Origin of the sequence: Bacillus sp. 03113 (assembly GCF_006546985.1) — a bacterium.
In the GTDB taxonomy this organism is placed as follows: Bacteria; Bacillota; Bacilli; order Bacillales; family Cytobacillaceae; genus VATK01.
In genome coordinates this window covers 1-54,892 of the sequence record NZ_VATK01000025.1, presented here as the reverse complement: position 1 = coordinate 54,892, position 54,892 = coordinate 1, and the positions used below count along the sequence as shown (strand labels likewise).

Genomic DNA, 54,892 nt, shown 5'->3' with positions numbered 1-54,892 from the left:
CACTCACTTAAGCTTGAGAGCAATCAACCCTCCACAACAAACCAACTGTTACGATTTGTTATGGTTTTATACCAGCTTTTGATAGCTCCTATAGATTCAACATTTCAATATAATGATCTGTTCAGCAAGTAACATGGACTCCTATTTCATCTCGTAATTTTTTCTACTTCTATCACTTCCTCTAGTGATTTAGAATAGTCGTATTATTTACCATTCCATTTTTGCATATACAATATACAAGGATAGAAAAAAACCATCTATTTAATAATCGAACCATGAAGAGACCTATGATTCTTTGTACTATTTTATCAAAATTGCCTTATTTTGTCTTAACGATAGATTATATTTACATAAAAAGTTAAAAGTAATCCTCTTTATCATCAATATTTATTCTCTAAAATGAAAAAGAAAAGGATTTTTCACCTTTTCTTTGTTAGCATATTAATACTCGAATTCTCTTATTACTTGTCCTTTTTTAATGAATCAATAATCGAAAAAAGCTCGCCAAGATGTTTAATTTCATAGGTAGGAATAACTTCATTTCTTTCCTTATCATGACGATTAATCCAAACCGATTTTATTCCTACACGAGAAGCACCTAATATGTCCGTCATTAAATTATCTCCGACCATTAAGACTTCATCCTTATTTAGCTCCATTAGAGAAAGAGCATATTCAAAAATAGAAGGATCTGGCTTTCCTTTTCCAAATGCACCAGATATAACGATTTGATCAAAATAAGGTGCAATTTCAGGCGTGATTGTTAGTTTCGTATTTTGTAAATCTGGGGATCCATTTGTCATTAATAATAATTGATACTTTCCTTTTAATTGATCTAAGACTGTATAAGTTTCATCATATACAAATGGAAGATTGCGTCGATGCTTAGGGAAGGCTTCTCCTAAAAAAGCTCCATATTCAGGATCATCATGCCCTAGCGCTTTTAATCCTTTCGTCCAAGCTTCTTTTCGATAGCCGGGAACAATTTCTTTCATTTTTCTAAAGTTATCCTCATCATCTAAAAAATTTCCCCAAAGACCTTCAAATGGATTAATTCCGATCATTTGTGTAAATGAGTATGTTTCATAAGAAGAATATAGTTCTCTAGCTTCGTTGCGAACCGCCTCTTCCAGTTGGATTGGGTCAACTCCATATTTTTCTTGTGCCATTTTACATGTAGCAGAAAAAGCTTCTGATACACTCTTTTGATCCCAAAGCAGTGTGTCATCAAGATCAAAAAATATTGCCTTTATCATCGTAATCATTTCCTCATTTCTTTTCTTAAATTATGTTGTAAAGCATTCTCATTTAGATTACAAGGAAAAAAAAGAATAGTAAAGAACAAAAGCGGAAGCGCCTTGATCAGCCCTGAAGAAAAATGTTCTCATGACTCAAAAAGTGTTTTTTACTTTTAGAGGCATGAGAACATTTTTCTCAAGGGCTAGGCGCTAAAGCTGAACGTCGATACATAGTATTCAAAGTTTATAAACAACAAACTATTTAATAATTTCTTAAATAATGTTTAAAATCATACTCTCAATTTTCTATGCTAATGTAAATAATATAATAATAAATAGGTAAAAATAAGGATCAGTTTATCAGAAAACTAAGGATAATTATGTTAGAAAATCTTACATAATATAAGAATTTAACATAAAAAAGAAAAAAATCAAAATTATTCGATTTTCTATAAAAAATTCTCTTGTATAAGCCTTCTTTCCTTGTTATTATAATGAGCGTCTTAATAAATCATTATTTTTCAATCAATGGCCGAACAAATTGATAATATGATTACTATTTGGAAATATATTAGGAGGTTTTTAGAATGGACAAAAAATTCATAATATTCTTACTCGCCGTAATTCCTTTCTTACAATTGGCATTATTGCCATTTGTAAATCGTATAGAACCCCTTATTTTTGGATTGCCGCTGATCCATTTTTGGTTCTTCTTATCGGTTGTTATAACACCATTATGTACGTGGGGAATTTATGCTTTACAGAAGCCTGGAAGGAGCAAGGAATAATGCAAGGAAATTTAACAGCTTTATTAATCACAGCTTTTATCGTGATAACAGTCGTTATCATCGGATTTATTGCAGGTCGTGACAAGTCATCACGAAGCTCTGTAGAAGAATGGTCAGTCGGAGGAAGAAAGTTTGGCGGCTTACTTGTTTGGTTTCTTGTAGGTGCGGATCTTTTTACTGCCTACACATTTTTAGGTTTAACAAGTACGGCTTCTATTGCAGGAAGCTTGGCTTTCTTTGCGATACCATATAGTGTTCTTGCTTTCTTTATATCATATTTTTTCCTTCCAAAGCTTTGGAAAGTAGCTAATAGTCATAAGCTTACTACTCTAGCTGATTATGCAAGAGAACGATTTGACAGCAAATTATTATCAATTTTAGTCGCAATTGTCGGCGTATTAATGCTTATTCCATATATTTGTTTACAGCTTTCTGGGATCCAAGATACGCTGCAAGTTGCTGGGACGGGCTATATAAATGTAAAGGTTGTCGTTATTACCTCATTTATTCTTGTTGCCCTTTACACTTTCTTTAGTGGTATAAAAGGACCAACTTATACGGCTATTATTAAAGATATTCTTGTTTGGGTTATTATGCTTTATTTAGTGTTCTCATTGCCATTTATCCATTTTGGCGGTTGGAGTCCAATGATTGATACTTTAATTAAGGATTCACCACAATTATTAACAATCCCGACAACAGGACCAAAAGGAGTACCTTGGTTCATTACAGCTGCGCTTACTTCAGCTTTGGCATTGTTTATGTGGGCTCATGCTACAACTGGAGTTTTTACAGCAAAAAATCAAGACGCGCTTCGTAAAAATGCAATATTACTTCCATTATATAACATCATTTTGATTTTGGTCATTTTCCTTGGCTTCGTCGCTTTTCATGTTTTGCCGGAAGGAAGCAACCCACGTCTTGCATTGTTAAACCTTATTCAAATGTCATACGGTGGGGTTGGACAAGGGTTAGCCTATTCAACGATTGCTTTAGCATCTTTAATTCCATGTTCCATCATGGCAATCGGTGCATCCAATTTATTTGCTAATAACATTTACCGTGATTTCATTAATCCAACTGTTAGTCCTGCAAAATTAACATTAATCACTCGTTCAATGGTGTTCGTTGTAATCGGATTAGCTCTAATTTTTGGTATGCTTTTCCCTACAGCTTTAGTATCCTTACAGCTGTTAGGCGTTTCTGGTATGGTTCAAATATTCCCTGCCATCGTTATTAGCTTATTTTGGAGAAACCAAACAAGAGAAGCAACAATTGTAGGTTTATTAGTCGGATTAATAACAACCTTTACTGTTTATAATACTGGAACTGCTCATGGTATATATGAAGGCTTCTGGGGTCTTTTAGCAAACTTACTGACTGTTGTCATCCTAAATCCTTTATTTGTGAAAAAAGCGAAAAACAGAACAAACCCTGTTATTACCGATTTATTTGAGTCTAAAAACGAAACAGTTGAAATAAGAAAAGAAGCGTAACAAAAACATAAGAGTGAACCAAATGGCATAAATCTGCGATGATTTTTCCATTTGGTTCACCCTTTTTATTTAATGTTAGAGTAAGGCCGCTCAGCTATGGGATCTTTATTGACATGAGATTGTTTTAAAAAGGTATAAGTTATCAAACAAAATTCAGCCCTTCGTTATTGTAGGAAGAATGATGCTTACTTTTGTTCCTACGTCTTTTTTACTAGTGATAATGATATCTCCCTTGTGTTCTTTTACGATTTTGTAGCTAACTGTCATCCCCAACCCGAACCCCTTCTCTTTCGTTGTAAAAAAAGGCTCTCCGATAGTTTTCAGTCTGTTTTCGTCAATTCCACATCCATCATCCTCCACTTTTATTACTAACTGATTTTTAGTAGAGTTTGCTAATGTAAGATTAATGTGACCATTTATATCGATTGCTTCAATCGCATTTTTTATAACGTTTATTAAGACTTGTTTTAATTGAACAGAGGATCCCTTTACATAGGGATGATTAAGTTTATTTTCAATACTAATATTGATATTTTTAAGGGAAGCTTCTGAGGTTAATAGAGAATAGACTGAAAAGACAATAGAGGATATATTTTGTTCGTCAAAATCAACATCCTCAGGCTTAGATAACATTAATAACTCTGTTACAATGTCATTTATTCGATCAATTTCAGAAATCATGATCTTTCTATATAACTTTCTTGTTTCGTCCTGTTCCTCCATCAGCTGTAAAAAACCTTTTAATGAGGTTAATGGGTTACGGATTTCATGTGCAATTCCAGCAGCTAATTCTCCAACTACGGTTAATTTTTCATACTTTCTAAGCATGAATTCAGTCTTTTTTTGTTCTGTTATATCTCTTCCAATAACGATAAATGCTTTTCTACTGCCATCTGGATGAAATAATGGGACTTTTATGACATCAAAAGTTTTATTTGTACCATCACGTATTGGAATAACCTCATCTACTCTGCTAACGGTTCTTTGTTTCCACGTAAATTCATCAGATTCACTACAATAATTAAATGCATCGCGATAAAAATCAACTAACAACGCAAGATCTCTATCTGTCTTTCCTTGATAATCGATATTTTGCAATTCAAACAAATCACGACCAAAATCGTTAACCTGTATCCATTTCCCTTCTGCATCTTTAAATAAGACAAAATCAGGCATTGCATTTATAAGGGTAGTGAGCTTCTTTTTCTCTTCCTCTATCTTCTCAACTTCCTTATTTTTTCTCACGAGCAATAAGAACAGAATGAAGGTAACTAATACAAATATTACGCCTTTTAAGGTTTGCAAATTTGTCATTTGTTCAAATGTAAGCTTTTGAGACGAAAAATAAAAATCAGATAACAAAATCCAGCTCAATCCAAAAAATAAATATAAATATGGCATGATGGATTTTTTCCATATAAAATTCAACAAAATCACCTATGCTTTTTCATATAAGATGTTATATTTAACTTACAAAATTAAAAAATAAATAACAAGTAAAACTGTATCCATATAAAGTAACATTTTCCAAACTTAATAAGTAAAGCCCTCACAAATGAGGGCAACTATATATTAAAAGTATATGGTTTGAAGTTACTTACTATCGTTTTGTGAAATGATTATTCTCTAATTTGACCTTCCCCGAATATATAGTATTTACTAGATGTCAAAGCTTGGAGTCCCATTGGCCCCCTAGCATGTAGTTTTTGAGTACTAATGCCAATTTCTGCACCGTAGCCAAATTCAAACCCATCGGTAAATCTTGTTGAAGCATTATGGTAAACAGCTGCTGCATCAACCATCGTTAAGAACATTGATGCATGATCCATATTTTCACTCAAGATTGCTTCAGAATGCTTCGTTCCATACTGATTAATATGGTGAATGGCTTCTTCGACAGATTCAACTACCTTAACACTTATGGTAAGTCCAAGATATTCAGTATACCAATCTTCTTCTGTGGCAGCTTTTGCAAATGAGGATGATTGGCAAACAAGCTCATCTCCAAAGATTTCAACATCATTTAATTGAAGCGAATTTAAAAGTGCCTTTCCATTCTTCACAAACCAGTTTTTATGAATTAAAATCGTCTCAATGGCATTACATACAGATGGCCGTTGTGTTTTTGCATTAATAACAATTTTTTCTGCCATCCGGGCATTCGCTGTTTCATCAATAAATATATGACAATTTCCCGCTCCTGTTTCCAACACTGGGACTGTTGATTCTCGAACGACCGTATCGATTAAATTTTTCCCACCTCTTGGAATCAGTACATCTAAATACTCATTTAAATGAAATAGCTCTTTTGCTGTTTCTCTACTCGTATCTTCAATAAGTTGTACAGCATCAACTGGCAGTTCACTTTTTGCTAGTGCCTTTTGAATGGATTGAACAAGCGCTTGATTTGAATAGTTGGCAGACGAGCTTCCTCTTAAAATGACAGCATTGCCTGTCTTCAGTGATAAGCTTGCTGCGTCTACCGTCACATTCGGTCTTGCTTCGTAAATCATACCGATTACCCCTATAGGCACTCGCTTCTTAATTATTTTTAATCCATTTTCTTTTTCGATTGATTCAAGCGTTTCTCCAACTGGATCTTTTATCTCTATTAGTAAATGAATGGCAGAAGCAATATCTGATATTCTTCTTTCATTTAGCAAAATCCGATCTAAAATAGAATCTGAAAGTCCATTCTTTTTCCCATTTTCTAAATCTTTTTTATTCTCTGTAATAAGAAAATCTTGATCTAATATAAGCTGCTCTGCAATTAATTTTAATGCTTGATTTTTCTGTTCAGTTGTTTTACCGTTTAATGCAAAGGCTGCTGCTTTAGCTGCTTTACCTTTTTCCTTTACTTCGCTCATTTCTGTTCCCTCCATACTTGTGCTTTCACCCATTTATCACGATGAATAACTTCAACAAATGGCAAGTCCATTTCTTTCGTTAGGTCATTCGTTCTTTTGCCCATTAATTTTACTACTTCATCTGAAGAATAAAGGACCTCGCCTTTTCCAAGAAGACCTCTTGAGCCAAAAACTTCAACGACATCACCCTTCTCAAAGACACCAGCAATATCATAAATGCCAGCAGGTAAAAGGCTGCTTCCTTTTGTTAATAAAGCTATTTCCGCACCTTGATCTACAAATATTTTTCCTGATACAACAGAATGCAGGGATATCCATTGTCTACTGCTATTGATGGAAATTAGCTCATCCTTCCCAATATAGGTTCCATCTCCTTGACCTTCTAATATACGTATTAATTTTTCTCGACCCTTACCTTGTCCAATAAAAACTTTTACTCCAAGTGAGATGGCAGTTTTTGCTGCAACAAGCTTAGACTTCATCCCACCTGTCCCAACTTTTGAGCCTGCTCCTTCAGCACCCTTCATCATTTCTTCAGTTATTTCTGGAAGGAAGTCAAATTTTTTCGCATGCTCATTTTCCCGCGGGTTTGAATCATATAATCCATTGATATCCGTTAAAATGATAAGCTGATCAGCATGGACAAGTCCACTGACGAGTGCTGAAAGCATGTCATTATCTCCAAAGGTTAATTCTGCGACAGAAACAGGATCATTTTCATTAAATATTGGGATAATTCCTCTCTCCAGCAGCTCTGTTATTGTAGAATACGCATTACGGTATCGTTCCTTTTTAGAAAAATCATTTCTTGTTAATAATATTTGTGCCGGAGTGATCCCGAATTGAGCTAGCTGGGCCATATACGATTGTATAAGAAGACTTTGTCCTACAGCTGCAGCAGCTTGTTTTCCCTTTAAGGTCACTGGTCGAGTTGGATATCCTAAATGGGTAAATCCAGCTGCAACCGCTCCTGAAGAAACTAATAGAACTTCATGACCCGCTTCTTTTAACACAGCAATCGCTTGAATATGATCGTTAAATTTTTCTTGGTCAATTTCACCTTTTGTATTTGTTAAAGAACTGCTGCCAATTTTCACAACGATTCTTTTCTTTTCCATATGTCTTCCTCCAATTTTCAAAGATGCTCCATATGATCATTTAATTGATTTTTCAATACAAAAAGCCCTTCTTCTTCCTTATAAAAAGGACGAAAAAGGGCTTTTTTTCCGTGGTACCACCTTAATTGGATGCTTAAAAATACAAAGACATCCCACTTTGTTTGATAACGCTTAAGTCTAAGCGCCTATGGTTTAACATAGGACTCAAAAGGCAGGTTCCACGGCTTTCTCTGTGGCGAAGTCTTCCAGCATTAAACTCCGCTCTCTGTCACATAAAGACACGTGTACTAATCCTTCTTCAACGTTCAATGATTTTAATTTATTATGCCGAGGAAATGACAGAATGTCAATCCTTTTTCTTATGATAATGAAAAGAAAATAATTCTTTATTGATTCAAAAACATTTAGATTGTATAATTTAGAATATATTGTATTAAATTCAAATAGAAACCAATTAATATGAAGGAGGCAAAAAAATGATTTGGTTAATAGGTTCCATTATTGTTGTTTTATTTGTTTTATTTGCCATTGTGAATGAATCACTTAGGAAAAATGAGCAACCGCATAAATTCCCAAGTGATTATGAAAAAGATCCTGGTGCAGGTGGTTTTTAAGTTTCACTGCTCATTTTCTTATGAAAATTCATTTCAAAATTTATTACATTTAAACCGCTCATTTACCAAACCTTCATTTTTTCCACAAAGCAGACATTCAATAAAATTACTTCCCACTTAAACCGATGATCAAGCTATTAATGCTAAGGTGATGCGAATTTTTCACATTTTGCATCACCTTTAACTTTTTATTGTTTTGCACATAAAAAAATATTTTTTACTAACAGTTAATAATAGTTGCAGAGATTGAAAAGATGAAATAGGATATAGTTTATTGAAGTATCCTAGTACATACTAAATTGAAAAAACTCATGCTATTTTCTATCTATACGAATGGAATGAGCTAATCGGAGGTATTATTTTGCAAAAACTAGTATTTTTTGTAGGGGTAGCAGGAACAGGAAAGACAACAGTCGCAAAACAGATTGCCTTATCAAATCCGTGTACCTTTATTGATCGTGATACAGTTGGTGGTCGATTTGTGGAAAAAATTCTTGAAATGAATGGATTAGATAAAAATGACCGCGATTCTGACTTTTATAAAGAAAATCTTCGCGATCTTGAATATGACACAGCAAGAGATATATGTGTTGAGAATTTATCGGTCGGCCAGGATGTCTTTATGATTTCACCTTTTACCGCAGAATTAAAAAACAAGGAGTGGATTGTGAATTTGCTAGCGGAAAGTGGAAAATCTCTTCAAGAAGTTGATGTCAAGGTTGTAGTTGTAACTCTTAAAAATGCCGAATCACAAAAAAATCGGATTAAGGCTCGCGCAACGGTTCGTGATACTTGGAAGCTCGAAAATTGGGGCTCATATGAAACCCGCATTGATTTTATTCCTTCAATCAATTGGGATATACCGGAATCAAATATTTATATTTTTGACAATAGCGGGGATTTAACCGCTAAAAAAATAGAAAGCCTATCAGATTTTATCTACTAATAAGCAGAAACGTTTTGAAAGCCTGGAATATAATTTTCCAGGCTTTCCCTAGTCTTCATGTAATTCCTGTTTCACAATATACCAAGCAACTTTGTGTTTCATTCTTACAATCATTATGTTGGAATAGGAATTCTAATTTCAACAGAAGTACCTTTATTTAATTCACTTTGAATATTAACTTGTCCTTTATGGTGATCGATAATTCGCTTAATAACCATATACCCTAGACCAGTACCGTTATCCTTTGTTGTGTAAAAAGGATTTCCTAGCTTTACAATTTGATCTGATTCCATTCCACAGCCATCATCTTGTATTTCAATCACAGCCTCATGGTGCTCATTTTTTAAAGTACGAACAACTAATTGCCCACCAAATGGCATAGCTTCCATACTATTTTTTAATACATTCATAAACACTTGTTTTAATTGGTTTTCATCACATTTTATTATCAATTCTTCTTCTTCAAATACTTTTTCTACTAAAATGTTATTCATATTTGCATGCGCTTGAAACAACGATATTGTTTCGTCTAATATTTTTAATAAATTTTTATATTGGTAATTTAATACATGAGGTTTAGACAAAATTAAAAATTCGCTTACAATGAAATTAATTCGATCGAGCTCTGTTAAAAGTAATTTAAAGTGAGATTTATCACTAAAATCACTTTCCATGAATTGGATAAATCCACGAATAGTTGTAAGCGGGTTTCGAATTTCGTGGGCGACACTCGCTGCCATTTGTCCTACTGCTGTAAGCTTTTCTGAATTTAATAATAACTGTTCTGTACGTTTGCGCTCTGTGATATCACGAAATTGAGCAAAGGCTCCTTTAAAATTCTGTTCCTCATCAAAAATCGGCAGTGCATCAAATAGCATGATAAGGATTTCTCCATCCTTTCGATGGAAAGTTATTTCAATATCTGTACAAGGCTGCTTTTTTTGAAGAACATCCACTAATAAACTTCCATAATAATCTAATTCACTAATACTTTTCCCGATCATATGATCCTTTTTCATACCTGTTAATTGTTCAGCATAAGGATTAAAATCAATTAGCTTCCCATTCTGATCAACGATTAATATTCCGTTTCTAGTTGTATCTAAGATAATTTGATTTAATATATTTAATTGATGATTTTGTTTTAAGAGCTTTAGTTCTCTTTCAATGGAATGATTAACTGTGGATAGTAAAGAAAGTAATAGCGGACTTGCATGAGTTATGGAAGTCATTATGGATATCGTTCCAATAACTTTATCCTCATCATTGTCCATGATTGGAACACTATAGCATGCAGAAGCGTGTAAAAATTGATGATAATGTTGATCTCCGATTATTTCGATAGCTCGTTTATGGGTTACCGCCAAATTGATTGAATTAATTCCACTGTCTTCTTCTGTAAAACGAACACCTTCTTTTATCCCCATTTGATTAATCATATTCATAATACTTTCATCACCAAGCATTTTTATTAAATATCCCTCAGCATCGCATAAACTTGCAACGATAGGAATCCCTTTGACCGATAATAGAAATTCTTCTAAAAAGTATGTAACAACTTCCAGAATCTCAGCATGATGCAAACGCTTCTCTTGTAAATCCTTATCATTTAATAATTTTGTAAAAAAAGGTATATCACAAGGGTCCATCCCTCTTGTTCTACATTCTAATTTTAATGTTTCAAAACAAATTTCTTCTGCTTTCATTTATTTGATTCCCCTGCCAAGCCTTTTATTTAAACTATTTTCTATATTCTACTAAGTAGTATAAACAATAATATTCAAAATTGCACCAGTCATATATCCCTTCCCCAATACTTAAATGGTAAATATAGGAATACACATTTAAGTATAAACATTAAAACAATGTAAAGCTTTTGTTCAGTTATGGTAAAAATCAACTATTAACATAACATATTCACTATAATAAATCTTGAGCCGACTAAGTGAATCTTTCAGGATTCATTATCGGTAATATTGTAAGCAGGATCGAAAGGGGAATATGAAGAATGAAGAAAAGCTTTATGCTCAAATTATTTTCATCATTACTCGCTATTTTCTTACTTACAGCTTGTAACCAAAACACAGACGATCAAGAGGAAGACACAAACACAGAAGAGCAACAGGACGAATCAACGGAAGAAGAAGATGCTAACGAGTAAGCTCCCTCGTTTATAGAAAATTCTCTATTTATAACATGACAATAATAAGGATGACTGATGCAGCTAGGTACCACTAAAAATCAAATACTATCAAAGAAGTATCTTCATTCATTTAGCGATGAAAAAATTCCTATTATCATCAGTCATCCTCTTTTTAACACTTGAAGCATTTATTGACCTTGCAAAATGTAATTAATAAATTTTAGTATGAAAGTTATGAACCTATTTTTGACTTTTCATATGTTTCTGCAAATGTATCAACGTTCATAACTAATTTTCCTAATGTTTTCACAGCTAATTTCATAGATGTTTCGTCAATATCAAATTTTTCATTATGATGACCAGCGGCAAGAGTGGTACCGATAATACCATAAGTCGCAAATCCTCCTCTCTCTTTCACCCGCTCCATCATATAAGTAGCATCCTCTGACCCACCTGATTCACTTGAATAGAGATGTACTTTCTGTAGACCATCAACATCTTGTATCGTTTCATAAACAAATTGTACGAGCTCATCACTGCACTTGCTGGATTTTGCTTCTCCTACTACATCAATTTGAACGTCAATGTCATACATAGTAGCTGAAGCCTCGATTATTTTTCGTGCATTCATCAATATGTAGTCATTTATTTCAGAAGTATCTCCACGCGTTTCTATTTTTAATAAGGCGGATGATGGAATAATATTGCGCCCGCTGCCAGCATTAAATACACCAACATTAATTCTTGAATTTCCTAGACTGTGCCTAGAAATACTATGTAAATTAAGAACAGCAGAAGAAGCTGCTAATAATGCATTTTTCCCTTCTTCAGGTTTTCCTCCCGCGTGAGCGGCAACCCCTTTAAACAGCACATCCAATTTTGTTGTAGATAAATATCCATTTGTTCCACAAACATACTCACCTAATGGGACACCACACCCAATATGAGTTGCAAAGAAGACATCTACGTCATCAACAACACCCGCTTCAACCATTGATTTAGCCCCACGTACTCCTTCTTCAGCAGGCTGGAAAATAAGTTTGATCCTTCCTACTAATTCTGATTTCAATAAAGATAATGTCTTTGCTAAACCAAGTCCAATAGAGGTGTGCGAATCATGCCCACAAGCATGCATCATTCCATCATTAATCGAGCGATAACCATTAGAAAAAGGAACATGATCCTCATCCTTTGATTCTTGTAAATCAAGAGCATCCATATCAAATCTCAAGCCTATGGTTGGTCCTGGTTTTTTAGTATCTAAAATACCAACCACTCCCGTAAATCCTCCAACAAAGGATTCAAGCCATTTTTCATTGGCTCCTTGCTTCCTCGCACGTTCTAAATGTTTGAAAAGGATTTCCTCTGAAGGGACTCCCATTCTTGCCTCTTCTTTTATGACTTCCTTTCCTGCTTTTACTTCGAATCCCCAGCCCTCAAGCTTTGCTGCAACAAGAGAAGCTGTTCTAAATTCAAGCCAGCCTGATTCAGCAAATTGATGTATATCTCTTCTCCATTCGATTATTTCTGGATAAATTTCATTGACTATCGCATTAAGTTTAGTAATCATTTTACACCTCAAATTTTTATTAAATTCAGTATATTTAAAGTTTATCATTTTTTCATTTTTATTTGGGTTTATTTTATAAAATAAGAATATACAAAAAAAGAAGCATAGTAATATACTAAACTTCTACACTCCTCTTTTATTCCCCCAAATATAAGTATGCAGCTGAGGCAGTACTTTTACATTCTTAAAATCACGATCATCCATGACAAGATTTATTAACCATTCATATTTTTGTAGTAATGTTTGAATTAATTGATTTTGATCTGCTGTAACTGTATCAGAATTTCCAACTTGTAAATAAAACGGAATCATTGGATAACGCAGATGTACTTTTTTAGCATACTCATAATCGTCCTTATCAAAAATGACGACCTTGAGACTGAATTGATTATGATTATTACTTTTTTCAAGTTTTTGAATGATCTCATCTAGATTTTCAAAATTAGTGACCATTTTTGAGCTTGGAGGCTTTGGAGAAATGGTTAGCTCATCAATCTCTAAAAACCAATCCTGCCATCTGCTTCCTTGTGTTTCAAGACAAATTTTTATTTCTTTTTCCTTTAACAACGCAATAAGCCCATCCAAATTTTTTAACAATGCAGGATTTCCACCGGAAATGGTGACAAAAGAAAAGCGATCCTGCCCTAGAGAATACAGCTCTTCCCAAATTTCTTCCGCACTCATTTGAGTAATCAAATCTTTCCCTGATCCGTCCCACGTAAAAGAAGAATCACACCAAGAACAGGAATAATCACAGCCAGCAGTTCTGACGAACATTGTTTTTTGACCAATGACCATTCCTTCCCCTTGAATCGTTGGGCCGAATATTTCCATAACAGGAATTTTACTCATTGATCATCCACTCCCGTCTTGCTTCTGCATAGCTGGTTGGCGTTTCATATAATCGAACAAATTCGACTCTTGCACCCTCATATTGTTCTTGTCTATTTTCAAGAGAAACAGTCATTTTTTCATACAACCATACCACCATATTTTCAGCGGTTGTATTCATTAAGGGCAGTGTCTCATTTAAATATTTATGATCTAAATAAATTTCAATTTCCTTTTTCCATACCTCTTTTATATCACCAAAATCAATGGCAAGGCCTCGATCATCCACAAATCCGCTTATTCCAAATACAGCCTTATACGTGTGCCCATGAAGGTTTTTACATTTGCCTTCATAACAATGCAAATGATGAGCTGCATCAAAAGTGAATTCTTTGCTAACCAAGACTCTTTTTGTATGATATTTTAATTGATTTGGCTGTATATCCTCATTTATCTTTTGTAGCTTATCAACAATTCTAAACCCGTACACCGTTTAAGACTCCTTTCTCTCTTGAAGGTAGTCTTCAAGCCCTTTTTTTCTTAATAAACAAGCTGGGCATTCCCCGCAGCCATCTGCAATTATTCCATTATAGCAGGTTAATGTTTTTTCTCTTACAAAGTCTAACGCCTCTAAAGAATCTGCTAACTCCCATGTTTCCGCTTTATTTAACCACATTAATGGAGTATGAATGACAAATTGAGTATCCATAGAAAGATTCAAGGTTACATTTAACGATTTAATAAAAACATCCCGACAGTCTGGATATCCACTAAAATCTGTTTCACAAACTCCTGTGACGATGTGCTTAGCATTGACTTGACTAGCCAATACACCTGCAAATGATAAAAACAGCAGATTCCTGCCAGGTACAAATGTAGATGGAAGCTCCCCATTTTCCCCAGCTTTGATTTCAATATCGTCACGTGTTAACGCATTGGGAGCCAATTGATTTAACAATGCCATATCTAAAATGTGATGTTTCACACCTAATTCCTTCGCAATATTTTGTGCACATTCAATTTCGAGACTGTGACGTTGATTATAATTAAACGTAACGGCTTCCACTTCTTTAAAATGCTTTAATGCCCAAAACAAGCACGTTGTACTATCTTGACCACCGCTAAATACGATGATTGCTTTTTCATTTTTCACTTCCTATTATCTTCCTTTCGAACGAAAAAACAGCACTCCTAAGAAAGCAGTACTGTTTTTCTTAGTTTTTTTGAGAGGGTAGCTAGAAACCTCTACCGCATAGAGCGGGTTTTTATTTAAAGTTTTGTTATTGTTGCTAATAAATTTATTGCCTTACATACTATATCATATATGAATAAAACACGTAAACTTTTCTTAATATTTTAATACCCATTTTCGGATTGCTTTTGCTACTCCATCTTCAACATTTGAAGCCGTTATATCATCAGCTGTTTCCTTCACGATATCTTGAGCATTCCCCATCGCAACACCTAAACCGGCTTCTCTGATCATAGCAATATCATTTAAGCTGTCTCCTACAGCCATCACATTTTCCATGGTCAGATTTAATTTTTTGCAAACTGCTTCAAGACCTTTTGCTTTATTAATTCCTAACGGATTTACTTCCAAATTAAAGGGACTGGAGTTGCTGATTTCTAGTAGACCATTTTCAACTAACTGCTTTTTTACAGTCTCACGAACTTGGTCATCATCAATATGAAAACCAAATTTTAACCATTCAGAGGTTGATAGATCTGTTGGTAGTTCATTATGCCACACTTGTTCAGTGCTAATTGCCCAAAAGTTTGTTTCATGTAATTTTGAAAGCTCCCACATCCATTGAATAAGGTCATTTTGAACAATGCTTCTTTCCATTAATACTCCTGTATCATCCCATATTTCACTACCATTTACGGTTACTAAATACGAGGATAACTCCAATGTATCTAAATATTTTTGCAGTGTTTTTAATGAGCGCCCTGTACTTATGACAACATGAACGCCTTGATCAATTGCTTCCTTAATTGCCTTACGATTTTCCAATGAAATTTCCTGCTCCTCATTTAAGACGGTTCCGTCCATATCGAGAGCAATCAATTTGATATCAAGTGCTTCAATTGTTTTCATCAATATAATCCCTACTTCCTTTGCTTATTGCTGTTGAAATTGAACTCGGTGGAGATTTGCAAAGATTCCTCCGCGTTCTAGAAGTTCATCATGGGAACCTTGTTCTGCAATCCCTTTCTCGGTAACAACGACAATCCGATCAGCGTCACGAATAGTAGCTAATCGGTGCGCAATTACAAGAGTCGTTCTATTTTGAGCAAGCTCTGCCAATGCCTTTTGTATCATTAATTCTGTTTCTGTATCAAGAGCAGAAGTTGCTTCATCTAATATTAAAATAGGTGGATTTTTCAAAAACATTCTAGCAATCGCAATTCGTTGCTTTTGTCCTCCAGAAAGCTTTAAGCCCCTTTCACCGATTTGAGTTTCATAGCCTTCAGGGAGCTTAGAAATAAAATCCTCTAAATGTGCTCTCCTCGCTGCATTCCTAATCTGTTCCTCTGATGCACGCTGATTTCCATAAGCAATGTTCTCTCTTAAGGTTCCAGTAAATAAAAAGACATCCTGTTGAACAATTCCAATTTGCGACCGTAATGATTCCGTTGTCAAATCACGAATATCCATCCCATCGATTGTAATACTACCTTCATCCACGTCATAAAATCGTGGGATTAATGAGCATATGGTCGTTTTTCCAGCTCCTGATGGACCTACAAAGGCAATCGTTTCACCTGCACGAATATGTAGATTAATCTTTTTTAGTATATTCTTATTCTGATCATAGCTAAAAGAGACATGATTAAATTTAATATCCCCCCGAAGAAATGGGACATCAATTGCATCTTTGGCATTAAATATTTCCGGTTTTGTATCAATTAGCTCGGTAAAGCGTTTAAATCCAGCCATTCCTTTTGGATAAAGCTCTAATAATGTGTTAATTTTATCAATTGGTTTAAATAATACATTAACATAGAGAATAAAGCCGACTAATTCACCGTACGACAGCTCTCCATTAAAGCTATACCAGGCTCCTAATACAAGAACTACCAAAATAAAGAATCGAGTTAGCAGAAAAATACTAGATGATGTTAAAGACATCGTTTTATACGCATCTAACTTTGCACGTCGAAACTTTTTATTATTTGCAGTAAATCTTGAAATCTCATATTTTTCATTTGTAAAAGATTGAACAACACGAACACCTGAAACACTATCTTCCACTTGTGCATTTACATCTGCAATATCACTATACATTTGCTTCCATGCTTTATTCATTCGATTATTGCAAAAAGTGATAAGCCAAATAAGAAATGGAACGATGCAAATGATTACGACAGCAAGCTTAACATTAATCGTCAGCATGATCCAAAATGCTCCTACAAATGTCATCAACGCAATAAAAAGATCTTCCGGACCATGATGAGCTAGCTCACCAATGTCAAACAAATCATTAGTTACTCTGCTCATCACATGGCCAGTTTTCGTATTATCAAAAAACCGAAAAGACTGTTTTTGTACATGCTGAAAAAGCTGTTGGCGCATATCTGTTTCAATATTAATACCAAGCTTATGTCCAAGGTAATTAACGATATATTGAAGAAAGGTACTCATGAGATAAAGGGCAAACAAGCCTATACTTACAGAAACAATCGTTGACCAACTACCGGTTGGCAAAAGCTGATCAATGAACCATTGCACTGCAATAGGAAAACCTAGCTCTAATACAGCTACAACGACTGCACTGCTGAAATCTAAGATAAATAGTTTTTTATGTGGCAAATAGTATGTAAAAAATCGTTTAATCATATTTTTCTCCTTTGAATGCAATTGAGGCAAAAAACAATCTTTTAATATTAAAATCTATGTTATTTGGGAGGATAAATGAGTGATTTAAGAGGATTAAGATCGAGCATTAGTATACAATTCATATGCTTTTTTAGATTATAGAAGTTGTTATGATTGAAACAAATAGCATAAAATGTATACTGTTTTATTTATTTCGAAATCTGAAATATAAATAAATTATAAAATGAATTTCTTCGTTTTTCAAGATAATACTTTACGGTCCTCTTTTTAACATGTTAAAAGCAAAAATGCCAGGTACCGACCTCATGGCTAGGCAGCACCTGACACTTCGATCAATCAAGAAAAGTCATGTATCGATTTTTTGTTTACAATGAACTCAGGCTTTTCACCATAAACCGCTTTAATAAGATTTTTAGCTACTGTCATAGCTGTTATATAATTACATTCCTCGGTTACGCCGCCAACATGTGGTGTCGCAATTACATTAGGAAGTAAAAGCAATGGGTCATCCTTCTCTGGCGGTTCTGGGTCAAACACATCTATAGCCGCTCCTGCTATTTTTTTCTCTTTTAATAGCTGATATAAACTATCTTTTTCAACAACAGCTCCTCTTGCTGTATTGATTAAAAAGGCTGTCGGCTTCATTAAGCTTAACAAGGAATGGTTAATACTATACTTTGTTTCTTCGATTAATGGTATATGAAGGGAAATAAAATCAGATTGTGAAAAAATGACTTCTTGATTTGTTGTTAGTTGAATGCCTAATTTTTCAGCAGGTTTCACATGCTTCTCAGAATCAACCTTTCGAACCCATGCAGTTACTTCCATATCAAATCCGATTGAAAGCCGTTTGGCTACTTCCTGTGCAATTGTTCCAAAACCAATTAAGCCAACTTTCTTTCCTTTCAGTTCGATGGATCTTGATTTACTACGAAAATCATAGTTTCCTTTTTTCATTTCTTCATTACAGGAAACCAAAGATTTTGAAAGTGCCATCAATAGCATTACGGCATGTTCCGCAGTTGATACGGCATTAACTGATGGTGCATTTAAAACTGGAATGCCTTTTTCACTTGCATATGTAACATCAATATTATCAACGCCTACTCCAGATGCAGAGATTGCTTTCAAATTTGGATTAGCATCCATGATATTCGGGGTAATTTTTGCAGGATTTCTTAATACGATCCCGTCTACCTCTTTCACTAGTTGAGTAATATTCTCTTCACTATAATCATCTGTTCTAATGACTTCTGCATTATCATATAGGTATTGTTCTGCATCCTTATGCCACATCGGCAATATTTGGAGTATTTTAGGTTTATTCATGTATGTACTCTCTCCATTTCATTTCTGAATATAGGTTAAATCTTTTAATACACATCAAAATATTTAAGAAAGCTCATTTGTTATCCTTAACTTATTGAGTTGAAAAGCGATGTTTATATTTTTTACTATAATAATATTTATGGAGCATTTGTCCATAAAAGGAAGCCAATATTTGTTGAAAAAGCATGCCAAGGACCACCGGCAGAGCAACCGCTGGAGGGAAAAAGGTGACCGCTAATACCGAACCGGCACTAATATTTCTCATACCACCACAGAAAGTCATCGAAACAACTACATCACGTTCATAGTGAAATAGTCCACTTATTACCCAGCTTAATAGATAACCCATCGAGGAAATGATAAAAACAGTCATAATAATCAGTAAAACCTTTAAATCAAATTTATTCAAATAGGGGGATAATAGCCCTCCATTGATAATGACAATGATCACAATCCCAATTTTTGAAAAAGGAGAGAGTTTTTCTCCAAGTGTTGATTTGATTTTCCCTTTTGTTAATTGATTTAGCAGCATTCCTAAAACAGATGGCAAAACAATCATTAATATTAAGTTTTTCATTAAGTCCCATGAATCGATTGACACTTTTTCACCAACGAATAAAGATAAACTAGTAGGAACAATGAATGGTGAAAGAAGAGTATCGATCAAAATAACGGATAAGGCAAACGCGATATTTCCTTTATGGATCGTCACCCAAATAAAGCTAGTAATTCCTGTTGGGACTACCATTGCTAAAATGAAGCCTGTTGTCGTAAGAGGATCATCTGTAAAGACAAGATGTCCGATTCCCCATGCCCAAAGTGGCATTAACAAGTGCAGAACAAGTAAACTTACTAAAAAAGGGATGGGTTTTTGAATAACCACTGCGAGCTGTTTGAAATTGGAACCAAGACTTCCAACAAAGGTCATAAAGGCAAATATCCAAGGAATTAAAAAAGTTAAATGAGATGTTTGACTTCCAATAAGAATTCCAATAATGAGACTTGATGGAGTGAGGAAAGGCATTGCTTTTACTAAATGATGATTCAATGTTTTTAACATATTTAAGCCAACTTTCTACATAACAGATGAATGGAGCTTAGATTGTGAAAAAAATTACACAAAAACACAAAAAATCTTATTCACTAACTAATTTACTTGATTGTAACATTATTAAAATAATTAGAATATTTAAAATGAAAAATTAATAGATGAATATTTTGAATGTTTAGAATAACTTTTACTAATGAATAGTGTTAGTGAAGTATTTTTATGGCAAATTTGTATTAGATAATTACAATTTCATTCACATGTTCTTTCTAATGTGCGTGTAAATAAAAGGATCAGGCCCGCTAACCTGCGTTAGTAGAAATCTGATCCTTTTTCCAATCATAATTCATTAACAAGCGGTGACTCCTGCATTGCTTTTTCCAAAAAATCTTTAAGAACATGTACAGCTGTTAAGCAATCATTTAATGTACTCCATTCCTTTGGATTGTGACTTATCCCATCCTTGCTTCTAACAAAAATCATTGCGACCGGAAGTTGTTTCCCAACGATCATTGAATCATGGCCAGCACCGCTTGGCAGAAAATATGGCTCAACACCATTAGCCACCACTGATTCTTCAAGCTTTTGCTGAATTTCTTTTTGGATAGGAACAGGCTCTATATTTAGAGTATCGTTTATTAAAACGTTTATATCCCTCTTCTCACCTATTGAGTTTGCTTTTTCCTTTATCAACGCAACCAACTGCTGTTTCGTTGATTCAAAAATATCACGGATATCTACAAACAGGGTTACATTTCCTGGAATGACATTTACACCGTTTGGAAATACATTTAGCTTTCCAACCGTTGCAACAGAACTGGAATTGATGGTTGATGGTAATTCTTCAATGGAAAATACAAATTCGCTTGCAGCCGCAAGTGAGTCTTTTCTGTCATTCATTGGTGTATTTCCTGCATGCCCTGCTTCTCCAATAAATGTAATTTCCAGCCAGCAAGGTCCAGCTATTCCAGTAACAATTCCAACAGGAAGATCCATCTTTTCTAATCTTTTTCCTTGTTCGATATGAATTTCAACAAAGAGTTCCCATATATCTTCATTTCGAACTGAATTCTTGAATTTTTCAAAGGTAGACCCATAAACCTCTAATACTTGCTCAAAAGAATTCCCATCTCCATCAATCAACTTCAACTGTTCAACGTAATCAATACTTCCCATCATAGCCTTGCTGCCTGTAAAACCTCCATTAAACCTTACTCCTTCCTCATCTGTAAATATAATAATCTCATAAGGTTTTTCGGGTTGATAATTCATCGTTTTCCAGGCTTCAGCCACTTCAAGAGCTGCGATGACGCCAAGCGGCCCATCAAAGTGACCTCCATTTGGAACACTATCGACGTGTGAACCTGATGCAATAGCAGGTAGATGCTTGTTTTTTCCTTCTAATCGGCCGATTATATTTCCAGCTCCATCTTCTTTTACAGTAAGTCCAGCTATTTCCATCCAGGATTTGACTTGCGTCTTTGCTTGTTTTTCTTCAGCTGAAAAACCAATTCGAAAAGAACCATCTTCTTGAGTGAGTCCGATTTGAGATAGTTGATAAAGTCTTTCTGCTACTCGTTCTCCACTTACTCCATCTCGATTGAGAGAGAAGTCAAAATCGTTCATTAACCGATCAAACAAAGTATTTTCCATCATTACGCTTTAAGGCTCCTTTCTTATGGTTTTTTTTATGGTTATGTATGGGTAACTTGCTTTGAAGATAAAAACAATACCATATGCTCTTCATCCCAGTATTTATTGTTCCACTTCAGTGCATTTCTCTCAAGTCCGTATGGATGAAAGCCAACACTTGCATAAAGTTTTTTGGCAATAAAATTATCCGACACGACAGATAAGTAAAGCTGTTCTAATTTATTTTCCTTTGCTATTTTAATAATAGACTGAAGAAGCATTTTTCCTATTCCCATCCCTTGACATTTAGGAGCCACAATCATCGAAAGAACATTTCCTTTATGTTTAATTTTAAGAGTTTTTTCTTTTTGCAGAGTGACCACCCCAATTAATTGCTCATTTAAAAAGGCTCCGATCGTATAACAATTCGGGTCCTTAAGCTGTTCACTAACATACTTAATTGGCCGAATCCTTTTTTCCTCTTCCTCTAATGTCATCAAAAAAGCATTAGGAAATTGTTTCAATGCCTCCATTCTGAGCTTTCGATAAATTTTCGCATCTTTAGCCGTTAATTTCCGTATTTTCATGCGAGTAGCAGGCACCTCCTGGGATTCAGTTGAATTCTACGAAAAAGCCCTTCATTTTTTTATCATTTTGTAATTTGTACTAGTATATTTTCAAGGTCTTCAACACTATTTACTATATAAGTAGGATTTACCTCTTCTAACTCTTCTTTTGTTCCATACCCATAAGTAACCCCGATTGATGGAACTCCATTTTGATTCGCACCAATAATGTCATATTTCCGATCCCCGATCATGACAACGTCTTCAAGCTTATTTTCTTGAATAGAATTTAAAACAAACTCTATGATTTCACCCTTTGAAGAACGAGTTCCATCTAGATTGCTTCCAATAATGAATTGAAAAAAATGATCAAGCTTGAAGTAAGATAAAATTTCTTCAGCAAAAATAGTAGGTTTAGAAGTTGCAACAACAAGAATATGATCTTGCATCTTTAGCTTTTCTAATAGCTTTGGGATTTTAGGGTAAACCTCATTTTCAAATAACCCCTTGTCCTTAAATCTCTCCCTGTAATATACAATAGCCTGTTGAACTTCCTCTTCATTAAAATGATAAAATTCTGAAAATGATTGCTGAAGAGGGGGACCAATAAATGGAGTAAGTTTTTCGTTATCTTCTACCAATATCCCCATTTTTGCTAATGCATATTGAACAGATTTTGTAATCCCTACCTTGGGATCTGTCAATGTTCCATCTAAATCAAATAATATAATCATACGTGAAGCGAACCTCCTGAATTTTATAAATCTTTATGATTCATAGAATCATCATATCATTCTTTAAAAAATGAAAATACCACCAGCAGGAGAACTTATTCTCCACTGATGGCATTTCTATAAGAAGTTGTTATTATTTTACTACGTCTTTTTTATAATGAACATCACCAAAAGGAAGTAAACTCAAGAAAAAACAATTATTTTGTTGATAATATCTGTGTAATACCACTCCCCCCAAAGGAAAGAATAGCTGTGTTCGATAGTGCGTAGTATTGATCTTGGATATAAATAATTCTTTGGATCTCACTTTCCCAGTCTGGATATTCAGTTGTATTGTTTTGTTGAGTAATCTGCTGCGTTAAAGTAAACCCTTTCTCTACATCCACATGATACAAATAGGCACCTTGGAAAGTCATTACTTGTGGATTATTTTTGTCATTTCGATTTTGATAAACGGTAATAGGAAAGCCATATAGATCTTTTTCTTTTTGAATCATTAAAGCCTTATGATCATGTAATATAGGCGAATAAGTACCGCTATCTCCAATCACTTCCGTAAACTTTTCCTTCGGATTGGCAAAGTCACTCACATCAAAAAAAGATATTTTCATCCCCGTTGCTACAATTCTTGGTTCCTTGCTAACCATCCCATCTGTCACTACTTGGGTATCGTAGCCGAATCCTATCAAATGATTTTCATCATAAGGGTGTAGATACGTACTAAATCCTGGGATTTTTAATTCCCCTAAAACTTTAGGCTGTGTTGGATCACTACCGTCGATCACAAACAATGGATCCGTTTCTTTAAATGTTACTAAATAGATGCGATCACCTAAAAATCGAGCAGAGTAAATTCTTTCTCCTCTAGCCAGGTTTTCTAATTGACCAACTTGCTGTAAGTTATCGTCAAAAATATATAGCTGGTTTGCAGATGGACTTTTATCATCCCAAGCAAATCCCTTCGTTGTTGCCACTCTGAAGTGGTCATTATATTCATCCATGGCAAATTGATTTAATAAGTGACCTGGAACTTCTGTTGTCCGGTGAAAAGAAACCTTTGTCCCATTTATTGCAAATTTATAAATATTCGTATTGACCGACATATTTTCGGGCACGATCTTCTCCATATTCGGTGCTGCTGACCAATTCTCTACAGCTAAATAGAGGTTCTTTTTCGACATATAAATTTCCTGACCACTACCTAGATACGTCGTTATTTCTGTTTTTTGATTTGGTTCATTTAAATTAAAGGAAGCAATTACACTGTAATTCGGTTCTTTAGAATCTGGAATATAGTAAATTTCATCATAAGGGATGAACTGAGTTTCTTTACCCATTACTGAATCCTTATATTTAGGTCGTAAATCTATATTTTTCCCGCCTCTTCCATTTAATGCCCTGAAATCTGGAGTACCATTTGAAATCAAATAAACAATCCCATCCATCATACGAGCTGAAACATACGACCCTTCTGCTTCAATCTCTCTGACTTTTTTAGGCTGGATACTATTAGATATGTTATAGACCAACACTTTTGTTTGTCCGTTCATTGCGACCTTCGAGTCAATTTCTCTTTCTATCTGTTGTGTGTTTGCTTCTTGATAGCTTTGACCAATAATCACAAGCTGATCATTATATAAAAACAATTGCATCGGTGAAAAATTTTGCTCAAAAGTAATAACGGATTCTAGCTTCATATCATTTGCAGGGTATGGATTAATGATTTTTACTTTTTGCTCACTAATTTGAAAAATATTTTTTCCGTTCGTTTTAATTATATCCGCTTCATCAATCCCTTGAACCTGAACATTTGTTTCAGAAACCTGCTGGGAGGAAGAGTCCTCCGTTGAATTTGAGGCTTCCATTTTTGCAGTGGACCGATCTTCAGATATATGAACGGTATTTCCCTGGTTCTTGATGATTTTTTGAAAGTAATCAGCTAATTTTTCTTTTGTCCCAACTACAGGCAGTGACTGATTTACTTTAAAACTAAGATTTTGCTCGGAAGAAAGACGGCGGCCCATCGTCGAAGTTACTCCCTTCGAAACAATGAGCGAATATGTTTCATTTTCACGATATCCTTTTTTCGGAGGAGAAATAGAGATTGTTTTCCCATCTCCCGATAATTGAACCGAGACTGCTTCTTTTTCTCCATCCTTATTCACTACTGATATTTCTCGGTTCAGATCAATTGTTGCTTTTATTTTTTCTGAAAAGGTAATATTCCACACTTTATTTGTAAGGACTTCAACCCGTTCACCCTTCTTTGGCCAATCACTGATTATTTTTTGTTCTGTTACAAGCATTAAAGTGATCAAGCATACAAGAAGGCTAATCACACTTCCTATGATCCATTTTCTTTTCATTTACATCCCCCTCTACTTTCTAGACGGAGAATATTTCATTTTTGTTACAAAAAGAAACAGGAATTTGTGATGTTTAATCAAACAACTTAAAATAGAGATGAGGTGATATGGAATGTGCGGAAGGTTTACTTTAATTGAAGGAATTTACGAATTAATGGGGCTATTTGAGTTTGAATTTACAGACATTATGATTCCAAGCTATAATATTGCACCGAGTCAAAGAATCCTAACCGTTGTTTCCGATCAAGAAAAAAGAGTTGGTAGTCTGATGAAGTGGGGCCTTGTTCCATATTGGGCAAAAGAAGAAAAAATGGGTTATAAAATGATCAATGCGCGTGCAGAAGGCATCGAATCAAAGCCTAGCTTTAAAGTGCCCTTTCAACGAAAACGCTGTCTTATTCTAGCAGATAGCTTTTATGAATGGAAAAAAACAGAAACAGGGAAGATCCCATATCGTTTTGTCATGAAGGATGAAAAGCCGTTTGCGTTTGCAGGCTTGTGGGATACGTGGTACAAAGCGAGTGACCCTCTATCAACCTGTACGATAATTACAACCATACCAAATTCAGTTACCATCGATGTACATGATCGAATGCCTGTGATTCTTCCACCTGAAGCTTATGACGATTGGCTAAACCCAAAACAAACGAATATCAACGAGTTAAAAAAACTGCTTGTTCCATACCCAGCAAATCAAATGAAAAAATATCCAGTTTCTACATTAGTGAATTCCGTTAAAAATAATAGCCGGGAATTAATAGCTCCCAACCATTCTATTTGAGGAACTTAATTAAGAAGAAATAAAATTTGTGTTAGGCTTAGTTTAAATCACTAGTAAAAGTTTATTAGAGGATCGTTCGTTCAATTTAAGATCGAGTATCCTCTTTTTTAGTACTCTTTTACAGTCATGCTGAAATAAGCTCTTTTAACTTCTCTTACTATCTTATGATAATTTCATGTATAAAAAATGCCTTAGAGAATTAAAATGGTATTTAGACACTTATCGTTACACAGTATTCAAGCTTTTTTAATAAGGCGTTTAAACATAAATAACATGTAAAAGCTTGAAAGGAGAAGCCGAATGGTCACAGCTTTCGAAGTCATAATCCGAACTCTTATTGCATCTGTTTTGCTTGTATGTATTGCTCAATTTCTTGGAAAACAAATTATTTCTCGAATGACTTATCATGATTTTATTGTTTCAATCATGCTAGGAACTATTGCAGGTAATTTGACGTTTAATACTCCGATACATTCCCGCAATTTTATTATTGCGTTAATAACTTTTAGTAGTATTATGTTCCTTTTCGCTTTCATTTCACTCAAAAATAGAAATGCTAGAGCGTTACTTTCTGGAGAGCCCACTGTAGTCATACAAGATGGTAAAATACTTGAGAAAAATATGGAGAAATTGAAATTTACAATAGATTCGTTAAATCAAGCTTTAAGGAACAAAGATATATTTGATATTGATGAAGTAGAATATGCTATTATCGAAACGAACGGAAACTTATCAGTATTGAAGAAGCTTCAACATCGAAATGTAACCAAAAAAGACTTAGGGATATTTACTCCTATCCACTCAGCTTTTCCCATTGAATTAATTATGGATGGTCAAATTATTGAGAAAAATTTCACTCAAAATGATCTAACAAAAAATTGGTTATTTAAAGAGATAAAACAACGAGGATTGACTCTTCCTGATATTTCATATTGCATTCGAGGAACAAATGGTCAATTATATATTGATTTGTACAAAGATAAGATTACCTCTCCTCTTGATATAGAATAATCATATTTAAGCGTTGACCCTTGCTCATCAGGATAAGGAAAAATCATACACCAGAAACAGTTCGAGAGATTATGTGGTTTATGAAATTAAGATAATAAAGCCAGGTACTTCTCCTTTTTATGGAAAATACCTGGCTCCATAATCATAAAAATCAATTTCTATTAAACTTGAATCGATTTTGAAGATTGAATAAGTTCCTCGATTGTTTTTAAGTCCCCTTTTTCAAAAAGGTCTACAATCTTACTGCCGACAATAACCCCATCACAATATTGTGTCATTTCTTGAACATGAGCAGGGGTTGAGATTCCAAATCCAGCTAATACAGGCAGCTTGCTTACTTGCTTTACTTGTTTCAAATGATCGCCAAGCTGGGCTTGAAATTCTGCTCTCGAACCTGTTATACCCGTAACGGTAACCGCATATAGATATCCATTTCCAAGCTTTGAAATGGCTTCAATTCTTTCGATCGGGCTCGTTAACGTCACAAGACGAATAATTTCAATGTCAACTTTTTCTGCCGCTTCCACAACAAAGCCCTCTTCTTCGTTTGGTAAATCCGGAACAATCAAACCATCAACGCCAACTTTTTGACAATCAGCCAGAAAACTGTCTAAATTATATGCAAGGATTGGGTTTAAGTAGGTCATTAAAATGATCGGAATGTTCACTCTTGAGCGAAATTCACCAATCGTTTTTAGGACTTTTTTGACTGTTGTTCCATTCTGAAGAGAACGAAGCCCTGCTGCTTGAATAACGGGCCCATCGGCAACAGGATCAGAAAAAGGAAGTCCTAATTCAATCGCTGTCGCCCCCGCTTTTTCTAAAAATGTAATACGCTCCTCTAATACCTCAAGTCCACCGTCTCCCGCCATAATGTATGGAACAAAAGCTTTTTCATTTTTATTCTTTAAATCATTAAAAGCTTTTACGATACGATTCATCTTCTTACTCTCCCCCTAGTCTTGCTTTAATTGCATCAACATCCTTGTCTCCTCTACCAGACAAGCAAATGACTAAACCTTCCTCTTTTTTCATCTTAGGTGCTAATTTTAACGCGTACGCAACAGCATGAGAGCTTTCTAATGCCGGAATAATTCCTTCTTGTTTACAAAGTAATTTAAAGCCTTCCAATGCTTCTTCATCTGTAACGGATTCATATTGAACTCTTCCACTATCATTTAAATAACAATGCTCAGGACCAATTCCAGGATAATCAAGTCCTGCAGAAATCGAATGAGCCTCCTGAATTTGTCCATCCTCATCCTGAAGCAAATACATAAAGCATCCGTGCAGAACCCCTGTTTTTCCTTCAGCAATCGATGCTGCATGCTTTTGTGTTTCAATTCCAAATCCAGCTGCTTCCACCCCATACATTTTGACATTTTCATCTTTAATAAAAGGATAGAACATGCCCATTGCATTGCTTCCACCGCCGATGCAAGCGACCACTGCTTCAGGGAGCTTTCCTTCGTTTTCTGCATATTGAGCTTTCGTTTCTTCCCCAATTACGCTTTGGAAATCACGGACAATCATTGGGAAAGGATGCGGTCCAAGGACAGAGCCTAATATATAATGAGTATCTGCTACGTTTGTTACCCAGTAGCGAAGTGCTTCATTACAAGCATCCTTTAGTGTTCTGCTTCCTGATGTAACACTCACGACCTTCGCACCGAGAAGCTCCATTCGGAATACATTCAGCTGCTGCCTTTTGATGTCTTCTTCACCCATAAAGATAATGCAATCTAAGTTTAAAAGGGCACATGCTGTAGCAGTTGCCACCCCATGCTGTCCAGCCCCTGTTTCTGCAACGACCTTTTTCTTACCCATGCGAATCGCTAGCAAAGCTTGCCCAATCGCATTATTAATTTTATGAGCACCTGTATGATTGAGATCCTCTCTCTTTAAATAAATTTTCGCTCCGCCAGCAAATTTCGTTAAGTTTTCAGCAAAGTATAGAGGAGTTTCTCTGCCTACATAGTCCTTTAATAAGTATTGAAGCTCATCTTGAAAGGCTTCGTCTTTAATTGCTTTCTTGTATTCTGCTTCAAGCTCAAGCACTGCCTGCATTAACGTTTCTGGAACAAATCGTCCACCATATTTGCCAAAATGTCCTTTTTCATCTGGTAACGCATACGTTGTCATGATATATCCTCCTTTTTTTCTGCATCTCTCACAATTGAAAGAAATCCATCAATCTTATTCAGATCCTTTACACCATTTGTCTCGACTCCACTGCTCACATCCACCATATAGGGATGGACTTCCTGAATGGCTGTCAAAACATTTTGTTCATTCAAACCGCCAGCTAAAATGAGTTTTTTCCCTTTAAAATCATTTCCTTTTAAAATGCTCCAATCAAATGAAATGCCATTTCCTCCACGATACTGACCTTTCGGGCTATCTAACAAAATATATTCACACGTATAATCACGAATTATTTCTAAATCCTCTTTCTTCCCGACGCTAAACGCTTTTATTACTGGAACAGAAAAAGCTTCACAAAAGGATGGCGATTCTTCCCCATGGAGCTGAACAGCATTTATCCCTGTTTCTTCAATAATTCTCTCAATGGTTTCTTTCGATTCATTGACAAAGACGCCCACTTTTAAAATTTGATCAGGAAGCTCTTTAATTATTTCAGCTGCTTGTGCTGGACTAATTCTCCTTTTGCTTTCTGCAAAAACAAAGCCAATTGCTTTAGCTCCCTTATTAGCTGTATAAACAGCAGTTTCTATATCTTTAATTCCACAAACCTTTGCATCCAAAAGATCACACCCTTACTAATGGCAGCTTCATCTCAGTTAATGTTTTTTCTAAATCGGAGGCTCTCATAAACGTTTCTCCAACCAAAATCCCATTAGCGCCAGCTTTGACTACCCGTTTAACATCATCGATTGTTTTCATCCCGCTCTCACTGATCAGAAAAGCACCTGTGCTTTTAATAGAAGGAGCTAGTTTTTCTGTTACTTCTAAAGAAACATCGAAGGTTTTTAAATTACGGTTGTTCACACCAATCAGCTTCGTACCTGTTTTAAAGGTTTTTTCAGCTTCTTCTTCATTATGAACCTCAATTAATACTTCAAGATCCTGTTCAAGCGCATATTGATAGAGCTGGATTAGCTTTTCCTCCTCCAGTGCTGCAGCAATCAATAGAATTAAATCAGCTCCTGCTTTTTTTGCAAAATCGATTTGGATTGGATCGACAATAAAGTCCTTGCAAAGAATTGGTGCATCAATCACTTCACGTACAGCTGTTAAATCTGCATAGCTTCCTTTAAAGAAAGGCCCGTCCGTTAACACAGAGATCGTATCTGCTCCATATTTGACATAAGAGGAAGCCTGTTCTCTAGGGTCTAGTCCAATATTGATATCTCCCTTTGAAGGTGAAGCTCGCTTAAATTCTGCTATAATAGCTAATTCATTCGCTGCCTCTAGTTTCTGAAGAAAGGATCTTTTTTTTCTAGCAGGCAGATCTTTAAGCTCATCCTTTCTTTGTTTTAAATCCTCTATTACTTTCATTTTTTCTGCAATTATTTTATCTAAAATAGTTCCCATCGTATTAGATCCCTTCTTTCTGTAGCTCCTTGCTAAGCTTAACTAGTTTTTCAAGCTTTTCTAACGCTGCTCCAGAATCAATGCTCTCTGCTGCAAGCTTAATTCCTTCTTCAATCGTATTCGCTTTTGCACCTGTAAAAATTCCGATCCCAGCATTCAATAAAACCGTATCACGATAGGCGCCTTTCTCTCCTTTTAAAACCCTTACCAGAATATCTGCATTCTCTTTCGCATCTCCTCCACGAATAGCTGAGTTATCATATACCGACAACCCTACTTCCTCTGGATGAAGGATTTTTTTCGTGATTTCTCCATTTTGAAGTATGACTAGCTCATTCTCTCCTTGTAGGGATGCCTCATCCATCGAGCCGGCTCCATTTAATACAACCGCACGTTTTCTACCTAGTTTTTTCAGCACTTCTGCAAACATCATCGTATAATCTTTTCGATAAATGCCTAATAGCTGATAATCTAATTCAATTGGATTTGTTAATGGGCCGATCAAATTAAACACGGTTGGGATCCCTAGCTCTCTTCTCACCTTTATAATTCTCTTCATTCGTGGATGAACATGCTGAGCAAACAAGAAGGCAATTCCTGCCTCTTCAAGGATCTCCTCTATTCTTTCCGGTGATAAATTTAAAGCAATTCCAAGGTTTTCTAATACGTCTGCACTTCCTGTTTTACTTGAAATGCTTCGATTGCCATGCTTCGCTACTCTTATACCTGCTCCTGCGATAACGAAGGCAGAGGTACTGCTTACATTAAAGCTTTTCGAGCCATCTCCACCAGTTCCACAATTGTCTAAGCAATTGGGGATCCCTTTCGTAAAGGATAAGGATTTTTCTTTAAGTGCCTTGACAAATCCTACTATCTCCTCAACGGTTTCACCTTTCATTTTCAATCCCATTAAAAATGCAGCCATTTCACTGTCTGTTACTTCTTCAGAAAAAAACTTACTAACAGTTTCGTACATTTCGTTTTCGGTAAAGGATTTTTTTTCAGATAACTGTTGCAGAATAGCTCTCATGGGAATAGTCCCTCCCTATTTCTTTTAAGAAATTTTTCAATAATTGTTTTCCAACAGCTGTGCCGATTGATTCAGGATGAAATTGCAGTCCATATAGTGGGAAGTTAGCATGCTTGATGGCCATAATTTCATGATCATCCATTGATTTTGCCAAGACTTTAAAATCTTCCTGAAGCGTTCCTCCTTTAATAATTAAAGAATGATATCGCATAACCTCAACTGGCTGTGGCAAATACTCGAAAAGATCCTCGCCTGTATGTTTTAAATTGGATACCTTGCCATGCATAATTTTCTGTGCTTTTTCTACAGTTGCCCCAAACGCATAGCCAATCGCTTGATGTCCTAAGCATATCCCTAGAATCGGCAGCTTTTGATAAAAATGCTTAATCACATCTACACATATTCCCGCATTTTCAGGCTTCCCTGGTCCTGGAGATAAAACAATCGCCTCTGGATTCAATTGTTCAATGTCTTGTAACGTCAGTTGGTCATTTCTTACAACTTTGATTTCTTCTCCTAATTCTCCTAAATACTGAAATAGGTTAAACGTAAATGAATCATAATTATCGATTAATAAAATCATTTTTGACCCTCCAAAAATACACGTAATTTATGAATCGTTTCTTCATATTCCTTTTCAGGTACAGAATCATATACAATACCTGCTCCCGCTTGTATATAGGCTTTTTGATCTTTAATCACCATCGTCCGAATGGCTAGAGCGACATCCATGTTTCCATTCGCGGAAAAATAACCAACGGCTCCTGAATAAACGCCTCTTTTTGAATCCTCAAGCTCATTAATAATTTCCATCGCTCTTATTTTCGGTGCACCACTCACTGTCCCTGCAGGGAGGCAAGAAATCAATGCATCAATCGCAGAATAATCTTCTTTTAGCTTCCCACTTACTTCAGAAACTAAGTGCATAATATGGCGATATTTCTCAACCTTGATATATTTATCAACTTGAACGCTGCCAAATTCACTTACCTTTCCGATATCGTTTCTAGCCAGGTCAACAAGCATTTTGTGCTCTGCCAGCTCTTTTTCATCAGATAATAAGTCCTTTTCAAGAGCAAGGTCCTCTTCAACCGTCTTCCCTCTAGGTCTTGATCCAGCAATTGGATTGGATACAATCCGACCATCTGTAGCTTTAATTAAGCTCTCAGGCGAAGAACCAACAATGGCATAATCCTCATAATCTAGAAAATACATGTAAGGAGATTGATTTTTTACTCTAAGCTTACGATAATAGTCAAATGGCTTTCCTTCAAAATCTGCCGACAAACGATGTGAAGGAACCACTTGGAATATATCCCCTTCTACAATATACTCCTTTGCTTTCCTAACCATCTCTTCATATCTTTCTTTATTTTTCATTGGCTGAAAATCGGAAATCACAACTTCGCCAATTTCTTCATCTTCCGTTGTCATAAGAATTTCAGCTTTTCTGCTCTCAATACGTTTCTTTAAATCTTCCGTTGTCGTTTCATCATCGAGTGCAATCGACACGATAAATACCTTTTGATCTAGATGATCAAAAACGACTAAATCCTCGAAAAACATGAGATGAACGTCTGGTACTTCAAGCTCATCCTTAATGTCCTTGCCGATGTTTTCATATTGACGAATCACATCATATCCAACGTAACCAACAGCTCCTCCAATTAATGGGAACATCGTGTTGATGGATGTTACTTTTTTTGGTAAAAGCTTTTTTAATAGATCTAACGGTTTTTCTTCATAAGCCTGCTCGGTTTCACCTTTTACTACATAGCTTTTTGAACCGAATCCTTTTAATTCAAAAGATGGATTCGCACCAATAAAAGAATAGCGTCCTGACTTTTCATGCTTTAAGGAGCTCTCTAATAGAAATTTTTTCTTTCCTTTTACTTTTTGATAAATGGATATAGGTGTAATTGTATCTCCACCTAGCTCTTCCATGATAAATGCTTCATTTGCTGTCGTAACCATTTTTATATCTCCCTTCATTCATGTCCGTATTTGATTTCCCATAAAAAAAGTCCTCTATACGCATATTCTTATTATGCATATAGAGGACGATCATGTATTAACCGCGGTACCACCTCAGATTAGAGCAAGTTGCTCTCTCTTTCAAGTACGAATTCATGTGAAAAAATACGCCACATCCTTTCATACCCTATCCTTTTAACGGTGGAGTTCCGGATGACCCTACTACGATTTCAAGTCATCTCTCATAAGTCCATTCCATTGACTTTTCGTACCGGCTCACACCCTTTACCGGCTCTCTGAAACGAATTTTTATCAATGTACTACTCTTATTCAACGATTTATAAGCTATTATTTTTCCCAAACAAAAAAGGGCCTCCCTCCAAAAAAGGACGAGAAACCCGTGTTGCCACCTTTATTAGCTGAAAAATCAGCTCACTCAACAGATATCGAAACATATTGTTTGAATACCTGTCCCTTGTAACGATGAGACCGTTCGCCAAAGCCTACTCCATCTAACGTTTCGGTTTGGAAGCTCGGAAGTCCATTCACATCATCATCTACACTGATTTTCACCAACCATCAGCTCTCTTAAGTATCTAATGAAGCTACTACTCTTCGTCATTGCTTAAATTATTATGTAACTATATTATGTGCTCCATTGTATTAGAAGTCAAGAACTAATAATACATTTTCCAGGAAAATATTATTTTGTTACTCTCTTTTTATTCAAACGGTTTATTAATTTTTCTTTCCATGCTTGAGAAAGATCAGAAATCTGCAATAACTCTTCCATTGCATCAACGTTTTTTTGCTGATGAAACATAATATGATTAGCTTTTAAAACAGAAACCTGTTCTTGTTTACGCTCTTCAAGCTTTAATAAAGAGGTGTTATAAACCTTCCCCTCTTCAAGTACTTTAAAAAAATAACCCGTAAAGCAAGTTTCAACGATTCTTCCTAGCAAGGGGTCAATCCCGTTAAATTTAGAAATGGTAGAACATGGGACCCTTCCTTCTGTAATTTGAATTTTCGCTTCACCTAAAGAAAAGATATCCCCAATATATACATCATCCTCTTTCATCCCAGAGGCACAAATATTTTCACCGAATGCTGGAGGCGTTAATTTAACCCCAAATTCCTTTTCCCAAAAGTGATAATGTTCATAAGGATATAAACAAACCGCTCTTTCCGGACCCCCATGAAAAGCAGGGTTGGCTACATCATCTCCGATAAAACGCTCTTTTGTCAAAAGTACTTCATTTACAATGGATTTACCAATTCCCGAACTTACATTTTTCCCTTTCCATTGATAATCCTTTGGTTTACCTATACTGAGTGTAATGAGTTCTCCGATCATTAAGTTTTCTCCCCCATTTTTAAAAGATTTATAAGTTTTCTGAATCCCGACTGGTGTCTAGCTCCAGCACCCAGCGACTAATGTCCACCCCACTCCTCCCTACGATAAGTCAACATCGAATCGCTTTCGCTCTTCGTGTTTCCTTCATCTCAGTCGAAGCGGGGCCCAGTCCATACGTCGCTAAACAGGCACTTGCGCTTTTCTTGATAAACGATGAATTCATCATATCGTACTTATTTTACTTTTTCTATAAATATGAATATGAATAAGAATTTAGAGGGTGGAATGAAAATGCTCCATAACAAAACCAATGACTAATTGGTTGATAATTTCCCATTTTTTCGTTGGAAGCTGGTGAAATACTTTATCGATAATAACGGATTCAAATTTTGTATGCCGTTTGTACGTTCGAATATGCTGATTAACAAAATCCCTCGATCCATATAAAAGTAATAAAGGTACTTGAAGCTGATCCAAACGATCTGTACATGAGAAATGAAGAGACCGATCATAAAATTGAAACCACATTTTATGATTCGCTTTTTTCATATGGTCTAGAAGAATTTGCCTCACTTTTTTATCCTCCGTATGGCTCGCTGCAATGATATATTGTAAGAAGGCAGGAAATTTTTTTACAAAATACATACCTAAAATATGCTCATATTTGAATGTCATCGACATTACTTCTGAAAACCCGCCAAATAAAATGATCCCGAGAGCTCTGTTTGGAAAGCTTAAGGCAAATTCCTGGGCAACCGTACATCCTGATGAGTATCCGACTACCACAGCCTTTTCGATCTGAAGATGATCCAGTAAAGCTACCACTTCTTCTGCGTATCCAATGATTGTGACATTCTTTTCTCCGATAGAATCTCCATTTCCACTTAAATCAGGAAGAATCACCCGGAAATTTTTTGAAAGATCTTCTTGATAGTAGAACACCTTTCTACCCATTGCAGGTGGATGGATAAAAACTAGTGGAATCCCTGATCCTTTATCTTCATAGTAGATGTTAACTGTTTCATGTTGGAAAGAAGGAATTTTTTTCAGCCCCTTATTTTGATAATAGATAATAATAAAGTTAATATGGGCTTTTATATCCTTTTCCATTCAGTATTTTGGATAGCAAATAAGTGAAAAAGGATGGTGAACATTTCGTTCACCATCCTTTAATTTGACTACTTATTATTTACAATAGGTTTTTTCAAAATCCCTAATAAGATCGCTGAAACAACTGCTCCAATTGCAACTGCAAGAAGATACAATAACCAATTTCCTTCAACCAATGGGAATACGAAGATTCCACCATGTGGCGCTCTTAACTGAATATCAAATGCCATTGTAAGGGCACCTGTAATAGCTGAGCCGGCTACCATTGTGGGGATAACGCGAAGTGGGTCTGCTGCTGCAAATGGGATTGCCCCTTCCGTAATAAAGGAAAGCCCCATAATATAGTTTGTTGTACCCGCTTCTCTTTCTTGCTTTGTAAATTTGTTTTTAAAGATGGTTGTTGCTAGAGCGACTGCTAACGGAGGAACCATTCCACCTGCCATAACTGCTGCCATTGGTCCATATACACCGTTGGCAATTAATCCAGTTCCAAATACATACGCAGATTTATTGATCGGACCACCCATATCCACAGCCATCATTCCACCTAAAACGATTCCGAGAAGAATCGCATTGGCAGTTCCTAATCCAGATAACCAATCTGTAATGGCTGCGTTTAGTTGACCAACTGGTTTGTTTACTACATATAACATGACAATCCCTGTTAAAAAGATCCCAAATAAAGGATACAATAGAATCGTTTTAATTCCATCCAACGACTCAGGTAAAACGGACAAAGCCTTTTTCAAAAGAATAACTAAATATCCGGCTAAAAACCCTGCTACTAATCCGCCAAGGAATCCCGCACCACTTGTTGCTGCCATTAATCCGCCTACCATACCAGGCGCAAAACCAGGACGGTCAGCAATACTCATCGCGATAAACCCTGCTAAAACTGGAACAAGAAGCTGGAATGCATTCCCTCCCCCGATAGTCATTAATGCTTCTGCAAAAGGATTATAGGTTGGGTCACCTGGTTTAAAGGCATTATAGCCAAACATAAACGAAATAGCGATTAGAATTCCGCCTCCAACTACAAATGGAAGCATATTGGAAACCCCACTCATTAAATGTTTGTAAAAGCCTGTTTTCGCTCTGCCTTCAGATTCGCTAGAAGCTGTACCAGAACCGCCTTTATAAATAGGGGCTTCTTGTTTTAACGCTTTTTCAATTAATTCCTGCGGTTTTTTAATCCCATCAGCTACAGGCGTTTGAAGCACATGCTTTCCTTTGAAGCGTTCCATTTCAACCGCTTTATCAGCTGCAACGATTACTGCAGTAGCGTTTTCAATCTCTTCTTTAGTAAGTAAATTCTTAACCCCGCTGGAACCATTTGTTTCAACCTTAATGTCGATCCCTAATTCAGCTGCTTTTGCTCTTAATGAATCAGCCGCCATATACGTATGAGCGATTCCAGTTGGACAGGCAGTTACAGCAACGATAAAGTTCTTTTTATCTGAAATATCTTGAACTTCCTCTTCCTTGTCTTCTTCATCGTAGCTATCAATAATATTTAACACGTCTTCTTCTGTACTTGCTTCAATCAATTGTTTACGAACTTCTTCTTTTAATAAAATCGTGGATAAACGAGAAAGAGCTTCTAAATGAGTGTTGTTTGCCCCCTCAGTCGCTGCAATCATAAAGAATAAATGCGCTGGCTGGCCATCCAACGATTCATAATCTACACCGCTGATCGATTTCCCGAAAGCAATCGCAGGACTTTTAACAGCTGATGTTTTTGCATGCGGAATCGCAATTCCTTCGCCTATTCCAGTTGTGCTCTGAGATTCTCTTTTTAAAATGGCTTCTTTATATTCATCACGGCTTGCTAGCTTTCCTGCTTGATCAAGCTTGTCTACAAGCTGATTGATAGCATCTAACTTTTGATCGCCAGAGATCGAAAGTAAAATAGTCTCTTTCGTTAATAACTCTGTAATTTTCATCTTCTTGTCCTCCTTTTGTGTCATCGTTCTAGCAAGAGGGGAGTTTAGCCCCACATTTTACTGTAAACGGTGCTTTAAGTTATAGAATTTTCACTTGGGGCAGTAAGCTTTCTACTTTTTCCTTTGTACAAAGACCAATTGAAAAAGCGGTTGCACTTCCTGAGGCTACACTATATTTAAATGCTTCCTCAAGATTTCCAGTTTGCTTAAATTTTGCCACAAAGCCTGCAACCATTGAATCACCGGCACCAACTGAGCTTTTCAATTCTCCTTTCGGAACGGTTGAAATATAATGATGATCTTTCGTGATTAAAACGGCTCCGTCTCCAGCAAGTGACACAATTACATTTTGAGCGCCTAATTCAATCAGCTTTTTCCCGTATGGAATAACCTCTTCACAATTTGTGATAACAGTTTCAAAGATTTCTCCCAGCTCATGATGATTTGGTTTGATTAAAAATGGTTTATATGGAAGAACCTTCGTTAATAATTCTCCTTCAGCATCTACAACAAAAGGAACATTATTTTTAACACAAATTTTCGCCAATTCCTCGTAGGTTGTTTTTGGCAAGGTAGAAGGGATGCTTCCTGCTAAAATGAGCATGTCTTCACTCGTAAGCTCGCTCACTTTATCAATTAAACCTTGAAAGTGGTCACTTGTAATATTTGGACCTTTCGCATTAATTTCTGTTTCTTTTTCTGATTTTAACTTTACATTAATTCGAGTATCTTCTTCTACATGAACAAAGTTGGTTTCGATTTGTTCCTTTTGGAGGCTTTCTTCAATATACCGACCGGTAAATCCACCTACAAAACCTAATGCTTGAGACTTTACTTCCATTTGATTTAAAACGCGAGAAACATTGATTCCTTTTCCACCGGGAAATTTCGTTTCTTTTTTGGTACGATTTAGTCCACCTACATTTACTTGATCCAATTCAACAATGTAATCCACTGAAGGATTCAAAGTAACCGTAAATATCATGTTGACACAACCTTTATATTAGTTTTACTTGAGTAAAGATTCCGCCTTTCTTTTGGAAGATGATTCGTAATAATCATTGCATCATGAAGATCGGCAATCTTTGCAAAAGATATTTCTGAAAACTTTGACTCATCACTTAGCACAAATGCTTCTCTCGATAATGAAATGGCAGAATGTTTAATCGCTGCTTCTTCTTGATCAGGAGTAGTATATCCAAATTCAGGATGAATACCATTCACACCTATAAAGCATTTATCAAAGCGATATTTTTCTATGCTTCCTTGAGCTCCACATCCAATAACCGCGTTTGTTTTTTGTTTTACACATCCACCCAAAATAAAAGTCATTATGCCCTTTTCTAACAAAGCGTGAATATGCATCATTCCATTTGTTACAACTACCATTTGATTTGTTGGTAAAAAAGGGATCATCTCCCTTATAGTGGAACCTGCATCTAGGTAAATACTATCTCCTTCTTCTACTAAACTAGCAGCATATTGGGCGATGAGCCTTTTTTCATTAAGATGGATCGTAGATTTTTGATCCATCGTTGGCTCGTTTAATTTTCCTTGAAGCCTAATTGCACCGCCATGTATCCGTTTTAGATACTTCCCTTGCTCTAATAGTGTAAGATCACGCCTTATTGTCGATTCGGAAGTATTCGTTAATTCAACCATTTCATGAATTTCCACAATACTTTTTTCTTTTAATAACTGTAAAATAATTCTATGTCTTTCGGGTGTAAGCAAATCCTCACCACCACCATACATATTACTTATTTCCTACATTCATTGTACTGTAAACGATTTCAATTATCAATCAAAATCTCTCATATTCTCTCAAAATAGTTCATAATATTACAATTTTGTGACAAAGTATTCACTTTTCTGAAATTTCTATTGAATAGAAATTAAGTATGATCTGTAGTAGACTGTAATAGGCATTTAAAAAGAATAGTAATGTTGTAAACACCCCCACCTACATTCATCCTCACATCCTTAAATCATTTTTCAAAAATAAATTGCGATAACAAGTTGGATATGATAGAATCATGATACAACATATAGATGGTAAATCAATTAAATATTACTACATATGGATTTTTCGCCTTGAAATATCATTTTTACTTTACTATTTTAGGCGGCTTTTTTTGCTGCTAAAGCAATCATCATCAATAAAGAAATGACATACATCACAAGTAATGGTGCCCAAATATTTGGACTTAAAAAGGAATTCGGTTAAATTCCGAAGCTGTCCCCGCAACTGTAAGTGCGTCCGAAATAAGAATACCACTAACTGATGCCTTCAGATAGAAAGTTCTTATAGTAGTATGCACAAGCCAGGATACTTGCCAATGCTTGTTTTTAAGTTTCAATTCTTCGGGGGTTGGGAGATGGAACGATGGTACGATTGGGTTCTTAACCTATTTTACTATCGTTTGTCCGTCCAACTTTCGTGGACGGATATTATTTTGCGATTGGGAGGAATCTTTTATGGTTCAATCAACTTTTTCAGAAAATAAATTACTTGTTCAAATATCAGAGGAGTTTTCACATCTTGACTTTTCTCCTCTTTACAAACGAGCTGCACATATGGTCGAAATTAAACAGCACTTTGATCATCGCGAGCTAAATCAGCAACTTATCTTAGAAGCATTATCCTATTTAGATGAAAACGAACCAGATTGGACTTATGTAGCTGCTCGCATCTATTTACATGATTTATATGAAGAAGCGAGCGAAAATAGAGGCTATCCAAAAGATAAGAGCTATGGCTCGTTGTATGAGCTAATCTCTCATTTAACATCAAAAAGCATCTATTCTCCAGCTCTATTAGATCGATACTCAAAATCAGAAATCGATGAGCTTGAAAAATCAATAACGCCTGAAAGAGATCACCTCTTTACATATATCGGACTACGTATGCTTGCTGATCGTTATATTGCTCGTGATCATCATAAAAAAGTATTTGAGCTTCCACAGGAACGATTCATGGTTATTGCGATGACCTTGATGAGCGAGGAAGATAAATCTAAACGTCTTGAACTTGTTAAAGAGGCTTATTGGGCGCTCAGCAACTTGTATATGACCGTTGCAACCCCTACATTATCCAACGCAGGGAAAAATTGGGGTCAGCTTTCAAGCTGCTTCATTGATACGGTCGATGACAGCCTGCAGTCCATCTATGATAGCAATACAGATATCGCCAATTTATCTAAAAACGGAGGCGGAATTGGTGTCTATCTAGGTAAGATCCGCAGTCGCGGAAGTGCAATTAAAGGATTTAAAGGGGCATCATCAGGTGTCATTCCTTGGATGAAGCAATTAAATAATACAGCCGTAAGCGTCGATCAGCTTGGACAACGAAAAGGAGCGATCAGTGTTTACTTGGATGTATGGCATAAAGATATCTTTTCATTCCTTGATAGCAAGCTAAACAACGGAGATGAACGCTACCGTACTCATGATTTATTTACAGGTGTATGTCTCCCGGATTTATTTATGGAAAAAGTAGAAGCACGTGAAGACTGGTATTTATTTGATCCTCATGATGTAAGAAACATTATGGGTTACTCCCTTGAGGATTTCTATGATGAAAAAATTGGCGCCGGCTCTTTCAGAGAAAAATACGAAGAATGTGTTGCAAGTCCACTTCTTTCAAAAGATAAGGTTGCAGCGATTGACATCATGAAAGGAATCATGAGAAGTCAGCTCGAAACAGGAACACCATTTATGTTTTATCGTGATGAAGTCAACCGAAAAAATCCGAATAGTCATTTAGGAATGGTTTATTGTACAAATCTTTGTACAGAAATTGTTCAAAACCAAAGTGCGACTGTCATGAAGGAACAACGTGTCGAAGACGGCAGAATTATCATTGAAAAAATCCCTGGTGATTTTGTTGTTTGTAATTTGTCTTCCATCAACCTAGCAAATGCCGTTTCAGCAGACGTTCTTGAGCGATTAATTAAGATTCAAGTAAGAATGCTCGATAATGTTATTGATTTAAATACGATTCCAGTTTTACAGGGTGAGCTAACAAACAAAAAGTATCGTGCTGTTGGATTAGGGACATTCGGATGGCATCACCTTCTTGCTTTGAAAAAGCTGCGCTGGGAAAATGAAGAGTCCGTTGATTATTCTGATAAGCTTTATGAACAAATTTCTTATTTAACGATTAAAGCTAGTATGGAGCTATCAAAGGAAAAAGGCTCTTACCCTGCCTTTAAAGGATCCGATTGGGAGACTGGAAAATACTTCGATATTAGAGGTTATGATAATGAGTCCTCTAGTCTTGATTGGGAAGGCTTGAAAGAAGATATTCATGAACATGGCGTTCGCAACGGCTATATGATGGCTGTAGCACCAAACGCTTCAACTGCCATTATTGCAGGCAGTACACCAAGTATTGACCCAATCTTTAAAAAGGTGTATTCAGAAGAAAAGAAAGATTACAAGATTCCGGTTACTGCTCCTGATTTATCGTCAGAAACAACGTGGTATTATAAATCCGCTTATCTTATTGATCAGCATTGGAGCATTAAACAAAATGCAAAAAGACAAAAGCACATTGACCAAGGCATTTCGTTCAACCTGTACGTTCAAAACACAGTTAAAGCAAAAGAACTGCTTGACCTGCACTTTGCAGCGTGGAAAAACGGCTTAAAAACGACCTATTATTTACGCTCAACTTCATCAGAAATTGAAGATTGTGAGTCTTGCTCAAGCTAAATAGAAAAGCGGAAGCGACTTGATTATCGACGTACAAACTGGAGGATCTTCGACTGAGATAAAGGATACTCGATGAGCGATAGCGAATCGATGTTGACTTATCGTAGGGAGAAGAAGTGAAGTTTGATAGTCGATAGGCGCTGAAGCTAGACATCAATTTAGCTTCAAAGATATAAATTCTGAGTAACGATAATAACTAGTATAACGGGCCACAAGTGTAAATGTATGTTTTTACGCTGATGGCCCTTCGCTAGTTTCAGGTTTTAACCTTTACAATTATGAAAATTTTACATAAAAACAGGTTTATATAGGAGTGAATTTAATGAGTGAACAAGTTTCAAAAAGACCCATTATGAACAAAACAGCACCAAACCGTTCAACTGGAATCATCAACGGTGAGTGCTCAAATATTTTAAACTGGGACGATGTCCGCTACTCATGGGCATATCCAAAATATAAAAAAATGCTTGCAAACTTTTGGACTCCATTTGAAATCAATATGTCCCAGGACATTAAGCAATTTTCAAATCTAACAGATATCGAGCAGGATGCCTTTTTAAAAATTATTGGCCTTCTTGCTTTACTTGATAGCATCCAAACCGATTATGCAGGAAAAGTAGCAGATTATATTACAGACTCAAGCCTATCGGCATTAATGATCATTTTAGCCCAACAGGAGGTTGTCCATAATCATTCCTATTCTTATGTTCTTTCCAGCCTTGTTCCTCAAAGCAAGCAAGAAGAAGTATTTGAATTTTGGAGAACGGAGCCTATCCTAGAAGAAAGAAATGAATTTGTGACAAACGGCTACAAGGATTTCGCAGAGGAACCAACCGTTCTAAATTTATTAAAATCAATCGTTTATGACGTTGTGCTTGAAGGTCTATTCTTCTATTCCGGTTTCGCCTTCTTCTACCATCTAGCAAGAAATCAAAAAATGGTCGCAACGAGCACAATGATTAACTACATCAACCGAGATGAACAAATTCATGTGGATCTATTTGTGAAGATCTTCAAGGAAGTTTTAAATGAAAATCCTGAATACAATAATGAAGAACTAGCTAAATTTGTGGAAGATACGATGAAGGAAGCTGCCAAGCTCGAGATTGAATGGGCAAGACATATCATCGGAAATAAAATTGACGGGATTTTCTTACAAGATGTTGAAGATTACATTAAATTTTATGCAAATGTAAGAGCGAATCAATTAGGCTTTGAACGTCCATTTGAAGGACATCGAAGCAATCCTCTTCGCTGGATCGTTGCATATGAAGACGTCGATCTAGGAAAATCCGATTTCTTCGAGCAAAAATCAAGACAATATGTAAAAGTTAATAATCTCGATAATGGGTTTGATGATTTGTAAGAAAAACGAAAACACCCTGTTTAACGAAATACATCAGTCGCTGGTACTGGCCGATTAAGGACACTGGGTCCTGTAAGTAATATCGGCATTTGTACGTCCCCTGCAAATAAACTAGAAACTCGTCTAAGTTCAAAAAAAATAATATTTTCAAGTGCATGAAGCTAAAGCAAAAAACTGGATTATTATATAAGTTAAAAGGAGAACGAAAACAACGGATATACAGAATGTTTTCGTTCTCCTTTTAACTTTTTTTATCACCACTTGTTTTAATACTTCTTCCACATTGGTTAAATGTTAGTTGTCATAGAAAACCACCACTTTTCTCTTCTATTTTTGTAAACTTTAATCTTATGTATACTCTTAAGATTACTAAAATCTTCTAAATTGTTAATGATTGTGCGTACATTTATTCAGTACTTTTCTACCATTTTGAAAAACTTTCAAAAAAGTTAATGAATTTTTTTCCAATATTTGAAATAATTAGTTTGATCTAATTAATTTTGGAGGTGTCGGAGAAATGTTCAATACAAAAATCACAGGAATTGGGAAGGCTGTTGGTTCAAAAATAAAGACGAGTCAAGAGCTTGCACAAGAAATGGATATCAAAGATGGCTGGATCGAAAGAGCATCTGGTGTATACTCTCGCCATTACATAGATAGAGAAAAGGGCGAAACAGCTCTCACTCTTGGAACTAAAGCAGCAAGTCTTGCAATTGATGATGCTAATATTCATTTACATGATATTGATTGTATAATTGGTGCCAGCGGAACTCCACTTCAAGCCATTCCTTGTAGTGCAGCTCTTTATCAACGAGAGTTAGGTCTGGAAAATTCAGGTATAGCATGCTTTGATGTTGATAGTACATGTTATAGCTTCCCTATAGCCGTTTTTATAGCATCTAACTTAGTTAACACAAACCTTTATAAAAACATCCTAATCATAAGCTCCGATACTCCAAGTCCAACGCTAAGTGGTGCTGAACGAGAAGTTAAAGTACTTTTTGGTGACGGTGCTGCAGCCTGTGTTGTTTCAAGAACTCCAGAAGGAGAATCAAGCAAAGTTCATCATTTCAAACTGAATACATACAGCGAAGGCGCCGATTATACTGCTGTAAAAGGTGCTGGCATATTAAGACATCCTAGTTTCCCTGAAACAACTGACCAAGACCATATATTCCAAATGCAGGGTAAAAAAGTATTTAAAACAGCAGTACGTTATTTGAAGAAATTTTTGGAAGACTTAGAAAATGAAAGTAAAATCACAATTAATGATTATAAATATGTTGTCCCACATCAAACAAGCAAAAATGGCATGGAGATTTTAAGAAAGTATGGTTTTGAAAAAGATCGAGTGGCGAATCATCTATCCGACCATGGAAACTGTATAGCTGCTTCTATTCCGATGGCTTTTCATGATTACATTAAGTCCGGGAAAATAAAACGAGGTGATACAATCTTATTATTCGGTACATCTGCAGGTTTATCAATAGGAGCTTTATCAATAACTTATTAACAAATTGGATATATTTTTTAAAACAGTTAAAAAAGAGTAGTTTCGAAGTTTCTTACGGGCTACTCTTTTTTATTTGAAACTTTGTTTCTTTATTCCATTCAATAATAAATCTACTATTGTCTCAATCATTTCATCTTGTTTTTCTGTAAAAGTATCTATTTTAAATACGTAATGACTAACTACATATCCAAACATCGTGTAAAACAAAAGATCCACAACAGCTTGTTCGTTTACTTCTCGAAATTCACCATTAACCTTCTTATTTTTTACAAATTCAAATGCATCTTTTTTTGCTGGTACGGTAATATTTTTAATGATGGAATTTAAAATTTCTTCATGATTTAAAGCTTCTCTCAATAGAATCTGAATAGCTTTCTGGTTTTTTTCAATTAAATCTAGTCGATCTTTGAAAACACTTGTTAATATATTTTCACTATCGCTGTCAAAATCTTTAAACTGCTTCTTCACATCTTTCAATATGACTGGTGATGTAATCTTAATGATTAATGGAGCAACAATTTGATATAACAAGTTATTTTTTGACTTGAAGTTTCTAAATATCGTTACTTCTGCGACCCCAGATTCCCTTGCAATATCCAATGTTGAACTATTCTCGTACCCCTTTTGAGAGAACAAATTCAATGCTGCTTCCAGAATTTTCATTTGACTTTTGGTAAGATTTTTTTCCTTCTTCATTTCTTCTGTCAATTGCTTGATTGTTTTTTGTAAACCGTTTTCTTCTTCAAAAATATCTTTCATTTTTGCCACCTACTCCAGATTTTTCTTAAAACGCAGAATAGTTGCAACACATAAAAGAATCGTAAATATAGATAGTATGATTGTTTGAGTCCATAGTTCTTGAATCCCTACTCCCTTTAAGAAAATCCCACGTAAAATTTCTAAATAATACGTAAGCGGAATAAAACCTCCTAATATTTGGATAATGTATGGCATTGGTTCCCTAGGAAAAACAAACCCTGATAAAATAACACTTGGCAATATGATTGCGAATGCCATATACATTGCTTGCAACTGGTTTTTTGCGAGGGTTGATACTAATATCCCCATCGCTAAAGTTGTAACAAGGAATAACATACTTAATACTAATAACAAAGTCATGCTTCCTTCTATCGAAACTTCAAACCATCCTATAGCTGTAACCAGTACAAATAGAAACGAAAACAAACCAATCCCAACATATGGAGTTAATTTTCCTAATATTAATTCACTTGATTTAATAGGTGTAACGATCAGCTGTTCCATTGTCCCTTTTTCCTTCTCGCGAACTAATGAAAACGCCGTTAAGATTAATATTACTTCTTGCATAATTAATCCAATTAACGCAGGGATATTAAACTTCATTACTTCCATATTCGGATTGTACAGTACACGCGACTCCCCTTTAATTGGTTGGACCATCTCCCCTGCACCTAATTGATTAAGCTGCTCCATTTGTAATTTTATTGATTTATCTTGGGCAATTAACTTGGAATTCGATAGAGCTGTTTTCGATATAGTAGGATTTGAACCATCAATTAAAATTTGAATAGACGCTGTATCTTTTGTTAAATTGTTTGAGTAAGACTTTGGAATGACTAGAGCCATACTGACCTCGCCGCGATCAAGCATGCCTTCAATTTCTTGATAAGAAACAGCATTCACATGATATGTAAAATAATGACTATTCTCAAAGCTCTTGATCAAGTCTCTACTAGCACTTGTCTGGTTTTGATCCCACACAGCCATTTCTATATTTTCGACCTCGGAACTAACGGCATATCCTAATAAAAATAAAAGTACAACCGGCAACACTAAAGCGATTGCCAAACTTCCAGGATCTCTTTTGATTTGAATTATTTCTTTTTTCACAATAGATATATATCGAGTTATTTTAAAGGGAGATCCATTCTTAGACATATGTTAGTCCACCTCCTTTGAGTGGATTGTGTTCCTGTTCCTCTACCAATTTAATAAATAGATCATCTAAATTTCGCACGTTATGCTCTTTTATTAGTTCTTCCGGTTTTCCTTTAATTAAAATGTTACCAAAAAATATAAATCCAATCTCATCACACAATTCTGCTTCATCCATATAGTGAGTGGTAACAAGAATAGTTATACCCTCTTTTGCTAGCTGTGTGATAATATCCCAAAAAATTCTTCTAGATACTGGATCAACACCTGCTGTCGGTTCATCTAATATTAACAGATCAGGTCTATGTATTAAGGCACAGCTTAATGCCAAGCGCTGTTTCCAGCCACCTGATAATGATGATGCACGTTGATTTTCTCTTCCAACTAAACCTGATACTTCAATTAACTCCTTCTGTCTATTTTTACTCTCTTCTCCTTTTAGTCCATAGATCCCTGAGTAAAAATCAAGATTTTCTTTTACCGTTAATTCTTGGTATAAACTAAATTTTTGAGACATATAACCAATTTTTTGCTTGATGCTTTCAGGTTCTTTTTTTATATCATGCCCCAATACAGTTCCATTTCCGGACGTAGGTTCTAATACGCCACACAACATTCTAATCATCGTAGATTTTCCCGAACCGTTCGGACCTAAAAAACCATAGATATGTCCTTTTGGCACACTTAAATTCACCTTGTTTACAACCAATAATTTACCAAATTGCTTTGTAAGGTCTTCCGTTTCGATTGCAAAATTACTCAATTTACTCACCATCTTTCTTATAGATCTATATCGACTGACATACCTGGTTTTAACTCTGTTACTTTAGATACATCAATGGTAACTGCGAAAACTCTCTTTGTCCTTTCTTCTTTTGTTTGTACATTTTGTGGAGTAAATTCTGCTTCAGTAGCAATTCTTTTCACAATGCCTTCAAAAGTCCTCCTATCATAAGCAACTGATTTTACTTTTATCTTCTTCTCCTTTTCTATTAAACTTAAATCCTTTTCATCTACGTATACAACTACTTCTTTATTATTATTATCGATTATGGTAACTAAGGTTTCATTTGGATTAACCACTTCACCTTCCGTTATATGTATATCCTGTACAACTCCTTCAATTGGTCCTCTTAATGTAGATTTTGATTTTTGAAGTTCTAGTAGTTTCAAATTATTTTCTGCTTGTTTAATTGCACCATCAGCTTGATCAATTAAATAATCTCTACCTGAAGCATCGGCTTCTTCTTTTTTTGCTTTTGCAATGTCAATTCCTACTTTTGCATTTTCAATTTCCAAATCAAGTTGTTCTGTATTTAAAGAAATTAACTCGTCACCACTTTTAATAACTGACCCTTCCTGAATGTGGATCTCTGATATTTTCCCTGCTAATTCACTTTGAATTTGTACGCTATTTCCTTCCACAAATCCTGAATATCCAATGTCCTTTTCTGAACCTGTACACCCTACTAATGTAGTCATAGAACCGATTACCAATAAATTGAGAATTATTTTCTTTTTCATCGTTTCCCACTCCTTGCTCATTTAAAACAAAATGTAAGTGTATACTTTCATTTTATATAGTATCTTTTTACAATTTTAATTGGAATAGTAAATAAGTTCCATTTTGTCCTTAATTTAATATTTTTCACCAATTTTTTAGTTTTTCTATAATAAAATAACAAAATGGTTTAAGCATACTTTTTTATTTTAAAGCGCTTTATTGAATTATTTTCGATTATGAACAGTTAATGATACAATATGAAAGTAAATCACTTAATAACAGTGGTTTATAATTTAATGTTTGGGAGTGAGACATATGTCAGTAGATGTTTATCTTAATTTTAATGGGAAATGTCGGGAAGCTGTAGAATTTTATGCACAAGTTTTTGGAACAGACGAACCTCAAATTATGACTTTTGGAGAAGCGCCACCTCACCCAGACTTTCCCCTTCCTGAGGAAGCAAAAAATTTAGTCATGCACACTCGTTTAAACATTGATGGAAGTAATGTGATGTTTTCTGATGTTTTTCCTGGTATGCCTTTTATTGAAGGGAACAACGTAACGCTAGCGTTTATTAATAAGGATATAAATGAAATTAAGTCGATTTTTCATAAACTAAAAGAAGGCGGCACTGTAGGTATGGAGCTGCAAGAAACGTTTTGGAGTAAGCTATACGGACAGGTGACGGATAAGTTCGGAATTCATTGGCAATTGAATTATGACAATGGAGAATCAGTATTGTAATTTTTACAAAATTTATTCAAAAAGGATCTGGAACTTTTTATAGTTCTAAATCCTTTTTGTGTTTTTAGCTTTATCACGAGGTCACTTTCGAATTCCTGCGTCTTCAGCTAATTTTGTGTATTTTTTCGTTTCATTTTCTACATCTTTGGTAAAGTCTGAAGAGTTTAAATAAGAAGGCTCAAGCTTAATTTTTTCTAATTGTTTAATAAACGCCTCGTCACTTTCCATTTTCTCAATTGCCTTATCCCATTTTTCAACGATTTCATCCGGTGTGTTAGCTGCAAACGACAATCCGGTCCACCATTTGACTGTTAATCCATCAAAACCTTCTTCCTTAACAGTTGGTACATTAGGGAAAAGTGAATTTCGTTCTGATGATTGAACCGCAAGTAATTTAATTTTTCCTGCTTCTACTAGAGGAGCCAATTCTCCAACCGTGTGAACAGCCAATACAACGTGTCCCCCTGCTACTTTTGCTGCAGAATCAGTGGCTCCCTCAGAGGATACCATCGTTGTCTTTTTAAAATTTACATCTATGGATTGAAGCCATTCTGCTACACCAAACGATGAAAATCCCGCAGGGCCTACACTTGCCCATGTTAGTTTTTCAGGGTTTGACTTTACCCAATCTGAGAATTCTTTAAAACTATTCCATTCAGCATCAGCATTGACAGCGTAAGCAAGCGTTCCTTCTGCAATCCGAGAAGCAAATTTATTGTCCTTGACAGCTAAAGTAGGATTTAAAGTTCCTGCTTCATACATCGTTGTGGAGGAATTATTGTTAACTAGAACGGTATATCCATCGGCTTTTGACTCCTTTAGAGCATATTGTGCACCAATAATTCCTCCACCTCCCGGTTTGTTCGTAACAACAATAGGCTGTTTCCATTCTTCGCTTAAATAGTCAGCAACTGAACGTGCTGCCAAATCAACACCACCCCCTGCAGCAAATGGTACGACAAGCTCTATCTGTCTTTTCGGATATTCAATGCCTTTATTATTTTTATCAACTGTTGATGTAGAATTTGATGAGCAGCCTGAAAGCAAAGCTCCAACTAATAATAGACTAGTAACTAATAATGGTAAGCCCTTTTTCATGATCATTACCTCCCAAAAAATTTTTATGAGAATTCCAATTCTTCTCCTGCTTCCTGTAAAACTCTTTTTTTCGTTCTTTTCATTAAAAGGATGGATATGATTAATAAAATTCCAGAAACTAGTAATATCGATAAAGAGATTGGACGTTGAACAAAAATCAGTAAATTGCCAGATGACATTTCTAAAGATTGAATAAATGAACTCTCTATTTTCGGACCCAGTACCATACATAAAACAAATGGAATGATTGGCCATTGGAATTTGTTAAATAAGTAACCTAATACGCTAAAAATAATCGCAACGACGACATCAAACATACTATTTCTTACAGAATAGGCACCTAAAATGCTAATCAAGAGAATGATAGGAGCCAAAATTCCAAAAGGAACTTCAGTAAGCTTTGCCCATATTCCAACCAAAGGTAAATTTAATAGTAAAAGAATAGCATTACCTACAAACATACTCGCGATAATCATCCATACCATTTGACTATTTTGTTCAAATAATACTGGACCAGGCGTTAAACCATATATCATGAGAGCTGCTAATAATACGGCTAAAGGTGGTGATGCAGGAATTCCAAGCGATAGTAAAGGGATAAACCCACCTGAACTAGTTGCATTATTTGCTGATTCTGGCCCAGCAACCCCTTCAATTGCACCCTTCCCAAACCGATCTGGATATTTTGAAAGTTTTTTTTCTAAATCATAAGATAAAAAGGAAGTAATAGTTGCCGATACACCAGGTAATATTCCAAGGAAAAAACCGAGCAAACCACCTCTTATAATGGGATACTTACTCAAACTTAAGTCTTTTTTGCTCGGATAGACCCCTTTTACTTTTACATGAGGCTTTGAATTGCGGTTTTCTTCGAGTCCCTTCAATACTTCTGAAATAGCAAATAGACCGATAATGATACTGACCATTTCAAATCCACCTGTAAGGAAGCTGAATCCTAGATCAAACCTTGGCACCCCCGTTGTTAATCCGATTCCAACAAACGAGATTAAAAACCCAAATAAACCCATTATAAATGACTTTTTAAAGGAAAAGCCTGTTAAATTAAATAGGACCATTAATGAAACTAACATTAGTGAAAAGTATTCAGGAGGGCCGAATTTTAAAGCCTGATCAGCTAATATGGGAGCAAATAAAACAAGCCCAATTAAGCCAATAATTCCCGCAATGAAAGAACCAATTGCTGCAATCCCAAGAGCAGCACCAGCTCTTCCCTGTTTTGCAAGTGGGTAACCATCCAATGTAGTAGGTACAGATGATGATTCACCTGGAATATTCATTAAAATAGCTGTAGTTGACCCTCCATACATAGATCCATAGTAGATACCAGCCATCATCATGAGTCCTTGAACTGGATCAAGAACTGTTGTAACTGGTAAAAGAACAGCCATAGCTGATGTTGGGCCAAGACCAGGAAGAATACCAACAAAAGTGCCTAAAAGTGATCCTGTTAAGATGATAAGCAGATTGATAGGAGTAATTACTTCACTGAAGCCGCCCAATAAATTCATGATCGATTCCATAAGAGTTCCCTTCTTCCTAAAATGATAAAATGACACTTGGAAAAGGAGTTTTAAGCAATGCAATAAACACGAAATACAAGGTGGCTGTCATGATTGCACCCAACAATATAGATGAAATCCAACGATAGTTGCCTATTGCTTTTATTAGACCAACCGATACTAATAATGTACTAATGATATAGCCGATAAATGTAATTAAAATACAGTAAATAAAGAGGATCACGATCGAAAAAATAATTGTGATCGCAACTCTTCTCGGTGGACGTTCAAACTCTCTTCCTCCACTTTTTCTTTCAAAAAATAAACCGAATCCAAATAGAACAAGCAGTATACCAATTAATCCAGGAAAAACATGATCGCCAGTTAAGATATCTCTACTATAAGAGTAAAGACGAATGCATTCGTGTATGGATAAGAAACCGAAAATTATAACAATCAATCCACCGATTCTATTTTCAGATAATAGTTTATCCTTCATAACTCCCCCTACACTTCTCCTTTTAAAGCTCTTTCAACGCTTTGTAAATGATGATCCATATATTCCTTTGCTTTAAGAGAATTACGTTTTTTTAACATTTCTACAATTTGCAGGTGTTCCCTCCACGAATGGTTTAACCGATCCGGAATTTTGGAGGTTTCCTCTCTAACATTATTAAAAAGACTAGTAAGACTGTTCATGATCCTAAAAGCAATTGCATTATTGGAAAGTTCGGCAATTTTAATATGAAATCTATGATCGCGCTCGGATAACAAATTTGCTTCTATTTTGCTTTGGCTGACTAACAGAACCGTCTCTTTTACAAACTGGTAAAGCTCTTCCACATCTGAATCAGATGCACGCTCGACTGCCCAAACCACGGACTGTGTTTCGATAAGCCTGCGCATTTCAAACAAATCGGTAAATTGATCGCTTCTAATAAAATATTGGTCAGCTAGTTTAGCTAAATTGGTCGTACCCTCCGCTACAAATGCCCCTTGGCCGTGTTTGATTTCAATAAATCCTAGTGTAGAGAGAATTTTATACGATTCTCTAATTGTGTTGCGACTCACGTTGAGTTGGAGAGAGAGCTCTCTTTCCGGAGGCAACTTCTCCCCAGGTTGCAGCTTCTCTTCTTGAATAAGTGTCTTAATTTCTTCAACTATCTTCGTTGGAACAGTAGAACGATCAAATTTCAAATTTTCAAACATGGCATTTTCCACCCTTTTTCAGGAAACTCTAGCTGTAATTGCTTTGCAAGAACAATTAATTCCTTCTCAACTTCAGCAGATAAAGGAATTCCAGAAATTAATTTCTTTGAATATGATCCCTCTCTCCGCTCACCAGGGTATAAAATCGTTTGTACTCCTTCTTTTTTAGGAATCTCTTTCATTTCAATTAGCATGTTTTGCAGAAGCGTTGTAAAATGGTCGAGTGGTATAAACTTCTCAATATCTATTAAAATAAAGAAATGTCCAACATTTGCCGCTTGATCGTTTTCATTATAAATATTTTGTACATAAGGGCCAAAAGCTGCCCCTGTTAAAATTCCAGATAATATCTCTACTGCTAGGGCCAATCCATATCCTTTAACTCCTCCTGAAGGAAGAATAGCTCCATTGATTGCTTCTACTGGATCTTCTGTATCAAAGCCTCTCTGATCCATCGCCCAACCTTTAGGTATTGCTTTCCCTTCTTTTGCAGCTTCAATAATTTTTCCTCTTGCAACGATACTCGCAGACATATCAATTATGACATCTGGATGATTTTTAACAGGAAACCCAAAGGCAATGGGATTCGTTCCAAAAAACGCCTTTTTCCCTCCCCATGGAGGAATTCCAGGGGGAGAATTTGTCATAATCATGGCTGCTAATCCTTCATCGCAGGCTAATTGACAATAGTAAGAGGCGCAACCAAAATGATTACTATTCCGAATAGCAATTGCAGCAATGCCCGTATCTTTCGCTGTTTTAATTCCTTCTTTAATTCCTTGATACGATACAACTTGACCTAATCCATTGTCTCCATCCACTGTAATAACTGAAAATCCTTTTTTGTCTATGGTTATCGATGGAGCTGCATTAATCCTACCTTCCTTTAGTCGTTTTGAATAAATAGGCAATCTGCTAATTCCATGGCTGCTGAGCCCTTCAAGATCGGCTCTTACTAATGAGTCCGCTACAACCTCAGCATCACTTTTCTTTACCCCAAGATTAGTCAAAACATTCTGAATTAAACACTTTAAATCCTCGCTTTTATAACTACTCAATCTTCATTCCTCCTTTACCACTATAATGAGACTAAAGATAATGACTGTTTTCCTTGCAATACCTTCACAACCTCATCTGCAATAATGTTAGAAATCCTCACTTGAGATTCAGCCGTTAAACCAGCAATATGGGGTGTAATAATAATCTTATTGTTCTTTAATAAAAAATATCCTTCTTTAACGGGTTCCTCTTCCAGAACATCCAAATAAGCCCCTGCTAATTGACCAGCTTCGACTGACTGAAGCAAAGCGACTTCGTCGATAATCCCCCCGCGTGAAGTAGTGCGCCCATAAGGGCATTTAGAAAATCTGCGTTAGCAAAGCAGTGGGGAAATATCACAATCTTTACCCTATCATCA

49 protein-coding genes, 1 pseudogene, 2 riboswitches and 3 other annotated features are annotated in these 54,892 nt (G+C 35.6%); of the genes and pseudogenes, 11 read left to right on the top strand and 39 right to left on the bottom strand.

The genetic code is table 11. From position 1 onward, the window contains the following. Positions 1–461 precede the first annotated feature (461 nt). Positions 462–1,256 (bottom strand): HAD family hydrolase, encoded by a 795-nt coding sequence (locus tag FDO66_RS19085; RefSeq protein WP_141434256.1) that lies wholly within the window; start codon positions 1,254–1,256, stop codon positions 462–464. A 569-nt stretch (positions 1,257–1,825) separates the two neighbouring features. Between FDO66_RS19085 and FDO66_RS19080 the strand changes: the two genes are divergently transcribed. Continuing rightward, positions 1,826–2,026 carry a DUF3311 domain-containing protein gene (locus FDO66_RS19080; protein WP_141434255.1) on the top strand — a complete coding sequence of 67 codons (201 nt, stop codon included), beginning with the start codon at positions 1,826–1,828 and terminating at the stop codon, positions 2,024–2,026. Continuing rightward, the gene (locus FDO66_RS19075; protein WP_141434254.1) at positions 2,026–3,522 is read left to right on the top strand and encodes a sodium:solute symporter family protein; all 1,497 of its coding nucleotides are present in this window, start codon (positions 2,026–2,028) and stop codon (positions 3,520–3,522) included. The genes FDO66_RS19080 and FDO66_RS19075 overlap by 1 nt, the downstream gene beginning before the upstream one ends. 153 nt (positions 3,523–3,675) lie before the next feature. Here FDO66_RS19075 and FDO66_RS19070 read toward each other — a convergent pair whose 3' ends face one another. The 3 genes from FDO66_RS19070 to proB all read right to left on the bottom strand — a co-directional run bounded on the left by FDO66_RS19070 (position 3,676) and on the right by proB (position 7,507). Next, a complete protein-coding gene (locus FDO66_RS19070; protein WP_258535792.1) occupies positions 3,676–4,950 on the bottom strand; it encodes an ATP-binding protein in 1,275 nt (424 codons plus the stop codon). 191 nt (positions 4,951–5,141) lie between these two features. Further along, positions 5,142–6,389: a glutamate-5-semialdehyde dehydrogenase gene (locus FDO66_RS19065; protein WP_141434253.1), complete on the bottom strand. Its 1,248-nt coding sequence runs from the start codon at positions 6,387–6,389 to the stop codon at positions 5,142–5,144. Continuing rightward, entirely contained in the window at positions 6,386–7,507 is a 1,122-nt protein-coding gene (gene proB, locus FDO66_RS19060) for a glutamate 5-kinase (RefSeq protein WP_141434252.1), read from the bottom strand. Before proB ends, FDO66_RS19065 begins: the two co-directional genes overlap by 4 nt. An 82-nt stretch (positions 7,508–7,589) precedes the next feature. After that, positions 7,590–7,818: a binding site (T-box leader), on the bottom strand. 165 nt (positions 7,819–7,983) lie between these two features. Here proB and FDO66_RS21000 point away from each other — a divergent pair. Continuing rightward, entirely contained in the window at positions 7,984–8,121 is a 138-nt protein-coding gene (locus FDO66_RS21000) for a hypothetical protein (RefSeq protein WP_181444660.1), read from the top strand. 361 nt (positions 8,122–8,482) lie between these two features. Further along, positions 8,483–9,067, top strand: coding sequence for a P-loop nucleotide/nucleoside kinase family protein (locus tag FDO66_RS19055; RefSeq protein ID WP_141434251.1), 585 nt, complete (start codon positions 8,483–8,485; stop codon positions 9,065–9,067). A gap of 113 nt (positions 9,068–9,180) precedes the next feature. On the opposite strand, the gene FDO66_RS19050 is transcribed toward FDO66_RS19055, so the two are convergent. Next, entirely contained in the window at positions 9,181–10,773 is a 1,593-nt protein-coding gene (locus tag FDO66_RS19050) for an ATP-binding protein (RefSeq protein WP_141434250.1), read from the bottom strand. A gap of 302 nt (positions 10,774–11,075) precedes the next feature. Here FDO66_RS19050 and FDO66_RS20995 point away from each other — a divergent pair, with 302 nt between their 5' ends. After that, positions 11,076–11,228: a hypothetical protein gene (locus FDO66_RS20995; RefSeq protein WP_181444659.1), complete on the top strand. Its 153-nt coding sequence runs from the start codon at positions 11,076–11,078 to the stop codon at positions 11,226–11,228. Between the two features lie 214 nt (positions 11,229–11,442). Here the strand turns inward: FDO66_RS20995 and FDO66_RS19045 are convergent, their stop codons facing one another. The 12 genes from FDO66_RS19045 to FDO66_RS18990 all read right to left on the bottom strand — a co-directional run bounded on the left by FDO66_RS19045 (position 11,443) and on the right by FDO66_RS18990 (position 25,130). After that, entirely contained in the window at positions 11,443–12,780 is a 1,338-nt protein-coding gene (locus FDO66_RS19045; protein ID WP_141434249.1) for a M20 family metallo-hydrolase, read from the bottom strand. Between the two features lie 123 nt (positions 12,781–12,903). After that, entirely contained in the window at positions 12,904–13,632 is a 729-nt protein-coding gene (gene queE, locus FDO66_RS19040; RefSeq protein ID WP_141434248.1) for a 7-carboxy-7-deazaguanine synthase QueE, read from the bottom strand. Continuing rightward, complete coding sequence (queD, locus tag FDO66_RS19035; protein ID WP_141434247.1) at positions 13,625–14,101, bottom strand: 6-carboxytetrahydropterin synthase QueD; 477 nt, start codon at positions 14,099–14,101, stop codon at positions 13,625–13,627. Before queD ends, queE begins: the two co-directional genes overlap by 8 nt. Positions 14,102–14,104: 3 nt before the next feature. Beyond that, the gene (gene queC, locus FDO66_RS19030; protein ID WP_141434246.1) at positions 14,105–14,764 is read right to left on the bottom strand and encodes a 7-cyano-7-deazaguanine synthase QueC; all 660 of its coding nucleotides are present in this window, start codon (positions 14,762–14,764) and stop codon (positions 14,105–14,107) included. A gap of 55 nt (positions 14,765–14,819) precedes the next feature. Further along, positions 14,820–14,863: riboswitch (PreQ1 riboswitch) on the bottom strand. Positions 14,864–14,959: 96 nt separating this feature from the next. After that, positions 14,960–15,712 carry a Cof-type HAD-IIB family hydrolase gene (locus FDO66_RS19025; RefSeq protein WP_141434245.1) on the bottom strand — a complete coding sequence of 251 codons (753 nt, stop codon included), beginning with the start codon at positions 15,710–15,712 and terminating at the stop codon, positions 14,960–14,962. 24 nt (positions 15,713–15,736) lie between these two features. Beyond that, positions 15,737–17,455, bottom strand: coding sequence for an ABC transporter ATP-binding protein (locus FDO66_RS19020; RefSeq protein WP_141434244.1), 1,719 nt, complete (start codon positions 17,453–17,455; stop codon positions 15,737–15,739). A gap of 336 nt (positions 17,456–17,791) precedes the next feature. After that, complete coding sequence (locus FDO66_RS19015) at positions 17,792–18,784, bottom strand: hydroxyacid dehydrogenase (RefSeq protein WP_141434243.1); 993 nt, start codon at positions 18,782–18,784, stop codon at positions 17,792–17,794. 91 nt (positions 18,785–18,875) lie between these two features. Next, positions 18,876–19,844, bottom strand: coding sequence for a bile acid:sodium symporter family protein (locus tag FDO66_RS19010; RefSeq protein WP_141434242.1), 969 nt, complete (start codon positions 19,842–19,844; stop codon positions 18,876–18,878). Positions 19,845–20,171: 327 nt separating this feature from the next. Next, positions 20,172–21,488 carry a M20 family metallo-hydrolase gene (locus tag FDO66_RS19005; RefSeq protein WP_141434241.1) on the bottom strand — a complete coding sequence of 439 codons (1,317 nt, stop codon included), beginning with the start codon at positions 21,486–21,488 and terminating at the stop codon, positions 20,172–20,174. 38 nt (positions 21,489–21,526) lie between these two features. Next, positions 21,527–22,051, bottom strand: coding sequence for a GNAT family N-acetyltransferase (locus tag FDO66_RS19000; RefSeq protein WP_141434240.1), 525 nt, complete (start codon positions 22,049–22,051; stop codon positions 21,527–21,529). 62 nt (positions 22,052–22,113) lie between these two features. Then, on the bottom strand, positions 22,114–22,764 hold the full coding sequence (locus tag FDO66_RS18995) for an HAD family hydrolase (protein ID WP_141434239.1): 651 nt from the start codon (positions 22,762–22,764) through the stop codon (positions 22,114–22,116). Between the two features lie 197 nt (positions 22,765–22,961). Further along, positions 22,962–25,130 carry a beta-propeller domain-containing protein gene (locus FDO66_RS18990; protein ID WP_141434238.1) on the bottom strand — a complete coding sequence of 723 codons (2,169 nt, stop codon included), beginning with the start codon at positions 25,128–25,130 and terminating at the stop codon, positions 22,962–22,964. A 112-nt stretch (positions 25,131–25,242) separates the two neighbouring features. Here FDO66_RS18990 and FDO66_RS18985 point away from each other — a divergent pair, with 112 nt between their 5' ends. After that, entirely contained in the window at positions 25,243–25,911 is a 669-nt protein-coding gene (locus tag FDO66_RS18985; protein ID WP_141434237.1) for an SOS response-associated peptidase, read from the top strand. A gap of 300 nt (positions 25,912–26,211) precedes the next feature. Further along, complete coding sequence (locus tag FDO66_RS18980) at positions 26,212–26,922, top strand: DUF421 domain-containing protein (RefSeq protein ID WP_141434236.1); 711 nt, start codon at positions 26,212–26,214, stop codon at positions 26,920–26,922. 161 nt (positions 26,923–27,083) lie between these two features. Here FDO66_RS18980 and trpA read toward each other — a convergent pair whose 3' ends face one another. The 12 genes from trpA to FDO66_RS18920 all read right to left on the bottom strand — a co-directional run bounded on the left by trpA (position 27,084) and on the right by FDO66_RS18920 (position 39,625). Beyond that, a complete protein-coding gene (trpA, locus tag FDO66_RS18975; RefSeq protein ID WP_141434235.1) occupies positions 27,084–27,863 on the bottom strand; it encodes a tryptophan synthase subunit alpha in 780 nt (259 codons plus the stop codon). Between the two features lie 4 nt (positions 27,864–27,867). After that, on the bottom strand, positions 27,868–29,064 hold the full coding sequence (gene trpB, locus FDO66_RS18970; protein WP_141434234.1) for a tryptophan synthase subunit beta: 1,197 nt from the start codon (positions 29,062–29,064) through the stop codon (positions 27,868–27,870). Beyond that, positions 29,061–29,687: a phosphoribosylanthranilate isomerase gene (locus tag FDO66_RS18965; RefSeq protein ID WP_141434233.1), complete on the bottom strand. Its 627-nt coding sequence runs from the start codon at positions 29,685–29,687 to the stop codon at positions 29,061–29,063. The genes trpB and FDO66_RS18965 overlap by 4 nt, the downstream gene beginning before the upstream one ends. 4 nt (positions 29,688–29,691) lie before the next feature. Continuing rightward, positions 29,692–30,477: an indole-3-glycerol phosphate synthase TrpC gene (gene trpC, locus FDO66_RS18960; protein WP_141434232.1), complete on the bottom strand. Its 786-nt coding sequence runs from the start codon at positions 30,475–30,477 to the stop codon at positions 29,692–29,694. A gap of 4 nt (positions 30,478–30,481) precedes the next feature. Then, positions 30,482–31,507, bottom strand: a complete 1,026-nt coding sequence (trpD, locus tag FDO66_RS18955) for an anthranilate phosphoribosyltransferase (RefSeq protein ID WP_141434231.1) — start codon at positions 31,505–31,507, stop codon at positions 30,482–30,484. Next, the gene (locus tag FDO66_RS18950) at positions 31,479–32,090 is read right to left on the bottom strand and encodes an anthranilate synthase component II (protein WP_141434230.1); all 612 of its coding nucleotides are present in this window, start codon (positions 32,088–32,090) and stop codon (positions 31,479–31,481) included. The genes trpD and FDO66_RS18950 overlap by 29 nt, the downstream gene beginning before the upstream one ends. Next, positions 32,087–33,481 (bottom strand): anthranilate synthase component I, encoded by a 1,395-nt coding sequence (gene trpE, locus FDO66_RS18945; protein ID WP_141434229.1) that lies wholly within the window; start codon positions 33,479–33,481, stop codon positions 32,087–32,089. Before trpE ends, FDO66_RS18950 begins: the two co-directional genes overlap by 4 nt. Before the next feature lie 79 nt (positions 33,482–33,560). Then, positions 33,561–33,824: a binding site (T-box leader), on the bottom strand. A 39-nt stretch (positions 33,825–33,863) separates the two neighbouring features. Then, positions 33,864–34,112: a binding site (T-box leader), on the bottom strand. A 72-nt stretch (positions 34,113–34,184) separates the two neighbouring features. Next, entirely contained in the window at positions 34,185–34,838 is a 654-nt protein-coding gene (locus FDO66_RS18940) for an MOSC domain-containing protein (protein ID WP_181444658.1), read from the bottom strand. Between the two features lie 273 nt (positions 34,839–35,111). Continuing rightward, positions 35,112–35,948, bottom strand: coding sequence for an alpha/beta fold hydrolase (locus FDO66_RS18935; RefSeq protein WP_181444657.1), 837 nt, complete (start codon positions 35,946–35,948; stop codon positions 35,112–35,114). Between the two features lie 68 nt (positions 35,949–36,016). Beyond that, a complete protein-coding gene (locus FDO66_RS18930; RefSeq protein WP_141434228.1) occupies positions 36,017–37,891 on the bottom strand; it encodes a PTS fructose transporter subunit IIABC in 1,875 nt (624 codons plus the stop codon). Positions 37,892–37,970: 79 nt separating this feature from the next. After that, positions 37,971–38,876 carry a 1-phosphofructokinase gene (gene pfkB / locus FDO66_RS18925; protein ID WP_141434227.1) on the bottom strand — a complete coding sequence of 302 codons (906 nt, stop codon included), beginning with the start codon at positions 38,874–38,876 and terminating at the stop codon, positions 37,971–37,973. Next, positions 38,873–39,625: a DeoR/GlpR family DNA-binding transcription regulator gene (locus FDO66_RS18920; protein WP_141434257.1), complete on the bottom strand. Its 753-nt coding sequence runs from the start codon at positions 39,623–39,625 to the stop codon at positions 38,873–38,875. The genes pfkB and FDO66_RS18920 overlap by 4 nt, the downstream gene beginning before the upstream one ends. A gap of 436 nt (positions 39,626–40,061) precedes the next feature. Further along, positions 40,062–40,246: riboswitch (cobalamin riboswitch) on the top strand. Between the two features lie 123 nt (positions 40,247–40,369). Here FDO66_RS18920 and FDO66_RS18915 point away from each other — a divergent pair. The 3 genes from FDO66_RS18915 (at position 40,370) to FDO66_RS18905 (ending at position 45,486) form a co-directional block, all read left to right on the top strand. Continuing rightward, positions 40,370–42,607: a ribonucleoside-diphosphate reductase subunit alpha gene (locus FDO66_RS18915; RefSeq protein ID WP_141434226.1), complete on the top strand. Its 2,238-nt coding sequence runs from the start codon at positions 40,370–40,372 to the stop codon at positions 42,605–42,607. Positions 42,608–42,929: 322 nt separating this feature from the next. Then, positions 42,930–43,973 carry a ribonucleotide-diphosphate reductase subunit beta gene (locus FDO66_RS18910; RefSeq protein ID WP_141434225.1) on the top strand — a complete coding sequence of 348 codons (1,044 nt, stop codon included), beginning with the start codon at positions 42,930–42,932 and terminating at the stop codon, positions 43,971–43,973. A 517-nt stretch (positions 43,974–44,490) separates the two neighbouring features. Further along, complete coding sequence (locus tag FDO66_RS18905; RefSeq protein ID WP_141434224.1) at positions 44,491–45,486, top strand: 3-oxoacyl-[acyl-carrier-protein] synthase III C-terminal domain-containing protein; 996 nt, start codon at positions 44,491–44,493, stop codon at positions 45,484–45,486. A gap of 69 nt (positions 45,487–45,555) precedes the next feature. Here FDO66_RS18905 and FDO66_RS18900 read toward each other — a convergent pair whose 3' ends face one another. From FDO66_RS18900 to FDO66_RS18885, 4 genes are read right to left on the bottom strand one after another with little or no spacing between them, the layout of a single operon-like run. Continuing rightward, positions 45,556–46,245, bottom strand: coding sequence for a TetR/AcrR family transcriptional regulator (locus tag FDO66_RS18900; protein ID WP_141434223.1), 690 nt, complete (start codon positions 46,243–46,245; stop codon positions 45,556–45,558). A 9-nt stretch (positions 46,246–46,254) separates the two neighbouring features. After that, positions 46,255–47,403, bottom strand: a complete 1,149-nt coding sequence (locus FDO66_RS18895) for an ABC transporter permease (RefSeq protein WP_141434222.1) — start codon at positions 47,401–47,403, stop codon at positions 46,255–46,257. Then, positions 47,396–48,163, bottom strand: coding sequence for an ABC transporter ATP-binding protein (locus FDO66_RS18890; RefSeq protein ID WP_258535791.1), 768 nt, complete (start codon positions 48,161–48,163; stop codon positions 47,396–47,398). The genes FDO66_RS18895 and FDO66_RS18890 overlap by 8 nt, the downstream gene beginning before the upstream one ends. Positions 48,164–48,180: 17 nt before the next feature. After that, on the bottom strand, positions 48,181–48,924 hold the full coding sequence (locus FDO66_RS18885; protein ID WP_181444656.1) for an HlyD family secretion protein: 744 nt from the start codon (positions 48,922–48,924) through the stop codon (positions 48,181–48,183). A gap of 295 nt (positions 48,925–49,219) precedes the next feature. Here FDO66_RS18885 and FDO66_RS18880 point away from each other — a divergent pair, with 295 nt between their 5' ends. Then, complete coding sequence (locus FDO66_RS18880; RefSeq protein WP_141434219.1) at positions 49,220–49,648, top strand: VOC family protein; 429 nt, start codon at positions 49,220–49,222, stop codon at positions 49,646–49,648. Between the two features lie 81 nt (positions 49,649–49,729). Here FDO66_RS18880 and FDO66_RS18875 read toward each other — a convergent pair whose 3' ends face one another. The 6 genes and pseudogenes from FDO66_RS18875 to FDO66_RS18850 form a co-directional block, all read right to left on the bottom strand. Continuing rightward, the gene (locus FDO66_RS18875; protein ID WP_141434218.1) at positions 49,730–50,746 is read right to left on the bottom strand and encodes a tripartite tricarboxylate transporter substrate binding protein; all 1,017 of its coding nucleotides are present in this window, start codon (positions 50,744–50,746) and stop codon (positions 49,730–49,732) included. A 23-nt stretch (positions 50,747–50,769) separates the two neighbouring features. Continuing rightward, positions 50,770–52,287 (bottom strand): tripartite tricarboxylate transporter permease, encoded by a 1,518-nt coding sequence (locus FDO66_RS18870; RefSeq protein ID WP_141434217.1) that lies wholly within the window; start codon positions 52,285–52,287, stop codon positions 50,770–50,772. A 16-nt stretch (positions 52,288–52,303) separates the two neighbouring features. Next, positions 52,304–52,765, bottom strand: a complete 462-nt coding sequence (locus FDO66_RS18865; protein WP_141434216.1) for a tripartite tricarboxylate transporter TctB family protein — start codon at positions 52,763–52,765, stop codon at positions 52,304–52,306. An 8-nt stretch (positions 52,766–52,773) separates the two neighbouring features. Beyond that, positions 52,774–53,475, bottom strand: a complete 702-nt coding sequence (locus tag FDO66_RS18860; RefSeq protein ID WP_141434215.1) for a FadR/GntR family transcriptional regulator — start codon at positions 53,473–53,475, stop codon at positions 52,774–52,776. Continuing rightward, the gene (locus FDO66_RS18855) at positions 53,460–54,533 is read right to left on the bottom strand and encodes an Ldh family oxidoreductase (RefSeq protein WP_141434214.1); all 1,074 of its coding nucleotides are present in this window, start codon (positions 54,531–54,533) and stop codon (positions 53,460–53,462) included. The genes FDO66_RS18860 and FDO66_RS18855 overlap by 16 nt, the downstream gene beginning before the upstream one ends. A 20-nt stretch (positions 54,534–54,553) precedes the next feature. Continuing rightward, positions 54,554–54,802, bottom strand: a pseudogene (locus tag FDO66_RS18850) (NAD(P)-dependent oxidoreductase); the annotation flags it as partial. Positions 54,803–54,892: the final 90 nt, after the last annotated feature.

Coding starts and splice junctions, on each gene's coding strand:
- FDO66_RS18870 (WP_141434217.1), bottom strand. CDS start 52,287: ATGGAATCGATCATGAATTTATTGGGCGGCTTCAGTGAAGTAATTACT.
- FDO66_RS21000 (WP_181444660.1), top strand. CDS start 7,984: ATGATTTGGTTAATAGGTTCCATTATTGTTGTTTTATTTGTTTTATTT.
- FDO66_RS18990 (WP_141434238.1), bottom strand. CDS start 25,130: ATGAAAAGAAAATGGATCATAGGAAGTGTGATTAGCCTTCTTGTATGC.
- trpB (WP_141434234.1), bottom strand. CDS start 29,064: ATGACAACGTATGCGTTACCAGATGAAAAAGGACATTTTGGCAAATAT.
- FDO66_RS18900 (WP_141434223.1), bottom strand. CDS start 46,245: ATGAAAGATATTTTTGAAGAAGAAAACGGTTTACAAAAAACAATCAAG.
- FDO66_RS18935 (WP_181444657.1), bottom strand. CDS start 35,948: ATGGAAAAGGATATAAAAGCCCATATTAACTTTATTATTATCTATTAT.
- FDO66_RS18985 (WP_141434237.1), top strand. CDS start 25,243: ATGTGCGGAAGGTTTACTTTAATTGAAGGAATTTACGAATTAATGGGG.
- trpC (WP_141434232.1), bottom strand. CDS start 30,477: ATGGGAACTATTTTAGATAAAATAATTGCAGAAAAAATGAAAGTAATA.
- trpE (WP_141434229.1), bottom strand. CDS start 33,481: ATGGTTACGACAGCAAATGAAGCATTTATCATGGAAGAGCTAGGTGGA.
- FDO66_RS18980 (WP_141434236.1), top strand. CDS start 26,212: ATGGTCACAGCTTTCGAAGTCATAATCCGAACTCTTATTGCATCTGTT.
- FDO66_RS18915 (WP_141434226.1), top strand. CDS start 40,370: ATGGTTCAATCAACTTTTTCAGAAAATAAATTACTTGTTCAAATATCA.
- FDO66_RS19005 (WP_141434241.1), bottom strand. CDS start 21,488: ATGATGGAAAATACTTTGTTTGATCGGTTAATGAACGATTTTGACTTC.
- FDO66_RS19045 (WP_141434249.1), bottom strand. CDS start 12,780: ATGATTACTAAACTTAATGCGATAGTCAATGAAATTTATCCAGAAATA.
- FDO66_RS18940 (WP_181444658.1), bottom strand. CDS start 34,838: ATGATCGGAGAACTCATTACACTCAGTATAGGTAAACCAAAGGATTAT.
- FDO66_RS19000 (WP_141434240.1), bottom strand. CDS start 22,051: ATGAAAATACGGAAATTAACGGCTAAAGATGCGAAAATTTATCGAAAG.
- FDO66_RS18910 (WP_141434225.1), top strand. CDS start 42,930: ATGAGTGAACAAGTTTCAAAAAGACCCATTATGAACAAAACAGCACCA.
- FDO66_RS19025 (WP_141434245.1), bottom strand. CDS start 15,712: ATGAAAACAATTGAAGCACTTGATATCAAATTGATTGCTCTCGATATG.
- FDO66_RS19020 (WP_141434244.1), bottom strand. CDS start 17,455: ATGATTAAACGATTTTTTACATACTATTTGCCACATAAAAAACTATTT.
- FDO66_RS18930 (WP_141434228.1), bottom strand. CDS start 37,891: ATGAAAATTACAGAGTTATTAACGAAAGAGACTATTTTACTTTCGATC.
- FDO66_RS18885 (WP_181444656.1), bottom strand. CDS start 48,924: ATGAAAAAGAAAATAATTCTCAATTTATTGGTAATCGGTTCTATGACT.
- FDO66_RS19010 (WP_141434242.1), bottom strand. CDS start 19,844: ATGTTAAAAACATTGAATCATCATTTAGTAAAAGCAATGCCTTTCCTC.
- FDO66_RS18995 (WP_141434239.1), bottom strand. CDS start 22,764: ATGATTATATTATTTGATTTAGATGGAACATTGACAGATCCCAAGGTA.
- FDO66_RS19065 (WP_141434253.1), bottom strand. CDS start 6,389: ATGAGCGAAGTAAAGGAAAAAGGTAAAGCAGCTAAAGCAGCAGCCTTT.
- FDO66_RS19075 (WP_141434254.1), top strand. CDS start 2,026: ATGCAAGGAAATTTAACAGCTTTATTAATCACAGCTTTTATCGTGATA.
- FDO66_RS18875 (WP_141434218.1), bottom strand. CDS start 50,746: ATGAAAAAGGGCTTACCATTATTAGTTACTAGTCTATTATTAGTTGGA.
- trpA (WP_141434235.1), bottom strand. CDS start 27,863: ATGAATCGTATCGTAAAAGCTTTTAATGATTTAAAGAATAAAAATGAA.
- FDO66_RS18950 (WP_141434230.1), bottom strand. CDS start 32,090: ATGATTTTATTAATCGATAATTATGATTCATTTACGTTTAACCTATTT.
- FDO66_RS18860 (WP_141434215.1), bottom strand. CDS start 53,475: ATGTTTGAAAATTTGAAATTTGATCGTTCTACTGTTCCAACGAAGATA.
- pfkB (WP_141434227.1), bottom strand. CDS start 38,876: ATGATATTTACGGTTACTTTGAATCCTTCAGTGGATTACATTGTTGAA.
- FDO66_RS20995 (WP_181444659.1), top strand. CDS start 11,076: ATGAAGAAAAGCTTTATGCTCAAATTATTTTCATCATTACTCGCTATT.
- FDO66_RS18905 (WP_141434224.1), top strand. CDS start 44,491: ATGTTCAATACAAAAATCACAGGAATTGGGAAGGCTGTTGGTTCAAAA.
- proB (WP_141434252.1), bottom strand. CDS start 7,507: ATGGAAAAGAAAAGAATCGTTGTGAAAATTGGCAGCAGTTCTTTAACA.
- FDO66_RS19080 (WP_141434255.1), top strand. CDS start 1,826: ATGGACAAAAAATTCATAATATTCTTACTCGCCGTAATTCCTTTCTTA.
- FDO66_RS18880 (WP_141434219.1), top strand. CDS start 49,220: ATGTCAGTAGATGTTTATCTTAATTTTAATGGGAAATGTCGGGAAGCT.
- FDO66_RS18895 (WP_141434222.1), bottom strand. CDS start 47,403: ATGTCTAAGAATGGATCTCCCTTTAAAATAACTCGATATATATCTATT.
- FDO66_RS19015 (WP_141434243.1), bottom strand. CDS start 18,784: ATGAATAAACCTAAAATACTCCAAATATTGCCGATGTGGCATAAGGAT.
- queE (WP_141434248.1), bottom strand. CDS start 13,632: ATGAGTAAAATTCCTGTTATGGAAATATTCGGCCCAACGATTCAAGGG.
- FDO66_RS19050 (WP_141434250.1), bottom strand. CDS start 10,773: ATGAAAGCAGAAGAAATTTGTTTTGAAACATTAAAATTAGAATGTAGA.
- FDO66_RS18865 (WP_141434216.1), bottom strand. CDS start 52,765: ATGAAGGATAAACTATTATCTGAAAATAGAATCGGTGGATTGATTGTT.
- trpD (WP_141434231.1), bottom strand. CDS start 31,507: ATGAGAGCTATTCTGCAACAGTTATCTGAAAAAAAATCCTTTACCGAA.
- FDO66_RS19085 (WP_141434256.1), bottom strand. CDS start 1,256: ATGATAAAGGCAATATTTTTTGATCTTGATGACACACTGCTTTGGGAT.